31 protein-coding genes (1 of these 31 running past the window's edge) are annotated in these 57671 nt (G+C 71.2%); 25 read left to right on the top strand and 6 right to left on the bottom strand.

Annotation, left to right across the window (positions count from 1 at the left end):
- The 3 genes from ACFVXC_RS39910 to ACFVXC_RS39900 form a co-directional block, all read left to right on the top strand.
- Positions 1–11 carry the final stretch of a hypothetical protein gene (locus ACFVXC_RS39910; protein ID WP_389916286.1) on the top strand. The gene continues 1495 nt to the left of window position 1, outside the view, so 11 of the gene's 1506 nt are visible here — the last part of the coding sequence; the start codon falls outside the window, past its left edge; its stop codon occupies positions 9–11.
- Between the two features lie 161 nt (positions 12–172).
- Positions 173–1591, top strand: coding sequence for an NAD-dependent succinate-semialdehyde dehydrogenase (locus ACFVXC_RS39905; protein WP_389916284.1), 1419 nt, complete (start codon positions 173–175; stop codon positions 1589–1591).
- A gap of 189 nt (positions 1592–1780) precedes the next feature.
- Complete coding sequence (locus tag ACFVXC_RS39900; protein WP_389916282.1) at positions 1781–2608, top strand: aldo/keto reductase; 828 nt, start codon at positions 1781–1783, stop codon at positions 2606–2608.
- 30 nt (positions 2609–2638) lie between these two features.
- On the opposite strand, the gene ACFVXC_RS39895 is transcribed toward ACFVXC_RS39900, so the two are convergent.
- Positions 2639–2899 carry a hypothetical protein gene (locus ACFVXC_RS39895; protein WP_389916280.1) on the bottom strand — a complete coding sequence of 87 codons (261 nt, stop codon included), beginning with the start codon at positions 2897–2899 and terminating at the stop codon, positions 2639–2641.
- A gap of 464 nt (positions 2900–3363) precedes the next feature.
- Between ACFVXC_RS39895 and ACFVXC_RS39890 the strand changes: the two genes are divergently transcribed.
- The 9 genes from ACFVXC_RS39890 to ACFVXC_RS39850 all read left to right on the top strand — a co-directional run bounded on the left by ACFVXC_RS39890 (position 3364) and on the right by ACFVXC_RS39850 (position 17453).
- A complete protein-coding gene (locus ACFVXC_RS39890; RefSeq protein ID WP_389916278.1) occupies positions 3364–4998 on the top strand; it encodes an ABC transporter substrate-binding protein in 1635 nt (544 codons plus the stop codon).
- 12 nt (positions 4999–5010) lie between these two features.
- Positions 5011–6027: an ABC transporter permease gene (locus ACFVXC_RS39885; RefSeq protein ID WP_389916276.1), complete on the top strand. Its 1017-nt coding sequence runs from the start codon at positions 5011–5013 to the stop codon at positions 6025–6027.
- Positions 6027–8018: a dipeptide/oligopeptide/nickel ABC transporter permease/ATP-binding protein gene (locus ACFVXC_RS39880; RefSeq protein ID WP_389916274.1), complete on the top strand. Its 1992-nt coding sequence runs from the start codon at positions 6027–6029 to the stop codon at positions 8016–8018. The genes ACFVXC_RS39885 and ACFVXC_RS39880 overlap by 1 nt, the downstream gene beginning before the upstream one ends.
- Positions 8015–9022: an ABC transporter ATP-binding protein gene (locus ACFVXC_RS39875; protein ID WP_389916272.1), complete on the top strand. Its 1008-nt coding sequence runs from the start codon at positions 8015–8017 to the stop codon at positions 9020–9022. The genes ACFVXC_RS39880 and ACFVXC_RS39875 overlap by 4 nt, the downstream gene beginning before the upstream one ends.
- Before the next feature lie 50 nt (positions 9023–9072).
- Positions 9073–12393, top strand: a complete 3321-nt coding sequence (locus tag ACFVXC_RS39870) for a serine hydrolase (RefSeq protein ID WP_389916271.1) — start codon at positions 9073–9075, stop codon at positions 12391–12393.
- Between the two features lie 76 nt (positions 12394–12469).
- Positions 12470–13609: a M20 family metallopeptidase gene (locus ACFVXC_RS39865; protein WP_389916335.1), complete on the top strand. Its 1140-nt coding sequence runs from the start codon at positions 12470–12472 to the stop codon at positions 13607–13609.
- The gene (locus ACFVXC_RS39860; protein WP_389916269.1) at positions 13606–14547 is read left to right on the top strand and encodes a GNAT family N-acetyltransferase; all 942 of its coding nucleotides are present in this window, start codon (positions 13606–13608) and stop codon (positions 14545–14547) included. The genes ACFVXC_RS39865 and ACFVXC_RS39860 overlap by 4 nt, the downstream gene beginning before the upstream one ends.
- Before the next feature lie 51 nt (positions 14548–14598).
- On the top strand, positions 14599–15705 hold the full coding sequence (gene menC, locus ACFVXC_RS39855; protein ID WP_389916267.1) for an o-succinylbenzoate synthase: 1107 nt from the start codon (positions 14599–14601) through the stop codon (positions 15703–15705).
- 101 nt (positions 15706–15806) lie between these two features.
- A complete protein-coding gene (locus tag ACFVXC_RS39850) occupies positions 15807–17453 on the top strand; it encodes a PucR family transcriptional regulator (protein WP_389916265.1) in 1647 nt (548 codons plus the stop codon).
- 72 nt (positions 17454–17525) lie between these two features.
- Here ACFVXC_RS39850 and ACFVXC_RS39845 read toward each other — a convergent pair whose 3' ends face one another.
- The 4 genes from ACFVXC_RS39845 to ACFVXC_RS39830 all read right to left on the bottom strand — a co-directional run bounded on the left by ACFVXC_RS39845 (position 17526) and on the right by ACFVXC_RS39830 (position 21480).
- The gene (locus ACFVXC_RS39845; protein ID WP_389916263.1) at positions 17526–18677 is read right to left on the bottom strand and encodes a serine hydrolase domain-containing protein; all 1152 of its coding nucleotides are present in this window, start codon (positions 18675–18677) and stop codon (positions 17526–17528) included.
- Positions 18678–18808: 131 nt separating this feature from the next.
- The gene (locus ACFVXC_RS39840) at positions 18809–19588 is read right to left on the bottom strand and encodes a class I SAM-dependent methyltransferase (RefSeq protein WP_389916261.1); all 780 of its coding nucleotides are present in this window, start codon (positions 19586–19588) and stop codon (positions 18809–18811) included.
- 197 nt (positions 19589–19785) lie between these two features.
- A complete protein-coding gene (locus tag ACFVXC_RS39835) occupies positions 19786–20364 on the bottom strand; it encodes a molybdopterin-dependent oxidoreductase (protein ID WP_389916259.1) in 579 nt (192 codons plus the stop codon).
- A gap of 138 nt (positions 20365–20502) precedes the next feature.
- Positions 20503–21480 carry a mannose-binding protein gene (locus ACFVXC_RS39830; RefSeq protein WP_389916333.1) on the bottom strand — a complete coding sequence of 326 codons (978 nt, stop codon included), beginning with the start codon at positions 21478–21480 and terminating at the stop codon, positions 20503–20505.
- A 544-nt stretch (positions 21481–22024) separates the two neighbouring features.
- Between ACFVXC_RS39830 and ACFVXC_RS39825 the strand changes: the two genes are divergently transcribed.
- From ACFVXC_RS39825 to ACFVXC_RS39810, 4 genes are all read left to right on the top strand, one after another.
- Complete coding sequence (locus tag ACFVXC_RS39825) at positions 22025–22774, top strand: type VII secretion system-associated protein (RefSeq protein ID WP_389916257.1); 750 nt, start codon at positions 22025–22027, stop codon at positions 22772–22774.
- Complete coding sequence (locus ACFVXC_RS39820; protein WP_389916255.1) at positions 22771–24018, top strand: ricin-type beta-trefoil lectin domain protein; 1248 nt, start codon at positions 22771–22773, stop codon at positions 24016–24018. Before ACFVXC_RS39825 ends, ACFVXC_RS39820 begins: the two co-directional genes overlap by 4 nt.
- Positions 24019–24165: 147 nt before the next feature.
- Positions 24166–27486: a right-handed parallel beta-helix repeat-containing protein gene (locus tag ACFVXC_RS39815; protein WP_389916253.1), complete on the top strand. Its 3321-nt coding sequence runs from the start codon at positions 24166–24168 to the stop codon at positions 27484–27486.
- Positions 27483–28727, top strand: coding sequence for a S8 family serine peptidase (locus tag ACFVXC_RS39810; RefSeq protein WP_389916251.1), 1245 nt, complete (start codon positions 27483–27485; stop codon positions 28725–28727). Before ACFVXC_RS39815 ends, ACFVXC_RS39810 begins: the two co-directional genes overlap by 4 nt.
- A 67-nt stretch (positions 28728–28794) precedes the next feature.
- Here ACFVXC_RS39810 and eccCa read toward each other — a convergent pair whose 3' ends face one another.
- A complete protein-coding gene (gene eccCa / locus ACFVXC_RS39805; RefSeq protein WP_389916249.1) occupies positions 28795–32766 on the bottom strand; it encodes a type VII secretion protein EccCa in 3972 nt (1323 codons plus the stop codon).
- 456 nt (positions 32767–33222) lie between these two features.
- Between eccCa and eccD the strand changes: the two genes are divergently transcribed.
- The 9 genes from eccD to ACFVXC_RS39760 form a co-directional block, all read left to right on the top strand.
- Positions 33223–34629, top strand: a complete 1407-nt coding sequence (gene eccD / locus ACFVXC_RS39800) for a type VII secretion integral membrane protein EccD (RefSeq protein WP_389916247.1) — start codon at positions 33223–33225, stop codon at positions 34627–34629.
- Between the two features lie 81 nt (positions 34630–34710).
- Positions 34711–36288: a type VII secretion protein EccB gene (gene eccB / locus ACFVXC_RS39795; protein WP_389916245.1), complete on the top strand. Its 1578-nt coding sequence runs from the start codon at positions 34711–34713 to the stop codon at positions 36286–36288.
- Between the two features lie 494 nt (positions 36289–36782).
- A complete protein-coding gene (locus ACFVXC_RS39790; protein ID WP_389916243.1) occupies positions 36783–37118 on the top strand; it encodes a hypothetical protein in 336 nt (111 codons plus the stop codon).
- 85 nt (positions 37119–37203) lie between these two features.
- Positions 37204–37512, top strand: coding sequence for a WXG100 family type VII secretion target (locus ACFVXC_RS39785; RefSeq protein ID WP_389916241.1), 309 nt, complete (start codon positions 37204–37206; stop codon positions 37510–37512).
- 113 nt (positions 37513–37625) lie between these two features.
- Positions 37626–38105 (top strand): type VII secretion system-associated protein, encoded by a 480-nt coding sequence (locus ACFVXC_RS39780; RefSeq protein WP_389916239.1) that lies wholly within the window; start codon positions 37626–37628, stop codon positions 38103–38105.
- Positions 38106–38157: 52 nt separating this feature from the next.
- Positions 38158–41580 (top strand): AAWKG family protein, encoded by a 3423-nt coding sequence (locus tag ACFVXC_RS39775; RefSeq protein WP_389916237.1) that lies wholly within the window; start codon positions 38158–38160, stop codon positions 41578–41580.
- Between the two features lie 187 nt (positions 41581–41767).
- The gene (locus ACFVXC_RS39770) at positions 41768–42223 is read left to right on the top strand and encodes a YbaB/EbfC family nucleoid-associated protein (protein ID WP_389916331.1); all 456 of its coding nucleotides are present in this window, start codon (positions 41768–41770) and stop codon (positions 42221–42223) included.
- Between the two features lie 2 nt (positions 42224–42225).
- A complete protein-coding gene (locus ACFVXC_RS39765) occupies positions 42226–42597 on the top strand; it encodes a hypothetical protein (RefSeq protein ID WP_389916235.1) in 372 nt (123 codons plus the stop codon).
- Positions 42598–42720: 123 nt separating this feature from the next.
- Positions 42721–57671 (top strand): hypothetical protein (locus ACFVXC_RS39760; protein ID WP_389916233.1); only part of this gene is annotated, 14951 nt, incomplete at its 3' end.

Genomic DNA, 57671 nt, shown 5'->3' with positions numbered 1-57671 from the left:
TCCGGGGGTGACCTTTAGATGACCTCTCCCCTGGGCACCCGGTTTCTGTGGGGAACGGGTGCACCGTTTTGCGACATATGAGCGGTTTACGCATCGTGATGTCGGGTACCCCGGGATGGGGCCGGAACGAGACGTTCCGCCCTGCGCCCTCAATCGTCGCTCTGGAGAGTTCATGTCAGATCAGCGCAAGAGTTCGTTTGCGACCGTGAGCCCCTACACGGGGGAGACCCTCAAGGAGTTCCCGGCCATCGAGGGCGAAGAGGTCGATGCCAGGATCGAAACCGCGGACCGCGCCTTCGGCGCATGGCGCAAGCGGCCGATCGCCGAACGCGCGGCCGTCGTCGCACGCGCGGCAGGACTGATGAAGCAGCGCAAGGAAGAGCTTGCTCAGATCATCACCCTGGAGATGGGAAAGCTCATCTCCGAAGCGCGCGGAGAGGTGGACCTCGCCGCGTCGATTCTGAAGTACTACGCCCAGCACGGGCCGGACTTCGCCGCCGCCGAGCCGCTGGAATTCCAGGGGGAGGGCGAGGCCTACCTCGTGAACGAGCCCCTCGGTGTGCTGCTCGGTGTCATGCCGTGGAACTTCCCGCTCTACCAGGTGGTCCGTTTCGCGGGCCCCAACCTCGTGCTCGGCAATACGGTGCTGGTCAAGCACGCCGGTATCTGCCCGCAGTCCGCACTCGCCCTGGAGTCGCTCTTCCGTGACGCCGAGGCCCCCGAGGGCGTCTATACGAATCTGTTCGTGAGCCACGACGAGATCTCACGCATCATCGACAGCCCGGTGGTCCGCGGGGCCTCCCTGACCGGCAGCGAGGGTGCGGGCGCCAAGGTCGCCGAACGCGCCGGGCGGAACATGAAACCGAGCCTCCTGGAGCTAGGCGGCAGCGACGTCTTCATCGTCCTCGACGGTGCGGGTCTCGAACGCACCATCGGCGCCGCGGTGGCGGGCCGGATGGCGAACACCGGCCAGAGCTGCGTGGCCTCGAAGCGCTTCATCGTCCTTGAGGACGTCTACGACGACTTCGTCGACGGGATGCGCCGCAAGTTCGAGGAGCTGCGCCCCGGTGACCCCGCGGACGAGGCGACCACCTTGGGTCCGCTCTCCTCCGAGCAGGCGGCATCGGACCTGGCCGACCAGCTCCGCGAGACGGTGGACCAAGGTGCTGAACTGGTCACGGGCGGCCACCGGATCGACCGCCCGGGTGCCTTCGTCGAACCGACCATCATCACCGGCGTCAAGCCGGGGATGCGGGCCTACGCCGAGGAGCTCTTCGGTCCCGCCGCGGTCATCTACCGGGTCGCCGACGAGGACGAGGCCATCGCCCTCGCCAACGACAGCCAGTACGGCCTCGGCGGATCCGTGTTCTGCGCCGACGTGGAGCGGGGACGCCGGGTGGCGGAGCGCGTGGAGACCGGCATGGTCTGGGTGAACCACCCGACCTCGACCCAGCCCGACCTGCCGTTCGGCGGCATCAAGCGCTCCGGCTACGGGCGTGAGCTCTCGAAGCTCGGCATGCAGGAGTTCGTGAACCGCAAGCTCGTCCGCGTGCTGCCGCCCGACGCGGAGCTGCACGGAATCGCAGGCTGAACCATCCGACCGTGTCCCGCGCACCCATGGCGGGACAGAAGCTGCCCATACGTGTGTTTTGCGGCCGAGGTGAACGGAGAGCAGTCCCCGACGCACCGCCCTCCAGACCCACCGCCCTCCACCCGCGAAACCAGCGATACCCCGCGGAATCAGCAATCCCCCGCGAAACCAGCGACACAAGGAGTCATCGTGACCGCAGTACCTTCCATCACCCTCAACAACGCAGTGGAGATCCCCCAGCTCGGCTTCGGCACCTTCCAGATCGAGCCGGAGGAGACCCGGGAGACCACGCTGGCCGCGCTGGAGGTCGGCTACCGGCACATCGACACGGCTCAGATGTACGGCAACGAGAAGGAGGTCGGCCAGGCGGTCCGCGACTCCGGTCTCGACCGCGCCGACGTCTTCGTGACCAGCAAGCTCGACAACGGCGCCCATGCGCACGACGATGCCCTCAAGGCGTTCGACCGCACCATGGAGGAGCTGGGACTCGACTATCTGGACCTCTTCCTCATCCACTGGCCGCTGCCCGGCAGGGGTGACTTCGTGGAGACCTGGAAGGCCCTTGAGGAGATCTACCGCTCCGGCCGCGCCAAGGCCATCGGAGTCTCCAACTTCCAGCCCAACCACCTGCGCCGCCTGATGCAGAACAGCGACGTGGTGCCCGCCGTCAACCAGATCGAGGTGCACCCCTACCTCACCCAGGACGACGTCAGGGCCTTCGGCGCCGAGCACGACATCGCCACAGAGGCCTGGTCGCCCATCGCACAGGGCAAGGTGCTCGACGACCCCACCATCAACCGCATCGCGCAGCGCGAGGGCAAGTCGGCCGCCCAGGTGACCCTGCGCTGGCACATCCAGCGCGGGGACATCGTCTTCCCCAAGTCGGTGACCCAGAGGCGCATCGAGCAGAACTTCGACATCTTCGACTTCGAGCTCAGCGAGGGCGACATCGGCGAGATCTCCGCACTGAACCGCGACGAGCGGACCGGCTTCGACCCGGACACCTTCAACGGCTGAGGGCTCTGAGCCTCATTCCAGAGGCACAGGTCAGCTCACCCCAACAGGACTGGTGCCCGACTCGATCACGGTGAGGACGGCCACCACCCGATGGAGGCGCCTGCGCGCCCGGGCGGCATCGGCCGAGGACACCACCACCTCGGCGGTGGCCCGGGCGGGGGCGCGGACCGCATAGGTCAGCTCCCGCACCGGCACCGGGCGCAGGGCGGAGACGATCCGGCCGAGCGCCTCGCGGCTGTCGTGGAGCGTCACCGTCAGCGTGGTGAGGGCGTGGGACTCATCAGGAGTCATCGCGGGTGTTCCTTGTCTTTGCGCGTTGCACGGATGGCGAAAGCAAAAAGACCCCTCGCGGAATGCGAGAGGTCTGCGTGCGGGCGGTGAGCCGCCTGGGAGGGGTTGCCTCCAGGTCACCTCGGTGCCGGCACGCCGCAGCTGATAATGAGCCGGCGCAGCATGGCGCGGATGCTTCCACGGATCGGTCGCACCGGCAACGCCATCTCATGCCGCGGACACCGGGCCCCATGGCCTGACAGCGCGCCATGAAGCCGCATGCGCGTACCGCTTCACCGATATCCGCGCCGATACCCACCCAGCAGCCCCCAGCAGCCCCCAATAGCTCCCAGTAGCTCGGGCCCCGACTGTCGGCGCCGATAGATCAGGCCGCTCCGCCTTGTCGTAGGCGACGAAGTGTTGTCCGTGTCCCCGCCCTACCTTTCGGACATCACCGGTTCGATGCCTCGGAGGTGGGGATCCGCATGTCCATGTGGGATGAGCTCAACCGTCCGCCCGTAACGCCCGCGGTACGTGTCCTGCCGCTGGTGGCGGTCGCCGCGCTCCTGGTCAGTGGCTGCGGAGGCGGATCCGGCTCGGGCGCCGCGGGGAAAGGCGAGTTGGCGGACGGCAAGACGTTCACCACGGCCTACGCCTCCGACCCCGGCGCCCTCGACCCGGCGAAGACGGTGATGTCGATCGCCATCGGCGTCAACCGCTACCTGTACGACCCGTTGATCCACCTCGACGCCAAGGGTGAGCCCGAAGCCGGCCTGGCACGGAAGTGGCAAGCGACGACGAAGACGGCGACCTTCACGCTGCGCCCCGACGTCAAGTGCTCCGACGGCTCGACGCTGACCGCGAGCGACGTGGCCGCGAACATCGACTACATCGGTGACCCGAAGAACAAGTCGCCACTGGCCGGTGTGCAGATCCAGCCCGGCACCACGGCGAAGGCCGACGACAAGAAGCGCACCGTCACCCTCACCAGCGGCGCCCCCGACGCGTTCCTGCTGCGCAACGCCGGTTCCGTGCCGATCGCCTGCGGCAAGGGTCTGCAGGACCGCACGGCACTGGCCAAGGGAGGCAAGGGCAGCGGCACCGGCATGTTCACCATGACCGAGGCCGTCACGGGCGACCACTACACCCTCACCCGGCGCAAGGACTACACCTGGGGCCCGGGTTCGTCCGGGCAGGGGGCCAAAGGGCTGCCCGACACCGTGAAGATCAGGGTGATCCCCAACGAGAGCACGGCCGCGAACCTGCTCCTTTCCGGCGAGCTCAACGCCGCGCCGATGTCCGGCCCCGAGCAGAAGCGCCTTGCCGCGCAGAAGCTGTTCCACGCCGACGTGCAAGCGCCGTTGGGCGAGCTGTACTTCAACCAGAGCGGGGCCCGCCCCGGAGCCGACGAGAAGGTGCGCCGGGCACTGGTCCAGGCACTGAACCTGCCCGATGTGGGCAAAGTGATCACCAACGGCACCGGAAAACCGTCCCAGGGCATGGTCACCGACGAGCCGCGAGCCTGTACCGGTGACTCGGTCACCGGCAATCTCCCGCGGCACGACCTCGCCGCGGCCAAGTCGGCCCTGAGCGCGGCAGGTTGGGAACCGGGCGCCGGTGGAATCCGTACCAAGAACGGCAAGAAGCTCACCATGAGCCTGATGTACGGCACCCAGAACGGGCCCACCATGGCCGCGGGCGCCGAGCTGATCCAGAAGGAGTGGAAGAGCCTCGGGGCCGAGGTCAAGATGAAGCCGGCGGACAGCCCCGGACTGAACAGCACGCTCTTCGGCTCCGGCAACTGGGACGTCTCCATGGGCCCGATCTCCCTCGGGGTGCCCACCCAGCTCGTCCCGTTCATGTCCGGGCCCACGCCGCCCAAGGGTGTGAACTTCGCCGGAATCGACAACCCCGAGTACCAGGACCTCGTACAGAAGGCTTCGGCCAAGGTCGGGGCCGCCGGCTGCCCGCAGTGGCAGCAGGCCGAGAAGGCGCTGATCAAGCACCTCAACGCGGTGCCGTACTACAACTCCCTCACCCCGGTCTTCGGCAAGGCAGCGCGCTTCAAGGTCAACCAGGGCGCGATCGTCCCGTCCTCGATCCGTATGTACGCGAACTAGGGGGACGGTTCGATGACGACCGCGACAACCGCGACGGCGGGCGCCGATGCGCCGCCGGCGTCGGCTGCCCCCGACCGGCGGAGCAACCGCTGGCTGCTGTTCGGCCGGCGCCGCTCGGCCCGCCTTGTGGTGTCGCTGTGGGTGCTCGTCACAGCGGCGTTCCTGATGATCCACCTCATCCCCGGTGACCCGGTGCGCGCCGCTCTGGGCATGACCGCTTCGCCGGACCTGGTGGCGGCGAAGCGCGCGGAACTGGGTCTCGACGACCCGCTGTGGCAGCAGTACCTCCACTTCCTGGGAGGCCTCTTCACCGGCGATCTGGGCAGTTCCACCATCAGCGGCCAGCCCGTGACGCAGACGATCGGCGACCGACTGCCCGCGACCGTGCAACTGGCCGCACTCGCATTCGTACTTGCCCTCGCGGTGGCCGTCCCGCTGGGCACGGCGATGGCCGCCGTGACCCGGGGCGGGCGCCGCCGCGGCGCCGAACTTGCCTTCACCTCCGTCAGCGTGCTGCTCGCCGCGGTACCGGAGTTCCTGCTCGCGGTCGTGCTGGCCTACGTGTTCGCGGTGCGCCTCGACTGGTTCCCCGTCGCGGGCCGCGAGGGACCGAGCTCGTACGTGCTGCCGGTCCTCGCCCTGTCCATCGGCCCCGCCTCGGTGCTCGCCCGGATCGGCCGGGTGGAGATGCTGTCGGTCCTTGGCCACGACTATGTGCGCACCGCGCGCGCCAAGCGGCTGCCGCCGCGCCGCGTATATGTGCGCCACGCGCTGCCCAACGCCCTGACCGCCACGCTCACCCTCGGCGGTCTGCTGCTCTCGGCGCTCGTCGCGGGGACGGTCCTGGTGGAGAACGTGTTCGCCTGGCCCGGCCTCGGCTCGACGATCGTGCAGTCCATCGTGCAGAAGGACTATCCGGTCGTGCAGGGCATCGTGCTCGTCTACGGGGCCGGAGTCCTTGTGGTGAACCTGCTCGTCGATGTGGCGCTCGCCCTGCTCGACCCGCGCTCCGCGATCGGGGAGGCCTGATGTCCGCGGCACGCTCCCGATGGTCGTCGGTCGCCCGCACCCCCGTCGGCGCATGCGCCGGTCTTCTGCTGCTCGCGGTGGTCGTCCTGGCGGTGCTCGCCCCGCTCCTGTGGGGGGACAGGGCGTCCGTGGTGGACACGGCCGCGATCCAGCAAGGGCCCTCCGACGCGCATCTGCTGGGCACGGACAACCTGGGCCGCGACATCTTCTACCGCGTCCTTGTCGCCACCCGGCTCTCGCTGCTGCTCGCGGTGACCGCCACCCTGTTGGGCGTGGCCCTGGGACTGGTTCTGGGGGCGCTGCCCTCCGTGCTGCCGCGCGGGGCGGGGCGGTTCGTGACCTCCGTGGTGAACATCGCCGTGGCCTTCCCCGGTCTGCTGCTCGCTCTCTTCTTCGCGGTCATCTTCGGGGTGGGCGCCACCGGCGCGGTCCTCGCGATCGGTCTGGCGATGGCCCCCGCCTTCGCCCGGCTCACCCAGACGTTGAGCGCGTCGGTCGCGGGCCGGGACTTCGTGGCCGCTGCCCGGACCGTCGGCGTGGGCAGGATGCGGCTCCTGGTGCGCCATATCCTGCCCAATATCGCCGAGCCCCTTGCCGTCAACGCCACCATCGGCGCGGGCGCCTCGCTCCTCGCCTTCTCCGGGCTCTCGTTCCTTGGACTTGGCGTACAGGCACCGGAGTACGACTGGGGCCGGCTCCTCGGCGAGGGCCTCGGACGGATCAACCTCACCCCGGCGCCCGCGCTCGCACCGTGCGTGGCGGTCGTCGTCACCGGCCTTGCGTTCAACCTCTTCGGCGAGGCGGCGGCAGCCGCCCTCGGCGTACGTACGCTCTCCCGGCAGGCCGTCGGCGCCCGTCCGCTCCCACCACCCGCCCAGGACACCGCAGCGGGCACGGCCGCGCACCGGCCGGACACCGACGAGCGGCCGGTGCTCGCGGTGGAGAACCTTCAGGTCGCCTTCCCGGGGCCTGCGGGGTGGACCACCCCGGTGCGAGGTGTCAGCTTCGCCGTGCACCCGGGCGAGGCCGTCGGCGTGGTGGGCGAGTCCGGGTCGGGCAAGAGCCTGACCGCGATGGCCGTGTCCCGGCTCGTCGAGCACCCGGCCCAGGTCACCGCCCGGCGACTCGAGTTCACCGGCACGCCACTGCTCGACAGCGACGAGCGTGAGCTGCGCCGTCTGCTCGGTACCTCCCTCGCGATGGTCTTCCAGGACCCGATGTCCTCGTTCAATCCGGTCACGAGCATGGGGCGGCAGCTCGCCGAGGTCGCCGAACACCATCAACACCTCTCCCGGAGCGCCGCGTTCGCACGGGCCGTGGACCGGCTGCGCGCCGTGCGCGTGCCGGCGCCCGAGCGACGCGCGCGCCAGTATCCGCACGAGTTCTCCGGCGGTATGCGACAGCGCGCGATGATCGGCATGGGTCTTATGGGCGACCCCAGGCTGATCATCGCGGACGAGCCGACCACCGCCCTCGACGTCACCGTGCAGCGGCAGGTGCTGCGCCTGCTCACCGAGGTCCGGGACGAGCGGGCCACCGCCATCCTGCTCATCAGCCATGACATCACGGTCATCGCCCGCACCTGCGACCGAGTGCTCGTCATGTACGCGGGCCGCATCGTCGAAGACCTGCCCGCGGCCGACCTGTTCACCGCGGCCCGGCACCCCTACACCCGGGCGCTCCTCGCCGCCGTACCGGACCTCGACACCGACCGGGACCGCCCCCTGGCCGTGATTCCAGGCCGCCCGCCGGAGCCGGACCGGATACCGCGAGGGTGCGCGTTCGCCCCGCGCTGCCCCTCCGCGGACGACCACTGCCGCCGCGAGGACCCCGAGCCGGTCACGCACACGGTCGGGCACCGGATCGCCTGCTGGCACCCCAGCCAGGACGCGACCGAACTGGTCGGAATCGAAGCCGGAATCGAAGCCGGAGCCGAAGCCGGAGCCGGAGCCGGAGCCGAAGAGACCACGACAGGAGGAGGGACGGCATGAGCGAGCTCGTCTTCGACGGGGTGAGCGTGCGCTACGGCACCCGCCGCCACGCCCTGACCGCGGTGGACGGCGCGCACCTGACCGTGCCGTCCGGCCAAGTGGTCGGCCTGGTGGGGGAGTCGGGCTCGGGAAAGTCGACGCTGGCCCGCGCGGCGGTCGGCCTCGCCCCGCTCACCACAGGCCGCGTCCTCCTCGACGGAACCGATGTACGCCGGCTGCGCGGCCGGCGCCGACCGCTGCAGATGATCTTCCAGGACCCGTACTCCTCCCTCGACCCGCGGATGAGTATCGGCGACTCCGTCGCCGAGGCCCTGCCACGTGGACGAGGGCGCGGCTCGGCGGCTCGGCGGGCCGCGGTGACCCGCCTGTTGGAGCAGGTCAACCTCGATCCGGACCGGGCCTCGATGCTGCCCGGACAGCTCTCCGGCGGCCAGCGGCAGCGCGTGGCGGTCGCCCGTGCGCTTGCGGGACAGCCGCAGGTCGTCATCGCGGATGAGATCACCTCGGCCCTCGACGTATCCGTCCAGGGCGCCGTGCTCAACCTGGTCCGCGACGTGCAGCGGCAGATGAACCTGACCATGCTGTTCATCTCGCACAACCTGGCCGTGGTGCGCTACCTCAGTGACCATGTCGCCGTGATGTATCTCGGCAGGATCGTCGAGGCCGGGCCCACCGAGCAGGTCCTCGCCGACCCGCGCCACCCGTACACCCGCGACCTGCTCGCCGCCGTACCGAGCCGGACATCGGCGTCGGGGCCCGGCGCGGAACCCGTCGACGACGCCCTCGCGGCCACCGAGCCCGCCGACCCGCACCACCCGCCACCCGGCTGCCACTACCACCCCCGCTGCCCCGCGGGCCCCCGGCTCCACGCCGGGCGGGACCTGTGCCGTACCGAGGATCCGGCCAAGGACGCCGCCGCACGGCCCCACCAGGCCGCCTGCCACTTCGCGACGACCGCCGACCCGGCCCTCACGAGACGGCCGCATACGGAAGGCGCCGCGTGACACTCGTACACCACCCCCCATTCACCCCGTCATCGAGGAGACAGCACACCGTGACGCGACGTCTGGCCATCGACGACCTCTACGCCATCGCACTGCCGGAGCAGCCGGCGCTGTCACCGGACGGCACGCGCGTCGTCTACGTGTTGCGCACCGCCGACCGCGAACACGACCGCGAGGAACGCGGGTTGTGGACGGTGCCGACCGGAGGCGGAGCCGCGCGACGGCTCACCCGGGGCCCCGCGGACACCGCGCCCGCGTGGTCCCCCGACGGCCGGTGGATCGCGTACCTGCGCGGCGGCGACAGCCCGTCGCAGCTGTGGCTGCTGCCCGCGGACGGTGGCGAGCCCGAGCCGGTCACGAACCTTCCGGCGGGTGCGGGGGCGCCGGTGTGGAGCCCGGACGGCACGGCGATCGCCTTCCCGGCGCCGGTCGACAGCACTCCGGCCTCCGGGGCGACAGCGGCCCCTGTCGTGGCAGACCGGCTCGACTACAAGACCGACGGACATGGCCTCTTCGGCACGGTCCGCAGCCATCTGCACGTCCTGGATCTCGAAAGCCGTGAGGTCCGGCAGGTCACCCACGGCGACTGGCACGCGGGAAGCCCGGCCTGGTCGCCGGACGGCCGCAGTCTCGCCTTCTGTGCGGCACGCGGCGCCGACGCCGACCTGACGCTCCGCTCCGCGGCGTACGTCGTGGACTGCGTGGTCTCTGGAGCCGAGCCGCGGTTGACCGGCTCCGGCGAGGGCGTCGCGCACGCCGTCAACTGGACCGCCGACGGCGACGCGCTCCTTGTCGTGGGCCGGATGGACACCGCACTCGGCCACGCGAGCGTGCTGCGCGTCCCGGCGCACGGCGGCGAACCGGTCGACCTCACCGCCGGACTCGACCGCAACGTGATGCCCGGCGGCCCCGGCTACCCGGGCGCGCTGCCCCGACCGGCCGCAGACGGCCGCCTCGTGCTGTTCTGCCTGCGCGAGCGCGGCTGCACCCATCTGTACGCGATGAACGCCGACGGCAGCGAACCCCGCCCGCTCGTGGGCGGCGCGGGCCGCGTCGTCTCGGGCATGTCCACCGTCGGTGACACCGCCGCCTTCGTCGTGGCGACTTCCACCTCGTACGGAGAGATATCGACCGTCGAGATATCGACCGGCCGCGAGCAGGTGCTCACCCGGCACGGGGCGGGCCTGGGGGAGATGGAGTTCTTCGAGCCGCGGGAGCGGGAGTTCACCATCTCCGACGGCACCACGGTGCACGGGTGGCTGCTGCGCGACCCGGCCGCCACCGGCCCCGCGCCGCTGCTGCTCGACATCCACGGCGGCCCGCACAACGCCTGGAACGGCGCGGCCGACCCCTTCCACCTGTACCACCAGGTCCTTGCGGCACGCGGCTGGTCGGTGCTCCTGCTCAACCCCCGTGGCAGCGACGGCTATGGCGAGGAGTTCTTCACCGCGGTACGCGGCGCGTGGGGCAGGGCGGACGCCCCGGACTTCCTCGAACCGCTGGACACCCTGGTCGCCGAACGGATCGCCGACCCGGAGCGCCTTGCCGTGGCCGGCTACAGCTACGGCGGCTTCATGACCTGCTACCTGACCAGTCGTGACAACCGCTTCGCCGCCGCCGTCGCCGGCGGCGTGGTCAGCGATCTGACCAGCATGTGCGGTACCAGCGACGAGGCGTTCCCACTTGCCGCGGCCGAGCTGGGCGGCACGCCGTGGCAGCACCGCGAGCTGTACGCCGAACTCTCCCCGTATTCACGGGTGGAGCATGTCCGCACCCCGACGCTGGTGCTGCACGGCGCGGCCGACGAGCGCTGCCCGGTCGGGCAGGCCGAGCAGTGGTTCACCGCTCTGCGGGTGCGGGGCGTGCCCACCCGCCTCGTGCTCTACCCGGGCGGCGCGCACTTGTTCCTGCTCGAGGGGCCGCCCTCGCACCGGGCCGACCTCGCCCGTCGCGTCGTCGACTGGGTGGAGCGCCATGCCGGTGGGGCCGGGCGTCCCGCCCGTGCCCCGCTGGACGTCGCGTACTGGGAACGCAGGCTCGGCGAGCTGGCGGCCCGGCACCGGGTGCCGGGCGCGGTCCTTGGCATCGCTCGCGGCGACGACATGGCCGTGGCCGCCTTCGGCGTGCTCAACAAGGACACCGGTGTGAGCGCCACCGAGGACTCGCTCTTCCAGATCGGCTCCATCACCAAAGTGTGGACCGCCACCATGATCATGCAGCTGGTCGACGAGGGGAAGCTCGACCTCGACACGCTCGTGTCCGATGTCCTCCCGGAGCTTCGCCTTTCCGACCCGCGGACGGCGAAGCAGGTGACCGTACGGCATCTGCTCACGCACACCAGCGGCATCGACGGCGACATCTTCACCGACACCGGCCGCGGAGACGACTGCGTCGAGCGCTTCGTGGACCAGTTGGGCACGGCGGCGCAGATCCACCCGCTGGGTGCGACGTTCTCGTACTGCAACTCGGGCTTCGTACTCGCGGGGCGGGTCATCGAGAAGCTCACCGGCATGAGCTGGGACAACGCCCTCAAGGAGCGGCTGTGCGCCCCCCTGGGCCTCGCGCACACCGTCACGCTGCCGGAGGAGGCGCTGCGCTTCCGCACCGCGATGGGACACGCCTCCCAGGGTGATGAGGACCCACGGCCGGCCCCTGTATGGGGTGTGCCCCGCTCGGCAGGACCGGCCGGCCTCATCACCGCGACGGCCGCCGACGTCCTCGCCTTCGCCCGTATGCACCTCGCCGGTGGCCGCACCGCCGACGACACCCGACTCCTGTCAGGGCAGGCGGCGTCCGCGATGACCGAGAAGCAGGTCGACCTGCCGGACGCGCACACGCTCGGGGACTCCTGGGGGCTTGGCTGGATCCGCTTCGGCTGGGGCGGCCACCAGCTCGTCGGACACGACGGAAACACCATCGGTCAGTCGGCGTTCCTGCGTCTGCTGCCCGAGCAGGATCTCGCCGTCACCCTCCTCACCAACGGGGGGAGCAGCCACGACCTGTACCTGGAACTGTTCCGCGAGATCTTCGCCGACCTCGCCGGGGTCACCATGCCCGAGCCGCTGGGGCCCCCGGCCGAGCCGGTGGCGGTGGAAGCCGATCGCCATCTGGGCCGGTACGAAAGGGCAGGCGCGCGCATCGAGATCTTTCAGGGCGCCGACGGGCCACGGATGCGTCAGACGGTGACGGGGCCGCTCGCCGACATGGTGCCCGAGACGGTGCAGGAGGGCGACCTGGTGCCCGTGTCGGACGACCTCTTCGTCGTACGGCTGCCCGGCAGCCCGTCTTGGATCCCCGTGACGTTCTACGCGCTCCCGACCGGTGAGCCGTATGTGCACTTCGGCGTCCGCGCGACCCCGAAGGTGTCCTGACGTGAAGCAACCACACGGCACGCAGATGCCTCACGACCCCACCCGCGTCGCTCAGTTCGAGGACACACTGCCCGCGATGACCGACGACATCGGGCGCCTGGTACGCACCGAGTCGCCGTCGGCAGACCTCACCGCCGTGGCCCGCAGCGCCGAAGAGGTCGCCAGGCTCGGCGCATCGCGCCTGGGCGCCGAGCCGGACCTGATCACCGTGGACGGCCGCACGCATCTGCGCTGGCGTCTGGGCAGCGGCCCCCGGCGCGTCCTGCTGCTCGGCCACCACGACACGGTGTGGCCGGTCGGCTCCCTGGACACCCACCCGTTCACGGTCCGGGACGGCGTCCTGCGCGGACCCGGCTGCTTCGACATGAAGGCCGGACTCGTCATGGCCTTCCACGCCCTCGCCGCGCTCGGCCCGGACGCCGTCGACGGGGTGACCCTGTTGGTCACCGGCGACGAGGAGCTCGGCTCGCCTTCCTCGCGGGAGCTGATCGAGTCCGAGGCGGCAGGCTGCGCGGCGGCGTTCGTCCTTGAGGCGTCCGCCGACGGCGGCGCGCTGAAGACCGAACGCAAAGGAGTCTCCCTGTACGAGATACGCGTCGCCGGCCGGGCCGCCCACGCGGGCCTGGAACCGCACCGCGGTGTGAACGCGGGTATCGAGACCGCCCACCAGATACTCGCGGTCGCCGCGCTGTCCGACACCGACGCGGGCACCACCGTCACCCCGACCGCGCTGAGCGCCAAAACCACCACCAACACCGTCCCCGCACACGGCCGGTTCGCCGTCGACGTCCGCGTACGCGACGCCGTGGAACAGACCCGCGTGGACACCGCCCTGCACGGGCTGCGCCCCGTACTCGACGGCGCGACGCTGGAGGTGACCGGCGGACCCAACCGCCCGCCCCTGCCGCACGCGGCGTCGGAGGCGCTCTACCGCCGCGCCGGGCAACTGGCCGAAGAGCTCGGCATCGGCCCGCTCACGGCCGCCGCCGTCGGGGGAGCGTCGGACGGCAACTTCACCGCGGGCGCCGGCATCCCGACCCTGGACGGACTCGGTGCCGTGGGCGGCGGAGCACACGCTACCGACGAGCACGTGATCGTCGCGGAACTCCCGCGCCGCACAGCCCTGTTGACGGCACTCGTCGGCGCCGTGCTCGCCGAGCACCCGCGGGCAGCACGCGAGAGTGACACGACAGCGAACGCCAGGAGCCCCCGATGACGGACAGGTCCGCCGCCACCCCCTTCGCGCCCCACACCGGCCACCGGATCGCGGCGGACGCACTGACGGCGGCCGACGCCGCGTCGCACGCGGCCGGTTGCCACGTGCGGCCGATCAGCGCCCTGCCGGACCTGGAGGCGGCCTGCCGGCTCTTCGAAGGCATCTGGAAACCGGGCGGCGAGAACGCCCTCGCGACCACCGAGCTGCTGCGGGCGATGGACAAGGCGGGCAGCTACGTCGCGGCAGCCTTCGACGCAGAGGGAGGCCCCCTCGATGCCGCCCTCGGCGGAGGCGGCGAACTGGTCGGCGCCTGCATCGGCTTCTTCGGCCCGCCGCCCGACGGCGCCCTGCACAGCCACATCGCCGGTGTCTCGGCCCGGATGCGCGGCCGCAGCGTCGGCTTCGCCCTCAAGGCGCACCAGCGCGCCTGGGCGCTGCAGCGGGGCGCGGCCCAGGTGTCCTGGACGTTCGATCCACTGGTGCGGCGCAACGCCTACTTCAACATCGGCAAGCTGGCCGGAAAGGCGGCGCAGTACCTGCCCAACTTCTACGGCCGCATGAACGACGGCATCAACGGCGCGGACGACACCGACCGCCTCCTGGTGGAGTGGCGGCTGGCCGCCCCCGAGGTCGCCGCGGCCTGCGACGGCCACCACCGGGCCACCGACGCGACGGCCGAACTGACCGGCGGTGCCACCGTCGCCCTGGGCGCCACCGCCGACGGCCGGCCGCACGCGTACTCCGTCATCGGGCCCCGGACCCTGGTCGCCGTGCCCGAGGACATCGAGCGACTGCGCCGCACCGACCCGCAGTCCGCGGCGGCCTGGCGCTCCGGCGTGCGCGACGTCCTCGGCGGACTCCTCGCCGACGGATGGCGGGTGACGGGGTTCGACCGCGCCGGCTGGTACCTCCTCGTAGATCCGCGTTCCTCCTCGTAGGCCTCGTACCTGCTCGTAGGCCTCGTACCTGCTCGTAGACAAGGACACACAGTGAAGCTCACCGGAGTCGAACTCCGTCATGTCCGGCTGCCGTTGGTGGCCCCCTTCCGCACCTCGTTCGGCACACAGACGGAACGCACGGCGCTGCTCCTGCGCGCGGTAGGCACCGACGCCGAGGGCTGGGGGGAGTGCGTGGCCATGGTCGATCCGCTGTACTCCTCGGAGTACTCGGCCGCCTGCGCCGACGTGCTGCGCCGATTCCTGGTCCCCGCCCTCGGCCGGTACCCACGCCTCGACGCGGTCGGCGTCGCCCCGGCCCTCGACCCGTTCAGGGGCCACCGGATGGCGAAGGCCGCGCTGGAGATGGCCGTTCTCGACGCCGAACTGCGCACCCGGGGGGTGCCGCTGGCGCGAGAGCTCGGCGCCGTCCACGACCGTGTGCCCTGCGGGGTGTCCGTGGGCATCATGGAGTCGGTGCCACGGCTGCTCGACGCGGTGGGCGCCTACCTCGACGAGGGGTATCGCCGCATCAAGCTCAAGATCGAGCCCGGCTGGGACATCGCGCCGGTACGTGCGGTACGCGAGCGCTTCGGCGACGACCTGCTGCTCCAGGTCGACGCCAACACGGCCTACACCCTCGCCGATGCCCGGCACCTGGCCCGACTCGACCCGTTCGACCTGCTGCTGATCGAGCAGCCGCTGGACGAGGAGGACCTCCTCGGCCATGCGCAGCTCGCCAAGGCCCTCGCCACACCGGTGTGCCTGGACGAGTCGATCACCTCCGCCCGGTCCGCGGCGGCGGCGATCACCCTCGGCGCGTGCAGCATCGTGAACATCAAGCCCGGCCGGGTCGGCGGCTATCTGGAGGCCCGCCGTATCCACGACGTGTGCGCCGCGCACGGCGTGCCCGTGTGGTGCGGCGGCATGCTGGAGACCGGCCTCGGACGTGCCGCGAACGTCGCTCTGGCCGCGCTGCCGGGCTTCACGCTGCCCGGCGACACCTCCGCCTCCGACCGTTTCTACCGCACCGACATCACCGAGCCGTTCGTGCTCGCCGATGGCCATCTCGCGGTCCCCGACGGCCCCGGACTCGGTGTCGCACCGCTCCCGGACGCCCTTGAGGAGGTCACCGTCGACACGGAGTGGATCCCGTTGTGACGGGCCCCTTGTGGCAGCCGACGAGAGCACCGCACAATCCCGTCGACGCCGACGAAGAGCGGCCCCAAGGACTACTGGGGGGACGGGGGGTACGAGGCACGGTGAACACACAGCCGCGGGCCAGCCTCGGGCGCGTCCTGGAAGACCTCGGCACCACCCTGCTCGACCTCGTGTGCGGTGACCCGGACACGGTGGACGGGATCGGCGGTGTGGTCATCCACGACCCGCTGGACGACCCGGTGCTGCCCCGGAAGGCGCTGGTGCTCGGCATCGGCGTCCACGGGGCGGACGAGACCGCCCGGCTGCTCACCGCCCTCGGCGACGAGGGCGCGGCCGCGCTGGTGGTCCGCGCCCCCGCGCAGGCCGACGAGGCGGTCACCACGGCCGCACGGAGATCCGGGGTGGCGCTGCTCGCGCTGACCCGCGGCGCCTCATGGGCCCAGCTCGCCGCACTGCTGCGCTCGCTGCTCGCGGACGGCGATGTCGGCGAGGCGGGTCCCCAGTCCCTTGGCGGCACCCCGTCCGGCGACCTGTTCGCGGTGGCCAACGCGGTGGCCGCACTGCTCGACGCCCCGGTCACCATCGAGGACCGCAGCTCCCGCGTCCTTGCCTTCTCCGGCCGCCAGGACGAGGCCGACCCCTCGCGCGTGGAGACCGTCCTCGGCAGGCAGGTGCCCGAACGCTTCACCCGCCTGCTCGAGGACCGGGGGATCTTCCGGTCCCTGTACCGCAGCGACCAACCGGTCCATGTCGCCCCACCCGGACCTGACGGATTCCACATCCCGCGCGCCGCGATCGCCGTACGCGCCGGTGACGAAGTCCTCGGGTCCATCTGGGCCGTCGTCCACACCCCGCTCACCGCACAGCGCGGCCAGGCGCTGCACGACGCGGCCAAACTGGTGGCCCTGCACATGCTGCGTCTGCGGGCCGGGGCCGACGTCGAGCGCCGCCTCCGTGCCGACCTGGTCTCCACCGCCCTGGAAGGCGGATCAGGCGCCGCCGAGGCCCTCGGCCGACTCGGCCTGACCGACTACGCGGGTGTCGTCCTCGCCCTGGCCGTGCCCGACCCGCCCGAGTCGACCGGCTCGAGCGACCTGCACGCCCAGCACACGGCCGAACGCCAGCGCCTGGCCGACGCCTTCGCCATGCACCTCTCCGCCATCCACGCCCGCGCCGCCACCGCGCTCATCGGCGATGTCGCCTACGGCATCCTCCCCGTGCCGCACGGCCAGGCGGACGGGGAGGAGAGAGCGGCCCGCATCGGCTCCGACTTCCTCACGCGCATCGGCGACCGGCTGACCCCGTTGATCGGCATCGGCCCCACGGCCCGGGACGCCGGCGCGCTGGCCCGCTCCCGCGAAGGAGCCGACCGGGCACTGCGCGTCCTGCGCACCAACGGAGGCCTCCGACAGCTCGCCCGCATCTCGGACATCCACGTCGAGGCGCTCCTGCTCGACCTCGCCGACCTCGCCGCCGAGCGGGGCGATCCGCCGACAGGACCGCTGGCCCGGCTGCTCGCCTACGACAAGCGGCACGACTCCCAACTGGTCGACACACTCAGGGCCTGGCTCAACGCCTTCGGCGACGTCCCGGCCGCCGCCGAAGCGATGTACGTCCACCAGAACACCTTCCGCTACCGCCTGCGCCGCGCCACCGAGGTCGCCGATACCGACCTCACCGACCCCGACGTCCGCTTCGCGCTGATGCTGCAACTGCGCCTGCTGCGCCGCCCGGAGGCGCGGTGGTAGACGGCGGTAGGCGCATGAGCGGGGGCGGGAGCCGTACCGGGCCCGCCCCCGCTCATGCGCAAAGGCCCTTGTTCACTTCGGGCAGTACTCCGCCTCGATGACCGCCTGGCTGTTCCCCGCCCAGTCACCGTTGAAGTTGAAGGCCAGCGAGTGCTTGCCGTCCGCGGTGGTCACGGCCTGGGACGCCGAACCCTGGATGTTGCCTCCGTGCCCCCAGACCGTGACGCCGCAGGACGGCGAGAACTTCATCAGCCCCAAGCCATAGGCCGTGATCAGGCCGGCGCCGCTGACCGGGACGGTGGTCTTCATCTCCTTGAGCTGCTCCGCGGGCAGCAGCTTGCCGCCGAGGAGGGCGGAGTAGAAGCGGTTCAGGTCGCCGGACTCGGAGATCATCGCGCCCGCCGAGCCGGCGGCCGACGGATTGAGTTCGGTGACGTCGTGGACCGCGCCGGTCGGCTGCGGCGTCAGGGAGAGCTTGGAGTACGCACGCGAACTCGGCGCGGGCATCGACGAGGCGGTGCGGGGGACGGAGGTGGCGTACAGGCCGAGCGGCTGGATGATGCGCTGCTTGATCTCGTCCTCGTAGGGGTGGCCCGTGACCTTCGCGACGATCATTCCGGCCAGGGTGTAGTTGGTGTTCGAGTAGCTCCAGCCCGCGCCCGGCTCGAAGAGCGGCTTGTAACGCATGGCGATGCCTACCAACTGCGCAGGCGTGTAGGTGTCGTAGCGGTGCTCCAGGAACTTCTCGGTGAAGCCGTTCTCCAGGAACTCCGGGTCGGCGGTGTAGCTGGGGATCCCGCTGGTGTGGTTGAGCAGTTGCCGCACAGTTGTCCGGCGACCGTCGTTGCCGTTGCCCTGGACCACACCGGGCAGCCACTTGTCGACTTTGTCGTCGAGGTCGAGCTTGCCCTCGCCCTGCAACTGGAGCAGCACGGTGGCGACGAAGGTCTTGGTCATGCTGCCGATGCGGTAGCGGTCGAATGCCGAGCGCGGCGCGCCCGTCTTGAGGTTCCCGACACCCGAAGTGCCCGTCCAGACCGAGTACCCGTCCTTGGCCTGCCCCGCGACTCCGGGCACCCCGTCCTTCACGGCGGTGTCCATGGCGGCCTGTGTCTGAGCATGTCCCACACCGCTGTCGGCCACCGCGGGTGAGGTGAACGAAGCGGCGGTCAAGGCCGCCGCCACCAGACCCACCGCGCCGATCCGTGCTCTGCGCACTGCCATCTGCTGCCCCTCTCGGTTGCTGCTGTTCCTCGAACCGGTGATGTCCGGAAGCTAGGGCAGCGGGCCCGGCCGCCGCTTCGTCGTGGTCGACAACGCGGGGCGGAGCGCTCATCGGGGGCAACGAAGAGGGGTCATGGGGTGGCGCGCAGGAGGACGAGTGATCCGTCGTAGGCGGGTCGGCCGCGCAGGTGGCCGAAGGCTTCGTCCCAGGCGCCGGATCCCAGGGCGTGGCGCAGGGAGATGTCGAAGTCCTGTCGGGCGCGGTCGTCGATGAAGCTCCAGGCGGAGCAGGCTTGGCGGGCCGCGGGGTTGAGGAGGAGTTCGGGCCGGCCGTAGTAGGCCTCGTTGAAGCCGTCGGTGCAGTCCAGCGGGATGGGTACGGGCTGGATGCTGGTGGTGGGTCCGAGCGCGGCGGTGAGCCGGTTGAGGGAGGGGTAGCGGCGGGCTTCGGTCTCCAGGACGTCGGGGGCGTATTCGTAGAGCCAGAAGTCGCGAATGCGCGCGGGGTCGCAGGTCAGTACGGCGACGGGGCCGCGGGTGACGCGGCGCATCTCGCGCAGCCCCGTTTCGGCGTCGGACCACTGGTGGACGCTGAAGAGGGTCATCGACGCGTCGAACTGGCCGTCGTCGAAGGGGAGGTCCTCGGCCACGGCGTCGATCGCGGTGGCGAGTCGCGCCGGGCGCTGGGCGCGCATGGCCAGGGACGGTTCGACCGCGGTGATCGTGTGCGTCGTGGTGGTCTCGTACGATCCGGTGCCCGCGCCGACGTTGAGGACGGTGCGCGCGTCACCGAGGGCTTGGGCGATGACGCGGGCGATGCGCTCGTCGGGGCGGCGATAGGAGGCGTACGTACGACTGATGGCCCCGTGGCCGATGTCGTCGGCGCTGCCGTCGTAGGTGCGCATGACCATGGGGGGACCTCGCCTTTCGGGCCGGGCCGGGGCGGCGGCAAGCGCGTCCCGGACAACGCCATCAATTTTGCATCTGCCGCAGGAAATCTCCTAGTAGCTGGCGAATGCTTGGCTGATCGGCCAAAGAGTGTGGCATGTGCGGCGTCGAATTTGGAGGTTGTGATGCGCCCGGAGTCCGGTGGCGGCGATGGGCCCCGCTACTGGTCGTCGTCCTCTTCCTGGTAGGCGTAGCGCTGGCCGGCCCAGGGGTCGGCCGTGTTGTGGTAGCCGCGCTCTTCCCAGAAGCCGCGCCGGTCCTCGGTCATGTACTCGATGCCGCGCAGCCACTTGGGGCCCTTGTAGCCGAAGAGGTGCGGGACGACCAGACGCAGCGGGAAGCCGTGTTCGGCGGTGAGCGGCTCGCCGTTGTGGTGGGTGGCCAGGACGGTGGACGCGGCGGTGAGGTCCGTCATGCGGAGGTTCGCGCTGTAGCCGTACTCGGCCCAGGCCATGACACGGGAGACCCCTTCGGCGGGCGGGGCGAGATCCAGCAGGGCGGACGCGGGTACGCCGAAGAACTCATGGCCGGTGGTGCTGGTGCCGGAGGCGCAGTGCAGGTCCGCGAGAACGGTGACTCTGGGCAGGGCGGCGAGATCCTCGAAGGTCCAGGAGTGCTTCTCCCCGCCGGCGGTGGCGCCGAAGACCTGGAAGGTCCAGCGCTCCGGGCGGAAGCGCGGAACCGGCCCGTAGTGCGAGACGGGCCAGCCCTTCGCCAGCCGCTGGCCCGGCGGCAGCATGCCTTCCTCCATCACACAGCCCTCTGTCTCGGTATACGCAGATGCAAGGCAAAAGCGTAAGACAGTCCCATAGGAACGAGATGCATGGGCGTGAAGGGCTGGCATGTGGGGCACTGCCGCAGCGGACCCGGCGCGGTGTCAGGTCGACCAGATGACCCGGCCGTCGTGCACGATCACCACTCTGCCGTCGGCCCTGAGTATCAGCTGCGCGCCCTCGTGGCCGTGGCTCTTGGACGCCCAGATGGGACGGTCGTCGCCGTTGTGGATGACGAGATTGCCGTCCTGCTGGAAAATCGCCCGGTGGTTCTCGCCGAAGGTCATGGACGCCCAGATGGGCTTGCCCTTCTCGTTGTAGACGACGAGGTTGCCGTCGGTCTGCATCACCATGCGGATGCGGTTGGTGGTCCAGGCCTGCTTGACCTCCAGGACGCTGGGTGCCGAAACGGTCTCGGTGGTCCAGTTCGGCTTCGGAGCAGTCTTGGGCTTGGGGTCGGGCTTCTTCTCGGGCGGGTTGCTCCTGGTGGGCTCCGGCGGAGGCAGCGCGGTCTTGGGGGCGGTCGTCTTCGGGGCCTCGGACTTCTTGGGCTTCTTCTTGTCCGGGGACGGACTGGGCTTCTTGGCCACGTAGTCCTGGAGCCCCGCCGGGTCGGAGTCGGGGTTCAGGACGGTGTCGGAGCCTCCTGCGTCCTTGACGGTGTCGGAGGGCCCGTCGTCCCTTGCGCTGCCGGTCAGGAGCAGCGGTATCGCGATCAGGGCGGCACCGACGAGCGCGGCGCCCGCAAGGACCGGCTTGCGGGGGCGGCCCTTGTCGACGCCGGTGTTGGTCTTGACGCCGGGCGGCGCCGTGCCGACGGCCGCGGCCACGGCGACGCCCTCGTCCGGAGTCTCGGTGGACTTGGACGGCGCGGCGGCCGGAGCGGCCGAGGTCTCAGCGGCCGGGGAGGTGCCGGACTCCGCATCGGGGCTTGCGACCGGACTGGGCGTCTCCTTGTCCGGTACGCAGGGAGTGGTCTTCTCGCCCGGTGCGCGGGAAGCGGCCGGCGGTCCGGTCTCTCCCGCGGGGGCGGCTGCGGCCGTCTCCGCGTTCGCGCCGGGGGCGGGGGGCTGGGGGGACATGCGGTACTCCTCCTCGGTGGCGGAGCTGTCGATGTGGGCACGGGCCCGCGTGGCGGCCGGGCCGGCGGAGAGCCTGCCGCCGCCACCGGTGTCGGGTGGGGGCGTGTCGAAGTGAGCCGGTTCGGCCCGGTACTTGATGCCGGTCTCCGCGTGGTCGGTCACGGTGGCGGCCGCGGGCCGGTCCGACGCCTCCGGGCCGCGAGGTCTTCCCGTACGGCCCCGGCCCGGACGTCCGGCCGGAGCGCACTGTCCATCGGTGGGGCCGACGGCGTGCACAACTTAGCCCGTCACGGGGCCGGCAGCCGCCCATCGCCCCACAACTGCCCTGGTGCTTTGTCCGTTCACGCCTCACTGCTCCCAAAACGTTCCCCGATCGGGCGTCAAACGGGCACGCGGAGGGCCGAAACGGATCTTCCCCGGCCGCCAACAGCAGGGGCGCGTATGGCATTCTGTTGACTTCCGGCATGATCAGTATGATCAATGTCGGCGCGCGCCTGTTGTGCGGCGCCCAAGGATTCGTACGGACCGAAGAGTTCAGGTGGAGATGCGGCCCGGAGAACGGCAAGAGGGCAGGCATGATGCCCTGTCCGTGGTGTCCGGTGGATCCGGCCCGGCCCCCGCCGCCCCCGCGTCAGCCGTTGACGACGCACCAGAGGCCACCGTCACACCCGAGATACCCGAGGCGGTGCGCGCCGCCGCCCGCCGGGCGCCAGGGCACTGGATCGGCGTGGTCGACCCCGAGTGGACCGAGGGGCGGACACCGCCGGAGTTCGCGGTGCTCGGGGAGTGGCAGTCGGACGAGAGCGGGGGAGTGGGGGAGTACCGAGCCAACCCGGCGTACCGCCCCTCCGCCCGGGTGCTCGGCTGGCCGGAGCCCACCGACCCGGTGGACGCGGCGGCGCAGCGGGCCGCCACCGGATACGGGTCGGTGGACGAAGCCCTCGCGGCGCTCGCGGAGACGGACATCACCGTGGTGCGCGCGCCGGACGGCGGTCCGCTCACGGCGACCGGGCAGGACGGGGAGCCGGTTGTGCTGTTGTTCACCTCACCCGCACACGAGTTCATGTCCCCGGTACTTCGCCATGGCAGGCTTCCGGCGCGGGAGCTGGCCCGTTCACTGAGTGGTTCGGGCACCCTGCTGATGGTCAACGCCGGGGCCGCGGCCCCTCTGCTCGTCCCGGCCGACAGCCTTATCGGTCTCTCCGGCACCGTGGACCGTGCCGACCCGTCGGCCGCGGCCCGGATCGACAGCTCCTCTGAACTCTCGCCCCACATCACAGGGAGTACCTCGTGACGCGTTCGGCCCAGCAGCCCTCCACTTCCCAGGGGGCCGAGACGGCTTCCGACGGTGAGGAGACGACCGCGGCGGCCACCGTCGCCGAGCCCAAATCGAAGACCGAGCCCAAGCCGAAGACCGAGCCCGAGCCGAAGCCCGGGGCCGTGACCGAGCCCGCGGAGGCGAAAGCCGCAGCCGAGCCCGGCACGGAGCCCGCCAAGTCCGAGGCCGAGACCGAAGCCAAGTCCAAGACCGAAGCCAAGTCCGGGACCAAGGCCGAGGCCACCGGCGCCGCGTCCGAGAGCGGGGTGGCCGCATCCGGGAGCGGGGCGGCCGCCTCCGGCACGGGCCCCGACGCCGAGACCGACCCCGGCGCCGCCGCGGCGGCCAAGAGCCGACTGCCCGCGCTAGTTCGGACCGTGTCCGCGACCGCGATCGGCAAGCCGCAGACGCGGACCGGGCCGGTGGGGCGGCCGGGCAGGGCTGTGCTCGCCGGAGCCGCGGTCGCCGGGGCGCTGCTCGTGTCCGTGCCGTTGCTGACGCTCGGCGGGGATGACGACAAGGGCGGCAAGGGACCGGCGGCGGCTGCCGGAACCGTCCTTGGCGGCGATGAGCAGGACGAACCGGGTGAGTTCGCGGAGACCAAGCCCGACGCCGGTGCCAAGGATGACGACAAGGACTCCGATAAGTCCGACAAGTCGGAGAAGTCCGAGAAGTCGGAGAAGGGGAACACCGCGGCCACCTCGGCGAAGGACGACGGCGAGAAGGACAAGCCGAAGGACGAGGGCAAGAAGACCCAGACGGAGAAGCAGCGCAGCGAGAAGAAGTCCGACAGGCAGAAGGACAAGCCCAAGAAGGCCGGTTCCGGCGTGACTCTCGGCGCCCCCGTCTCCTTCCGCAGCCACCTCTCGGGCCGCTGCATCGACGTACCTGGAAGCAACTTCAGCGACGGCAAGCAGCTGCAGATGTGGGACTGCAACAACGCCCCGGCGCAGAAGTTCCAGTTCGCCTCCGACGGGACCGTACGCATTCAGGGCCTGTGCCTGGACGTCGCCAACGCGAACTTCAACGACCGAACGGCCATCCAGATCGCCCGGTGCAACGGCGCCGACGCCCAGAAGTTCGCGCTGAACCCCAGCCACGACCTGGTCAACACCGTGGTCGGCAAGTGCGTCGACATCAACGGCAGCAACCGTGAGAACCACGCCCCTCTCGAACTATGGGGCTGCACGGGCAGGGACAACCAGAAGTGGAGCGTCTGACCGGACGCACCGCAGCGGGAGCACACCACTCCCGATGCCCGCCCGTTCCCGCGGGCGAGGCATGATGGCACCGTCGGCTCGCCGACACACGCGCCCCCGCGAGGGGGCGTCCCGCTGTAGACGCAGCCATGGCAAGGAGGTTGGTGCGTGTCGCGCCAGGTACTGACGGTCGGCCCCGGAGGCCAGGACCGCTACCGGACGATCGGTGAGGCACTCGTGGCCGCCAGGACCGGCGCGCTGATCAGCGTCCGGCCCGGGACGTACGCGGAGAACCTCGTGATCCACACCCGGGTCACCCTCACCGCCGCCGAGGGGCGGGGCACCGTGGAGATCCGGCCGCGCTCGGGCAGTGTGCTCGCCCTGCGCGCCGACGCGGTGATGCTCTCCGAACTGACCCTGCGCGGCGGCGACGCCGAGCAGCCTGCCGTGGACGTACGGCGCGGACAGGCCGCACTGGACGGCTGCGAGGTCATCGGCGCGGCCTGGACCGCGATGCTGGCCGGGGGCACCGGCTCCCTCGCCCTTCGGGACTGCCGGGTGAGCAACCCGCAGGGCGCGGGCATCGTGGTCACGTCGACCACGCCCAGCACCGTGGAGTCCTGCAGCTTCGAGCACCTGGGCACCAGTGGCCTGGTCATCGCGGAGGAGGGCGACGCGCGCGTCCGCGGCTGCACGGTGCGTGGCGCCCGCGGCAACGGCCTGCTCGCCAACGGCGAGGGTCGCGGCACCGTCGAGGACTGCGACTTCTCCTCGACCGACAAGCCCTCCATCGCCCTGGAACAGAACTGCTCCATCACGGTCACCCGCACCGTGGTGCACGACACCAGCACCGGCGTGCACCTGAGCAGCACGGGCCGTACGACGCTGGAGGACGTCCGCGTCACCGGCGCGTCCGGCAACGGGATCGCCCTTGCCGGGGGCACCGACCCGGTGCTGCGCCGCTGCCGGGTCTCGCGCACCCGCGGCCATGGCGTCCTCGTCACCGACCGGGCGCGCGGCACGTTCGAGGACTGCTGGGTGGACAGCGCGCAGGGCGCGGCGCTGCGGGTGGCCGGGGGCGCGTCCCCGGCGCTCACCGGCCTCACCGTCCGCGACTGCGCCGGGACCGGGCTGCTCCTTGAAGAGGACTCGGCGCCCGAGCTCGACCGCCTGGAAGTGATCGGCGGCTCGCCCGCGATCGCGGTACACGGCGGGGCCAACCCCCTGCTGCGCCGGGCCCGTCTGGTGGAGCCCGCCGGTGACGGCATCGCGGCCACCAGGGACGCCCGTGGCCGCGCCGAGGACTGCGAGATCGTACGGCCGACGGGCGCAGGCGTGCGCGTGTCCTCCGGCAGCACCCTCTACCTGGCCGGCGGCGGAGTCTCCGACACGGCCACCAGCGGCCTGGTCGTCGAGGACGGCGGCAACGTCACCGTCCGCGACTTCCGCGTGGAGATATCCGGCGAAGAAGGGGTGATCGTTGCCGCGGGCGGCGAGCTGACCGCCAACCGCACCACGGTCCACGCCCCGAAGAGCCACGGGTTCCTGCTCAGCGAGGGCGCGCTCGCCTCGCTCAGCGGCTGCGAGGTCTCCGGGGGCGAACAGGACGGCTTCCGCGTGGAGTCCACCGCACCGGTCTCCATCGTGAACTGCCTCGCCCGGGAGAACGCGGGCGGCGGTCTCGTACAGACCTCGCCCGGCGACCGGCTCGCCGTGGAGGGCCTGAACAGCGTAGGCAACGGCAAGCGGGACGCCTGGGGCACCGGCAGCGCGGAGAACACCGACCCGGCAGGATCCGGCGCCGGTGACGCGCCCCCGCCGGACCGCGAGGACGGACCGCTCGGCGCCCTCAACGCGCTGATCGGCCTGGAGAACGTCAAGCAGCAGGTGGGCACCCTGGTCAACCTGACCCAGCTCGCCCAGCGCCGCGAACAACTCGGCATGTCCGCCCCGCCGATGAGCCGGCACCTGATCTTCGCCGGGCCCCCCGGCACCGGCAAGACCACCGTCGCCCGCCTCTACGGCTCGATCCTGGCCGAACTGGGCTCGCTGCGCAGCGGGCACCTGGTGGAGGTCTCCCGCGCCGACCTGGTCGCCCAGGTCGTCGGAGGTACCGCGATCAAGACGACCGAGACGTTCCAGCGTGCCCTTGGCGGCGTGCTGTTCGTCGACGAGGCGTACACGCTCACCGCGGACAGCGGCAACGGCGGAGCCGACTTCGGTCGTGAGGCGGTGGATACGCTCCTTAAGCTGATGGAGGACCACCGCGACGACGTGGTGGTGGTCGCGGCCGGATACTCCCGCGAGATGGACTCCTTCCTCGGCTCCAACCCGGGCCTCGCATCACGCTTCTCGCGGACCGTCGAGTTCGAGAACTACTCGGTGCCCGAACTGGTCGCGATCATGGAGAACATGTGCGGCCAGCACCAGTACGAACTGGGCGAGGGCACCGCCGACGCGCTGGCCGCGCACTTCGAGGCGATGCCGCGAGACGCGGGCTTCGGCAACGGCCGTGCCGCGCGCGGGGTGTTCGAGGAGATGGTGGACAGACAGGCGGTCCGGCTCGCCACCCTGCCGCAGGTCAGTGAGAGGGACCTGCGGCTGCTGCTGCCCGAGGACGTTTCCATCACCGCCGCCGCGAAGGACGCCGGGACCGCCGTGGCCCCGGCCGACGACCCGCTCACCCGGCTCGGCGACATGGTCGGCCTTGCCGAGGTGAAGCGCGACGTCGCGGACCTGGTCAACCTCATCACCACCGCCCGCCACCGCGCGGCCGCTGGACTTCCGGTGCCCTCGCTCAGCAACCACCTGGTCTTCACCGGGCCGCCCGGCACCGGCAAGACCACCGTCGCCCGCCTCTACGGGGAGATCCTGACCCAGCTCGGCATCCTCGACCGGGGCCAGCTGATCGAGGCGGCCCGCGCCGACCTGGTCGGCCGCTACATCGGCCACACCGCCCAGCTCACCCGCGAGGTCTTCGAACGGGCCCGCGGCGGCGTGCTGTTCATCGACGAGGCATACACCCTCACCCCGGCGGGCGGCGGCGCGGACTTCGGCCAGGAGGCGGTGGACACCCTCCTGAAGCTGATGGAGGACCACCGTGACGAGGTGGTCGTCATCGTCGCCGGCTACACCGACGAGATGGAACGCTTCCTCGCCTCCAACCCGGGCCTCTCCTCCCGCTTTCCGCGCCGGATCGGCTTCGCCGACTACTCCTCCGAGGAACTGGTCACCATCGTGCGCTCCCAGTCCGCGAACATGGGCTACGAGTGCGGCCCCGGCACAGGACCGCTGCTGCGGGAGTACTTCGACTCGCTGCCCCGGGACCGCACCTTCGGCAACGCCCGCCTGGCCCGCCAAGTGGTCGAGACGATGGTCACCCGCCAGGCCAGACGCCTCAGTTCACTGGCCACGCCCACACTCGACGACCTGCGCATCCTCGTCCCCGACGACGTCGTGGCCGCGGCACCGAAGGCGGCACCCCGATGAGGCCGCCCGCGGGCGGCGCCGCCCGCCTCCTTTCAGGCACCGGCCTCGCCGCCGCCCTGCTGCTGCCCATGGCCGTCCCAGCCCAGGCGGCACCCTTCTCGCGCCCGCCGACGGCCGACGGGAAGAAGGGCCAGGAACTGCCCGGCATGCCCTCCGCGCTCGACCCGGATGCCGCGAACGCGCCCTGCACCCCCGCCTCCCGTGAGAAGGCGAAGAAGCAGGACTGGTCGCGCCAGCGCCTCGATCTGGACCGGCTGCACCGCGACAACACCGGTGCGGGCGTGACCGTGGCCCTGATCGGCACAGGTGTCGCCGCCGACGCCGCCGGGCTCAAGGGCAGGGTCACCGCCGTAGGAGCGGCCGGTGAGGACTGCGTGGGCCACGGCACCTTCCTGGCCGGGCTCATCGCCGGGAACGGCGGGGCAAGCCCGCGTCTGGCCGGGGTCGCTCCGGGTGCGAAGATCCTGGCCCTGCGCGGTACAGGACCGCGCGGTCAGGCCAACCCCGATCTGGTCGTACAGGCGGTGCGCGCGGCGACCGAGGCCCGGGCCAAGGTCATCGCGGTCGCGGTGGCCCTGCCCCGCAGGGACAAGGCCTTGACCCAAGCGGTCGCCGACGCCCGCCGTGCGGGCGCCGTCGTGATCGCCGCCGCCACCCCGGACCCGCCCGCGCGCGGTACCGAGGAGGTGCCGTCCCGCGTCTACTGGCCGGCCGGTGAACCCGGTGTCGTCTCGGTCGCCGACATGCTTCCCGGCGGCGCCCGCCCTGACGGATCCCTGCCCACCAGCGGCATCGACCTGGCGGCCCCCGGCGCCGGAGTGGTCTCCGGCGGCCCGCGCGGCGACGGACACTATCTCGGCGCCGGTGCTTCGGTGGCCGCCGCCCAGGCCGCCGGGGCCGCGGCAGTGGTCCGCGCCGCCCACCCCGACGAATCACCCAAGGTCGTCGAGCGCCGCCTGACCGCCACGGCCTACCCCGCTGACATCCCCCAGCTGGATGCCTACGCCGCCGTCACCACGGTCCTCGGCGACTCCGGCGCCCCCACCGGCGCCAGGCACGCCGCGGAACCCGTGGCCGTGCGCGACACATCCGCCGCCGACCGCGCGACCGGCCGCGCCACCCTCTTCGTGCTGCTCGGCTCCGCAGCCGTCCTGGCGATCCTCTGGGGAGCTCTCGTGCTTCCCAGGGCCCGCAGAAGGGGATGGCGTCCGGCGGGCGCCGGAGGACCGGCGCAGGACTGAGTACTACGAACGGAAAGTGGGGGCCACCAAGGGTGGCCCCCACTTTCCGTTCGTACCCGGCGTTTCCTCAGTCGCTCTGCCCCGGGTTCTCCTCCACCAGCGCCGTCTGCATCAGGCGCTCCTTGCGGCGTGCGATGTGCAGAGCACGGCCCGGGGGAAGGTTGCGAGGCTTGGCGTTGCCGAAGAGGCGGCCTTCGGTGGGCGGGCAGGACAGCAGGACGGCCGGGTTGTTGGACTCGTCGAGGCGGCGCAGGAGACCGTCGCTGAGACCGCGTCCCGCGCCCATGGCGCTGCGGGCGACGACGATGTGGAGGCCCGTCTCGAAGCCCAGGGTCAGATGCTCGAAAAGGGGCTCGAAGGGACTCTGGAAGGAACTTCCGGAGACCATGTCGTAGTCGTCGACCAGGACGAAGAGACGAGGCCCTGTCCACCAGTCGCACTGGCGCATCCGGCCAGGAGCGATGTCGGCGCCGGGTACGCGGGTCTTCATCGCGCGGGCCGCGCCCTCGACGGTCTCCTTGAGGTTGTCCAGGGAGATCACATGCCCGATGCGGTACTCCTCGGGGATGGTGTCCACCAGGGTACGTCGGTAGTCCACCGCGATGATCTTCGCCTCGTCGGGCGTGTAGCGGGAGGTGATGCCCTGGGTGATGCGGCGCAGCATGTTGGTCTTGCCGCTCTCGGTGTCGCCGACCACGATCAGGTGCGGGGTGCGGCTGAAGTCGTGCCAGACCGGTTCGAGCGCGTCCTGGTCGATGCCGAGCGGGAGGCGCATTCCGCCGCCCTCGGTGGCCTCGGGCGCGGGGAGTTCGGCGAGCGGGAGCCGGTGCGGCAGCATCCGTACCTGCGGGGCCGGCGCGCCCGTCCAGTGCCGGGACACCTCGGCGACGAGGTGGGCGACACCGTCGCCGAGATCCTCCAGGGAGCCGCTCCCGTCGATGCGGGGCAGACCCGCCAGGAAGTGCATCTTGCTGTCGGCGGTGATGCCGCGGCCACCGCTGCGCGGCACCGAGCGGGCCTTGCGGGTGTCGATCTCGGAGTCCATCGCATCACCCATCCGCAGTTCGAGGCGGGTGGCTGCCTGGTCACGGACCTGGGCCGAAAGCTCCACCCAGCGGGTGGTGGTGATGAGCAGGTGAATGCCGTAGTTGAGGCCACGGGCAGCCAGCTCGTTGAACTTCGGGATCAGGTTGTCGTAGTCCTGACGGACCGTGGACCAGCCGTCGATCACCATGAACACGTCGCCGAAGGGCTCGTCGGGGAACTCCCCGGCGGCCCGGCGCCGACGGTATGACTGCATGGAGTCGAGGGTGTGGTCGACGAAGAACTGCTCACGGCGTGCGAGCAGCGTCATCACCTCGGCGACGGTCCGGTACACCCGCTCCGGGTTGAGCCGTGCCGCGACACCGCCGACATGCGGGAGCCCGGCGAACTGCGAGAGCCCGCCGCCGCCGAAGTCGAGGCAGTAGAACTGGACCTCGGCGGGCGTATGGGTGAGGGCGAGAGCGCCGATCAGAGTGCGGGCGAGGGTGGACTTGCCGCTCTGCGAACCACCCGCGATGGCGACATGGCCGCCTGCCCCGGAGAGGTCCACGACCAGCGGGTCGCGGCGCTGCTCGAAGGGCTTGTCCACCAGGCCGACCGGGACGCGGAGCTTGCCGGTGCCGGACCAGCCGTCGGCGGTGAGTCCGCGCCCGGGGACGGGGACGACGCCGGGCAGCAGGGCGTCAAGCGGCGAGGGCTCCTTCAGCGGCGGCAGCCACACCTGATGGGCGGCCGGGCCCGCGTCGCGCAGCCTGTCGAGGGCCACGTCGAGCAGGGTCTCCTCGGGGCCGTTCTCCTCGATCTCCGGCTCCGGCTCGGGCGCGGCCTCCAGAGTGCGCGGCACCACCCAGCCACTGGTCCACGGTACGACCTGGCTGGCGACCCGGGCCTGGACCACCGCGCCGGTGCGGCGCGCGTAGGTGCCGGAGGAGTAGGCGGCGCGGAACCGGGTCAGGGACTCCACACCGGACTTCAGGAAGCCGCTGCCGGGCTGAGCCGGCAGTTGGTAGGCGTCCGGCACGCCAAGGACGCCCCGGCTCTCCATCGCGGAGAAGGTGCGCAGACCGACGCGGTAGGAGAGGTGGCTCTCCAACTGGTGCATGCGGCCCTCGTCCAGGCGCTGCGACGCGAGCAGCAGGTGTACGCCGAGGGAACGGCCGAGGCGGCCGATCATCACGAACAGGTCCATGAACTCCCGGTGCGCGGAGAGCAGCTCACTGAACTCGTCGACCACCACGAACAGGCTGGGCAGCGGGGCGAGATCGGCCCCGGCCGCGCGGGCCCGCTCGTACTCAAGGGCGGAGGTGTAGTTGCCCGCGGAGCGCAGCAGCTCCTGACGGCGCATGAGCTCGCCGTGCAGGGCGTCCTGCATACGTTCCACCAGGGCGACCTCGTCGGCGAGGTTGGTGATGACGGCGGAGGTGTGGGGGAGTTCCTCGAGGCCGAGGAAGGTGGCGCCGCCCTTGAAGTCGACCAGGATGAAGTTGAGCGTCTCGGAGGAGTTGGTCAGGGCGAGGCCAAGGACGAGCGTCCGCAGCAGTTCACTCTTGCCGGAGCCGGTGGCGCCGATGAGCATGCCGTGCGGGCCCATGCCTCCCTGCGCGGACTCCTTGATGTCGAGCTCCACCGGGCGGCCGTCCACGCCGACCGCGATCGGCACCCGCAGCCGGGCGGAGCCGGTGTTGCGGTCGAAGAGGGCCTGCGGGTCGTGCCGGTGCAGGTCGGGGATGCCGAGCAGGGTCGTCAGCTCGACGTCGCTGTCGAGCGGCTGCGCGATGTCGCTGCCCAGGCTGATCCGGCGGCTGGTGAGCAGCCGGGCCAGCGACTCGGCGCCGTGCCGGCCGAGCCGGTCGGGCTTGCCGAGCGGCACGGAGCGCTCCTTGCGGCTGCGGTCGGTGCGCACCAGGCTGACCTGGTCGGGCCCCGCGGTCAGCCGCAGCGTGTTGCGGCCGGGACGCCAGCGCAGCGCCCCGGAGACGTCGAGGACCAGGGCGTTGCGGTAGCCGTGCCCCTCCCAGCGGTGGCCCTCGGGAACGGTGACGCCGTCCAGGACGATGACCGTGTAGGGCTCGTCACGGCCGGGACGGGCCTCCGGGTCGAAGCCGGGGCGCTCGGCGAACTCGGCGCCGAGCAGATCGTCGAGCTCGGTGAGGTCGGCGGTGATCCGGCGGACCTGGCCCGCGCCGTCCTCCTCGTACGGGTGCAGGGCGTGCGGCAGCCACTTGGCCCACTCCCAGTCGGGCCGCCGCTCGTCGCTGACGCAGAAGGCGATCCACAGTTCCTCGGGCGCGTGGAACACCGCGAGCTGGCCGAGCATGGCCCGGACCAGGGCGCGTACCGCTTCGGTGTCGGCTTCGGAGGTTTCGGTGCCAGGCGTTTCGTCGGCGCGGAGCAGGACCCTGGCCGAGGAGCGCAGGTAGAGGCCGAGGGGCTGTTCGGGGATCGTGGAGTAGGCGCGGATGAAGCGGCGCAGGGCGTGCGCGCAGAGGGGTTCGAGGTCCTCCACCGGGCGGGTGGAGACGGGGTTCAGGGCGAGCGCCAGCTGCTGTTCACCGACCGCCAGACGGATCTCGCCGAAGTCCTCGTCGGCAGGGCGGCGTTCCCACAGCCGGGAGGTGCGGGCCAGCGAGCGCAGCGATGCGGGCTCCGGGTGGCGCCAGGCGAGCGCCCGCTGCTGTTCCGTGATGGTGACCCGGACCCGCTTGCGGGTCTGCGCCAAGTAACGGAGGTAGTCGCGGCGTTCGCCCTTCAGGCGCTGCTTGCGCTCGCTGGACTTGCGCATGATCTGGCCAAGGAGCATGGCACCGGCGGAGAGCGCCATGACGCCCATCGCCAGATACATGAAGACGCCGTTCCCACCGCCGGGGCGCAGGAACATGAGCATCATCGAGACCGACATGAGCGCCATCGGCAAATAGGTCCATATAGCCGAGGTGTCCGGAACCGTCTCGGCAAGGACCGGCGGTTCCTGGAGGGTCAATTGCCCTTCGGGCATCTCCGGTCCGCGTCTGCGGGCCGGCCGGCGAAACAGCACCACGCTCAAGGAACAGAACCTCCGGTTTCACTGGCTTTTAGGCCCGCAGCGAATACCGGGGCTCTCGGCAGCGGGAAAAGACCCGCACCGCGCTGATTGTCCCGGTCCCGCGTGACGCGGTGAACGCCGGGTGAAAGATTCGGGTGGATAGCGGGGGAAGGGGCAACTCCCCTGATGGACAACTCTCTGCCGGACAATGGAACCGGTCCGTAGTACGACCCGGTGGGCGTAGGCAGTAGTCTGCATTCACGGAACGCGACCTGTCCACGCGGGGCGGTCTTCACGGTCGGCGCGGACACAATTCCCCGGCCCGGCACCCCCGTTCCTGGCCGCGTGCGTCTTCCGTACTATTCGCACGTCCCCACTCCCGGGGAAGTCCTCCAGACAAAGCCTTCACGGAAGACGAGAGTTCAGCTGATGACCGACAGTGCGGTGGCCGAACTGTGCCGCCTGACCGTACGTGCGCCGAGCGTGTCCGTCGATCTGGCCGTGCCCGCCGATGTGCCGGTCGCCGATCTCCTGCCCACATTGCTGCGTTATGTCGGCGAGGAGGTCGAGGAGACGGGTCTCGACCACGCCGGCTGGGTGCTCCAGCAGCTGGGTGACGCCCCGCTCGACGAAGAGACCACCCTGGCCCGCGCCGGGCTCGCCGACGGCGCCGTGCTCTACCTGCGCCCGCACACCGAGGCGCTGCCCGAGGCGCGGCTCGACGACCTGGTGGACGGGATAGCCGACACCGCGGGCCGACGGCTGCACACCTGGCACCCCGGAGCGGCCCGCGGACTCCTGGTGGGCACCGCGGTGGCGACCGTGGTGGTCGCCCTCATGCTGGTGCTCTGGCCCGGGGTGACCGACTCCGGCTCCCTCAGGGCTGTCTGCGCGGCCCTGGCCGGGCTGCTGATGCTCGCGGGTGCGGGCTCCGCCAGCCGCGCGGTCGGCGACCGGCTCTCCGCGAACGCGCTCGGCCTCCTTGTCGCGCCCTGCCTGGCCCTGGCCGGCTGGCTGCTGCCCGGCGGCGAGTTGAGCGGCCCCGACGCGGCCCGGGTCGCGGGAGCGCGGCTGCTCGCCGCTGGCGCGGCAGGCGCGGGCGGCGCGGTCCTCGCGCTCGCCGCCACCGCGGTCGGCGCCCCGGCCCTCCTTGCCACCGCGCTCGTCTCGGTGGCGACCGCGATCGCCGGGGCCCTGATGGGGTACACCGGCCTCGGCGCCTCGGCCGCGGTGGCCCTGGTGGCGGGGGTGGTCACGCTCGCCGCCGGAGCGGTTGCGCCCTTCGCCTTCAAACTGGCAGGCCTGCGACTGCCGGCGCTGCCGTCCACCGCCGCCCAGCTCCAGGAGGGCATCGAGCCCTACGCGGGCGACGAGGTCGCCGAGCGCACCGAGCTGGCAGGGCGCTGGGTCACCGCGCTCTTCGCCGCTACCGGCACCATCGCGGCGGCGGCCCTGGCCGTCCTCACCCAGAGCCCGAGCCTGCCCGAGGTGCTCGCCTCCCTCGTGCTGAGCCTGCTCCTCCTCCTGCACTGCCGCGGCCTTGTCCACATCGGGCAGCGGCTGACCCTGACCGTTCCCGGCGTCTGGGGGCTGCTGCTCCTCGCCCGCGCCTGGGCGGTGGACAGCGACGGCACCGGCCGGCTGGTGGTCTTCGCGGTGCTGTTCGCCGCTGCTGCCGGACTCGTCGTCGCCGCCTGGATCATCCCCGGCCGCCGGGTGCTGCCGTACTGGGGCCGTGCGGGGGAGCTCGCGCACACCCTCTTCGCCGTGGCGCTGCTGCCGCTCAGTCTCTGGGTCGCGGGGCTCTTCGGCTGGCTGCGCGGCCTGTTCGGCTGAGCGCACCGGGACAGAGGGATCCCGTACACGGGGTAAAGAGCCCGCACACCGGGACACGGAGAAGGAGTCGTAGGAGAGGCCGTGCAGTCCAAACGAGACCAGGTACATGCCCACACTTTCATGATGGGCAGGCTCAGTTCGGGCCTGCTGACGGCCGATCCGGACGCCCCGGAGAGCCCGCTCGGGCGCACCACACGCGGCGTGATCTTCGGCGTCCTTGTGACCGTCCTGATCGGCGCGATCACCACCGTCTACGGCCTGCTGCGCCCCGGCGGTAACGACAGCTGGCGCGACGGCAAGCACCTGGTCGTCAACAGCGACACCGGCGCCCGCTACCTGTGGACGGACACCGACGGCACCCTGCACCCGGTGCGCAACTACGCGTCGGCGCGGCTGATCGGGGGCTCCGACCTGGCGGCCGTCGACGTCCGCACCGCCTCGTTGGAGGACGTCCCGGTGGGCACCCCGGTCGGCATCCCCGGGGCCCCGGACACCGTGCCCGGCGCGGGCCAATTGGATTCCGGCGCCTGGCACATGTGCGTCACCGGGCCCGGCGGGGCGCTGCCCGACACCTCCGGTTCCGTGGCGGACACCGGGGTGAACAAGCCCGGGGCCACCAGCGTCGTGGCCGGGGCGCCGCTGAACTCCAGTGACGTCGGCAGCGACCGCGGAGTGCTCGTACGCGGCCCGGACGGCACCGAGTACCTGGTGTGGCGGGGGAGCAGGCTGGCCCTCGACCGTGCGTCCGACGCCCGCAACGCTCTCGGTTACGGCTCCAAGCAGCCGATGCCGGTCTCGGCGGCCTTCCTCGACGCGCTGGCGCCGGGACCGGCCCTGGCGCCGCCCGAGGTGCCCGGCCGCGGCGAGGTGGGCCCCGAAGTGGGGGGCGAGGCCAGCCGGATCGGCCAGCTCTTCAAGGTCAGCGTGCCCGGCGGCGACAGCACCTACCACCTCCTTCGCAAGGACGGCACGGTGCCGCTGACCCGGCTCGGCGCCGCTCTGGTGCTCGGCGACCCGGCCACTCAGAAGGACGCCTACCAGGGGGAGTCGCCCGAGGTGCGCACGGTCGGTGCGGCCGTGCTGCGCGAGCACCGGGCGAAGAACCCGGGCCCCGTCGCGTCCGCGGAGCTGCCGGACGCGCCGCCGACTCCGCAGTCCGCGACGCGCGGCACCGCGCTCTGCGCTCAGGTGGACGGCGGCGACGGCGGCGCACGGATCCGGTCGGTGCTCGTGCCGCTGTCCCGGCTCGCCCCGGTCGCGGTGTCGGAGGGCGCCGCCCAGCCTCTGAGCCCGGCCTGCGTCCCCACGGACGCCACGATCGTACGACCCGGTCACGGCGCCCTGGTCCGGGCCCTGCACGCGAGCGGCGCCGCGCACGCGGGAACCACCTACCTGGTCGCGGAGAACGGAGTGAAGTACCGCCTCTCGGCCAAGGAGTCGCTGGAGGCACTCGGGTACGAGGCGGGGGACATCGACTCGGTCCCGGCACCGCTCCTCGCGTCCCTGCCGACCGGTGCGGACCTCGACCCGGCCGCCGCGTCCGGCGCCGCCAAGCCCAAGGTCACGGCTCCGGCGTGCGGCAGCGCCCCCGACCGGTCGGGGAAGAAGAGCGGTGAGAACGGTGACGCGGACAAGACGTCTACCGTATCTCGCAGTTGACACACCGTACGGATTCGGGCAAGGCGCACATAGGCCGCCGAAGAAAGGGAAAGGGGACGATCGTGGGGAAAGTTCGTCCCCAATCGGACTCATGTAGTGTGAATCTAGTGAAGACATCGGCGTCTTCACGGTGCCGGATGCGCACGCGCGAAGCTCAGCAGAAGCTCAGATGTTCCAGGGGGCGGCCTCGCCGACGGAATTCCGGGCCAAGGCCCGAATCGGGGCTTTCTCCATGCCCGTTCGGTCTCTTCGCGTGCCCGCCTTCCGCCCGTTTCGCGATCCGCGGGGCCGAACTCCACTTCGCGCCCGCCCGATCGGCCGACACGTGTGTTCATCCCGCTGCAATCTTGCAACAACTCCGCTGACATAGAGCTGAATTCGGCTGGTCGGCCGATGCTCAGATCTTCCACACTCGCGTTGCGCAAAACACTGAGTTCTCTCTAGCCTCAGCGAGGAACGGTGCGATGCACGCGCCTGAACGAAAGGAGCGCGACATGGCGGACAGCGCCGCAAGGAAAGCGGATTATGCCAAGGGCTTGGGAGGCGTCACCTCCCTGGAGTCGGCCCGGGGCCAGGTCGAGAAGGTCCAGAACAACGTCGCCGAGATCGCCGCGCGTTCGGGCGTCGGCGGCGACGAGGGCCAGGCACTGCTGAAGCTCTTCCGCAGCTGGAACTCCGAGGCGCAGAAGGTCGTCGTACAGATCAGCACGATGATCGACGCGCTCCAGGACAACGTCACCTCCGCCAACCGCCTGGCGCAGGAGAACCAGGACCTGACCGAGGTTCTGAACAGCAAGACCAGCCAGGGTGTCTTCGAAGCACTGAGCTGACCCCCACCGCGGCACCGGCCCCTGCTGTGAGGCCGGACTTCGTGAGCTTCCCGGGCCTGGCGCCCGGACTTCGAGAGGAGACGTCATGGCCGACGGCATCATCGACGTGCAATACCCCAAGGTCCAGCAAGCCATCGAGGAATTGATGGAGCAGACCCAGGTGATCATCACGACCCTCAACAACCTGGAGGACGAGCTGAAGCCGCTCGTCAACTCCTGGGAGGGTGCGGACCAGGAAAAGTACCGTGAGGTCCAGGCGGAGTGGGACCAGGCCACCAAGAACATGGCCAGGCTCCTCGGTGACAACGGTGAGCTGATCCGGTCCATCCACGACAACCACTCCCGTGACGAGCGCAAGAGCGCCGACAACTGGGGCGGTGTGCGGGCCCGCTAGCCCTTCCCGGCGTACGCCACCGGGCAGGCGGGAACCTCCGCATGTGCGTGGTGCGTCTGCCCGGCATGAGGGTCCGTCCACCGGTCCGGCACCGAGCAGCAGGAGAACGTCACATGGCTGGTGAAAAGGCTGACGTCAAGCATTTCAACCTCAAGCAGATGGAGAACTTCCGGGACAACGAGGTGCATCCGATCTACGTCGCCGCCAAGAAGCACCGCGAAGAGGGCACTTCCGACGCCCGCACGCTCGGCGAACTCCTCGAGGGGTACACCACCGATGACAACCTCGACCAGGAGAAGCAGCTTCTGCGCATCGGCCAGATGGCCACGAAACCCCTGGTCTCGGGACCGAAGCTGCTCGCCGGCATCCGCACCGCGGCCGATGCCATCGACAAGCTGCTCGGTGACCAGAAGGACCTCTTCGAGGAGCTGAAGGCAGCGCTCACCGACACCATCGACGAGGCCAACAAGACCAAGGACAAGAACCTGGAGGCGATCGACGCCGAGACGCTGCTCCAGAGCTTCGAAGAGGTCGACACACTCACCTCCGGCAGCACCGGCACCACCGGCGGCGCGGGCGGCGACGACTCCTGAGCCCGTGCCGGACATGCCGGCAGGGACGACAACCGACTAGAAAGGGTGCCCGGTGGCCTCAGGGTACGATGAAAAATCAGGCGGTTACCTGGCGTTCGCCGGGTTCTTCGGCGGCCCCGCAGACCATAAGACCGACACCTGGGCCGATCTGGTCACCCACATCACCGGGTATGTGATCCCCCCCCGCGCCGAAGTCTTCGAGAAGCTCACCTCGGACCACGGCGGCAAGCTCTTCCGGATGGACTTCCAGGAGCGCGGCCTCAGCACGGTCGCGGAATCCGGCTTTGCGATGAACTCGGACGACGACTACAACATCTGGTTCTTCGACCGCGGTACGACGGACGCGATCAAGGTGGCCCGGATCGTCTTCGAGGGCACGATGAAGTCCGGCGACGAGGTCATCTTCGCCTCTGCCGGCGCCGACAACGTGGAGGACGCGAACGTCCGTACGGGCGGCGAGTTCACGGACTACAACGATGACACGATGGACTCCACCAAGCTCGCCCAGTACATGAACGGGCCGCGGGCGGCGCTCATGGCCCTGCTCGAGGGCAACACGACGAACGCCCGGTTCAACGGCCAGGGCGTCGACGAGCCAGCGGCGGTGGACCTGGCCTCGTTCGACGCCGCCGGGCGCTCCTTCGACTACGCCGCGAAGTTCTTCAAGGACCAGGCGCCGGTGCTGAAGGAATGGGAGACCCGCTTCGGCGGGGACGACGCCAGCTGGAAGGGCGAGGCGGCGAACGTCTTCCGCGATCTGCTGGAGAAGATCCGCAAGAACTACGACCACTACGTCGAGACCTTCAACTCCGCCGCGGGGAGCGGCAGCGAGACCGGCACCGGCAATACGGTGTACTCGCGCGCCCTGTCACTGGGCCGCAAGTATCTGGAGGATGCCGCCAGGGACCTGCTCGAAGCGTGGCTGGAATGGGCCCAGTCCCCGTACTACGACCCGCATCAGGTGCTGCGCTACGTCCTGGACGACCTCGCCCGATGGGTGGACCGGGAAAACGTCGCCAAGACGGACATCCAGACGACCTATGGCCCGTACATGTCCTCCACGTATCACGACCCGCAAGAAGGCTTCAGCCAGACTCACCCGGAGTACGGCGACCTCAACGAGAAGGCGAGCTGGGTCAAGGTCGGTGACAAGGCCGCCAAGACCTGGAACCAGGGCGTCGACATGTACCTGCGCGGCGCGGCGGCCAAGGTGCAGTCCGCCCTGAACAACCACTTCCTGGACCTCACCAAAGACTTCACGGGCAATGTGCCCAAGCCGAAGACGACCAGCACGGCTGCGGCGGACTACAAGGACCAGAAGGCGGACGACGCGCAGGCCGCGGCCGACAAGGCGGCCGCGGACGCCGCCGCGGCCGCGAAGAAGGCGAACGACGACGCGAAGAAGGCGAACGATGAGAACGCCGCGGACGCGAAGAAGGCAGCCGACGATGTGAAGAAGGCGAACGCGGACGCCGCCGCGGCCGCGAAGGAGGCGGCTGACGAGGCGAAGAAGCAGCGCGAGGAGGACAAGGCGGCCGCGGACAAGGCGCGCGCCGACGCCGAGGCCGCTGCCAAGGCCAACAGCAAAGCCCTGCAGGACAGCCTCGGTGGCATCAACAGCCCCGGCGGGGGCGGGGGCACGCAGAACCTCAACCTCGACGACCTGCTGAACCCGGGCGGCAACCAGAACAACGCGAACCACCCGCCGACCGAGAGCCTTGGCAGCCTCGGCGACCTGAACAGCCCCGGCGGTGGCGGCGGGGGCCTGAACGGCCCGGGTGGGGGCGGGAGCCAGCAGCCCGGCGCCGTGCCCTCGGTCACCCAGAGCCTGGGCAGCCTCGGGGGCCTGAACACCCCCGGCGGTGGCACCGGCAACCTGAACACCCCCGGCGGTGGTCTCGGCGCTCTGAACACCCCCGGCGGCAGTGAAGGGCAGCAGCAGCCCGGCGGCGTGCCCCCGGTCACCCAGAACCTGGGCAGCCTCGGAGGCCTGAACAGCCCGGGCGGTGGCCTCGGTGGCCTCAACGGCGGTGCCAACACGCCCCTCAAGAGCCCGACCGGCGGCAGCACCCAGCTGGGCGACGACAAGGTCACCTCCGGTTTCCCGGACGGCAGCAAGACCGCCTTCGACCCCGACAGCGGGACGCTCACCACCACCAACCCGGACGGCTCGACCACCACGCAGAACCTGGGCGACGGCACCAAGGTGACGAACCCGGACGGCTCGGTGACCTCGCTCGGGGACGACGGCAAGCTGAACACCACCTTCCCCGACGGCACCACTCAGAACGTCGATCCCACGACCGGCCAGGCGGTCACCACCGACCCGGACGGCAAGACCACCACCCAGAACCTCGGCAGCCTGGGCAACATCAACAGCGGGAACAGCGGGAACGGCGCGGGGAACCTGGGTGACCTGGGTGACATCAACTCCGGTATGGACACCCAGTCGAACGGCGACCTGGGCAACCTCGGGGACCTCAACAACAACCAGTCCGGCCTGGAGACCCCGACCGGCGGGCACACCTCGCTCGACGGCAACGACTTCACCACCAAGTTCGCGGGCGGCGGCGAGGCCACCTTCGACCCGGACACCGGAATGCTCACCAGCACCGACGCGGACGGCAGCACGAAGCTGACCGATCTCACCCACGGGGCGAACGTGACCAACCCGGACGGCTCCGTCACCTCCCTCGACAACGGCGAGCCGGTCACCACCTTCCCGGACGGCAGTACGCAGAAGATCAATCCGGACACAGGCATCGCCACCCTCACCGACCCGCAGGGCGGCACCAAGACGATCGACCTGCACGACCTCAACTCCGCAGGGAACAAGAACAACCTGGACATCCCCAACAGCCTCGACATCCCCAACGGCGGGGGCGGAGGCGGCGGCACCACCAGCCGGGACGTGACGCTCCCCGACCTGAACACCGGTGGCAGCGGCGGCGGTGGAGTGGGCGCGGGCGGCGGCAGCCCGGTGTCCGTAGGCGCCGGCGCAGGCCTCTCCGGGGGCTCCGGCTCGCTGGACGGTCTCGGCGCGGGCGGGGCTGCCCCTCTGTCCGACGGGGCCTCCACGAACAGCCCGGCGGCCGCTTCCTCCTCCGGTTCCGGCACACCCGGCGCCCCTGGCACGCCCGGCTCGCCCGGCATGCCGATGGGCGGCGGCGGCATGGGCGGCGCGGGCGGGGGCAGCGACAAGGGCAACGGCGAGCGGGTGCGCGCCGTACTGGTCGACGCGCAGGAGGAGAGCGAGCGGCGCAACCGCCGCGGCAGGCGCAGCCCGTGGAACCGGCAGGAGGACAGCGACACCTTCCTGGCGCCCGCCTCCCGGGTGACGACGACCGGCGGCGACCACTCCGAGGAAGAGGCGGAGCCGGGTCGCAGGTCCACCACCTCGGCCGACTACCTGGAGGAGGACGCCGACGTATGGGGAACCGAGGAGGGCGGCACCCCGTCGGTCATCGGCCGATGACGAACGGGGCCCGGTTCGACCACCTTCGACCATCGCGGAGAGACGAATCCCATGTGGTCCCGGCTTCCGTATCCGGCCCTCACCAGGCAAGATCATGTGCGCAGGTGATGTACGTGGTGCCGGGACCTGACACACGCGGTCCCGGTCCGGGCGCAGGGGAAGACCGAGGCGGAAGAGAGGCGCGGGCCTGATGGAACCATTGGAGAAGCGTCTGGAGAAGGCGATGGCCGAACTCCGGACGGCCCAGGAGGGGGTCGCGCGCACCGAGCGCGAGCTGCGCGACTCGTCGTTCGCCGTACTCTCCTCCGACCGCGCGGTCCGCTCCACCGTGGGCCCGCAGGGCGAGTTGACCGGAATCGAGTTCCTGGAGAACAAGTACCGCGACATGTCCCCCCAGGAGCTGGCCGCCAGTGTTCTGGAGTCGGCGAACGCCGCACGCCTGAAGATGAACCGCCACGTGATGAAGGCGTTGGCGCCTTTCGCCGAACCCAGCAGCGAGGTACCCGAGCTGAAGGGCTTCGAGCTGGACTGGGAGCGGATCTTCGGTCCCGAGGTGCTCCGCGAGGACAACGAGGACACGGCACGCGGCGGTCAGCCGACCCCTGCCTGGCGTGACGCGATCGGCGAGGACGGGGAGAACTGACCATGGGCGAGCGGTACTACGCCGATCCGCAGCGCATCGAGGCCCTGGCGGAGCAGCTGGAGGAGATCGGCACCCTGGCCAGGAGCATGACCGAGGAGTTCCTCGACGAGCTCGCTCCCACGGTCAGCTGGCCCGGCACGAGCGGCGACTTCGCCGAGAAGGCCAAGCCACAGGAGCAGAAGGAGCGGCAGACCACCAAGGACACCATGCTGTCCATCCGTGACGCCGTGACGAGCATCACCGATGCCACGGTCGGCCAGGTCCGCATGATGCAGGGCACCCGCGACCGCAACATCGAGGACATCGAGCAGGGCAAGAACCGCATCGACACCAACGGTCTTGACGGCGACTCGGGCGGGCATGGGCGCCGCTGACCACCGCACCGCAGGCCGCTCCCGCACCAACACCACGCCGGGAGCGGCCGCTCCGTCCTGTCCGCGTGACTCCCGGGACGGAGCAGCTCCGTCCTGCCCGCGCGGCTTCCAGGACGGACCCCGATGAGCATCCAGGTCTCGCCCGAGGTCAACGCGATGATCTTCATCCTCACCGGGGAGAGGCTCATCGACGCGGATGAGGACCTCGCCTATGACAGCCGGATGCCGTACTCCGGCCTGGGCAAGAAGCTCGACAGAATCTCCTCGCTGATCACGAAGTCGGTCCACGACATCGCCCAGTCGATGCCGGACGACCTGTCGAAGTCGTACGCCGAGGCGATGGGCACGCTCACCAACGACGGCGGCAAGAATTATCTGATCGACTTCGCCGACCAACTCGAGGTGATCGCGGAAGGCCGCCGCAAGACCTCCATGGACATCATGGAGTCCAAGTGGCAGGTCATCGCCGAGATCATCCGGCTGCTCATCGAGATCGCCATCTACCTGGCGATGTCCTTCTTCACCGGTGGCGCGTCGGCCAGTCAGATCCTGCTGGCCAAGCTGCGCAGCCGGTTCATGATTCTCACCACGCTCAGCCACCTGCTCCAGCGGCTGCACATCGCGCCCTCGCTGACAGAGGCGTTCGCCGAGGCGTTCACCACCTTCGCGGTGCGGCTCGCGATGATGAACTTCGCCCCGAACGACCGTCGCCCCGAGGGGTTCGACTGGGACGACATCCTCAAGTCCGCGGCGTTCGGCGCCGCTGCCGGTGGCCTCACCAGCATCTTCAACGGCTTCGCGAAGAACATCGTCAACAGCTACGACAACAACTTCTTCAAGAACGGCCCGGGCAACGACTTCAAGAACAACAACCCCAACGGTCCGGACACCTCGGGTCTCGGCCCCGGCGGCAGTGGCCCGAGTCCCAAGCCGAAGCCTGAGCCCACGCCCACGCCGAAGCCCGAGCCCAAGCCGACTCCCACGCCCACGCCTACGCCTACGCCGACTCCCACGCCTACGCCTACGCCGACTCCCACGCCCACCCCTCCGGCTCCGACGCCTAAGAGCACCCCGAGCCCCACCCCGTACGGGAGCGGCCCCAACCTCACGAACAACCCGCTCTCCTTTCTCAACAATCCGAACCTGTGGCGGAACAACCACCTGCTGAACAACTACTCCCACCTGCCGGGCACGCTGGCCGGGCACTATGGGATCAAGGGGGTGGCCGACTTCATCGCCGCGGGTGCCGGTGAGGCGCTGGCGGAGATCCTGATCAAGGGGGCCTTCGACAACGACTGGTCCACCAGCTGGTCCACCTTCGTCGGCGCGGGCATCAGCAGCCAGGTCGAGTCCACGCTCACCGGCGGGGCGCTGAACAGCGGCGCCGAACTGCGCAACGTCATCGACAACATGCGCAACCAGCCGCCCACCGTCTCCGGCGGCACTCCCGACTCCGGCACGGGGAACTCGGCGGGCTCCGAGGGCTCACGCAACGGTGGTGGCTCCGACCGCACAGACGGTCCCTCGCGGCCGGGTACCTCGGGCGGCGACGGCCCCGCGCTCACCTCGCCTCCGCCCGCCACCCAGCAGAACACCGGCCTTGGGAACGTCACAGGAAACCAGTCGCCCCCGCCCTACGTCGCCGAGAACCCGCCGCCGTACTCCACTGTGGACCCACCCGCGTACTCGCCGGGCCCGCTGTCCGTGACCGCCGCCGAGAACGACCTGTGGCAGCAGGTCCATCACGGCTCCGCCGAGGTCCGCCAGCAGGCCCTGCACGACCTCGCCGACCTGCGCGGCTCCCAGGCTCCCGGCAGCACCGAGATCGGCGTCCGCGACGGCCTGCACGACAACCTGTCGCAAGTACCCGAGGTCCGGGTGGTCCCGGCGGGAAACAGCCCGGCAGGACAGATCGACGCCGACGGAGTCCGCCGTGCCCTCGACGGGTTCGGTACCCCGGTCACGGTGGATACACCACTCACCACTACCGCGGATGGCTCCGGCAACGGCGCTGCGGTCCACTCCGGCAGCGGTAGTGCGGGGGGTGGCGTCGGCCCGGTGATGGGCAACGGCCCCGACATCGGGGTGGACCACACCGCCGGTCCGGATGGTGTCGCGCCGGGGACGTCTCCGGAGGGCTCGGGTGTGGACGCCCCGGGGAGCGGAGTTCAGAACACTCCGGATGCTCCAGTTACTCCGGACGAGGTGGCCGGGCAGGGCGACCGTACGAATGAGGCGCCGGGACAGAACACGGGCGGGCCCGCAGCCTCCCAGGGCCCTGACATCTCGGCTGCGCCTGATCCCGTCGGGTCGGTTGCGCCTGGTCCTGACACCTCGGCTGCGCCCGGTCCCGGTGGGTCGGCTGCGCCTGGTCCCGGTGGGTCGGCTGCGCCTGGCCCTGACCCCTCGGCCGTACCTGGCCCCGGTACGTCGGTTGCGCCTGGTCCTGACACCTCGGCTGCGCCCGATCCCGGTACGTCGGTTGCGCCTGGCCCCGATACCTCGGCCGCGTCCGATCCGGCCAACTCCGTTGCCCCGGACTCGGGTAGCTCCGATGGGTCAGGCCCCTCGCCTGCGCCTGCGCCTGGTCCTGTTGCCTCGCCGGTGTCCGGCCCCGGCGCCTCCGCCGCGTCCGGTCCGGGTAACTCCGCTGTTCCGGGACCGGGCAACTCCGCCACGGCAGGCCCCGCCAACTCCGCCGCACCTGGCACGGGCACCGGCGCCAGGCCGGGTGGGGCCCCGGCTGTCAACGGCTCCCCGGCTCCCTCCACCGCGCAGCCCCAGCAGAGCACGCCCGAAAGCGCTCCGTCGACCTCGCAGTCGCCGGAGACCACCTCGCCTCCGGAGACCACCGGCCCGGCGGCCGGGAACACCGGTGCTCCGGACTCCGCCGACAGCGCCCTCCTCCCGGACGCCGGCGACATCACCAGCACTCCGCCGAAGGTGAGCACCACCGGCTCGTACGCCGACACGGACGGCGTACGCGATGTCAGCGGCCCGAGTGACGTGAAGGCCGGGCCCACCCCGCTCGCCGGGAGCCCGTCGCCCACTCGCTCACCGGCGTTGACGATCGTGGTCTCGGAGGTTCCGCCACCGGGGGAGAGCGCGCCGGAGGCGGCCGAACTGCTTGACGGGGCCGGGGTCGATCGGGCCGTCGTGCTCGGACCGCCGGTCGCGCAGGTGGGGCCGGGGGCCCCGGTACGCGCCGCTGTCGAGCTGACCCGCGACGGGCCGGGTGCCCCGGTCCGGGTCCGCCCGCTCACCGGCCCGCCGACCGCCGTGACGCCGGACGGCACTCCGGATGCTCAGGACGCCGCGTTCCCCGGCGCAGACGTGCTGCTGCCGCTCGCCGACGCCCTCGGCACGACCCCCTCCGGGACATCGGGCCCGGCCACGCGCCCGAAGGTGGTCTCGGGGCCGACGAGTTACCTGGACAGCAACGGAGTCGGCCCCGACTCCGCAGACACCAGCCCGCCCGCCGCGACCAAGCTCGCCACCCTGTCACGCCCCTGGACCGAGACGGCCACCGATCTGCACCTGGAGTCGGGCGGCGGCAACGGCCACGGAACCGGTGGGCGCGGCCCCGGTAACGGCGGCACCCCGCCCCCGCCGACGCCCCCGACCGTCGCGCCGGACAACTCCCCGGCGACACCTCCCGTAGCGCTCCCGCCCACCGGGCAGATCGTCGTACGTCCCGCTGTCAGCGGTGATACCACGGACAACGGAAACAGCCCTGCGCAGCAGCCCGCGCGCGAGCCCGCCGTCACCACCCTGGACGGCCACACTGTGCCCATCGCCCAACTGCGGCGCTTGGTCCCTGACGCGACCGTCAAACCCCAACCGGGGCGTGCCGTACAGACGTTGACCATCTCGCAGAGCCAGGCAGAGGACGGTACGGCGCACAGCGCGGGCCGTCGCGCGCTCCTTGGCCAGGACACCTTCCGCGGCGTGCGCACCACGTCCGCCCCACCGGCTCCGGAGACCGCCGCCGACCCGCCCGCTGCCCGTACGGTGTTCACCGGTCCGCCGACCGCGCTCCCGGGCTCGGGCACCGAGCGGGGCGCCGACTACTTCGCGGGGCACGGCACTTCCCGTACCGTCACGCTCGGTACCGACGACGCGCGACATCCCACCGTGAAGGTCAGCGGTGTGCAGCTCGGCGAGGTGCTCAAGTCCTGGGCACAGGACAGCGACAACGAGCGGCCGCTGGTGCTCTTCTCCTGTGAGACCGGACGGCAGCCCGCGGTCGCCGGCCTTCCGGTGGCACAGCACGTGGCGAACCGCACCGGGCGGCCGGTGTACGCGCCCACCACCGAAGTGGGTACGGCCCTGGACGGGGACGGCGACGTCCGCGCGGTACTCACCGAAGGCGCGGACGGCCCGGGACGCTGGCGCCTCTTCGCCCCGGAGCCCAGCGGCGCCGACCTGGACGGGCTAGCGCGCGACGCCGGTCTGCACGCGGGCCCGGAACCGGCCGACGCCTTCGCCCTGGCCCGTACCCTCCAGCAGATCCGCACCCTGCGCGATGCTCTCGGCCCGGACGCCGAACAGCGGCCGGAGAACCGGGAGTTGCTCGCCGGCCTTGCCTTCGTGGACGGCCTGCGCTGGCTCAGCCCCGACGCCGCGGCCCGCTACGGCGACGGCCGGATGACCCCGGACCTGCTGCGCCGGATGGTCGTCGACCGGGGCGGTCCGACGAGCGCCACCACCAGCGACAGCGATCCCGCCGCCTCTCCCACTGTCGAGCAGTACACCGAGTTCCTGCACGCCGCGGCCGAGTTGCGTGCGACCGCAAGGCCCGACACCACCCTCGACGCCCTGCTGCCCCCGCCGCCTCCCGCGCTCCCGCCGACCACGCTGGTCTCGCCTGAGGACGTCCGCGGTCTCGCCTACACACCCTCCGCGCAGATCACCTGGTCGCTCTCGAGCACCCCGCTGCCGCTGTCGGAGCTGAAACTCAGCACCGACGACACCGCCGAACTCGCCCGCCGCAGGCCCGATCTGACGCCCGCGCCGAGCCGCCCGGAGAGCCTCGCCGAGGACATGACCCTCCTCAGCAAGGCCACGCCCGGCACCGCGGACACCGTGCACGCGGATGGTTTGGCCTTGCGGCGCCTCGACACCCCGGGCGACGGGAACTGCTTCTTCCGGTCGCTGCTCGACAGTGCGCGCAGCCACGAAATACTGCCGACGTGGGCCACGCGGAACGTCGCAGGCCTGCGCCGCCTGCTGAGCGACCGGATCACCGGGACCGAGCTCGGCGACGGCATGGCCCAGGCGATCCCCGACCCGGTGTTCGCCGTGGTGGACGATCTGCGGGTGCGTGCCGTCACCGGGGTGCAGGACTCGGCCGAGCGGACCCGGCTCACCGACCTCTGGAACGGCATCGCGCAGGCTGTTGTCACCGACGGCGACACCAGCCAGTGGCAGCAGATCCTCCGGAAGAGCGACTACCCGCACCTCGTCGACGTGGCGCCCACTCCCGCCGACGCCTGGCGGCTGGGAGCCAAGGGGCTCGTCGCCTCGGCGGCCGAACTCCCCGCGCTGTGGTCCTCTCCCTTCGCCGACCTGCTTCCGGAGGCCCTCGCACACACCCTCGACCTCGATCTGCGGCTCGTCCAGCCCGACCAGCAGTCGCCGGGAAGCACCTTCGTCAACACCCTCAACCCGGGCGGCCAGGGCGGCACCCTGCACCTGGCCTACAACGGCACCGACCACTTCGACGCCCTGGTTCCGGCCTCGGCCCCGCTCACTCCCGTCCCGGACTCGACCACCACGTCCTCGGACCCGGCGGTCCCGGCCGCTCCGGATCCGGCGGTCACCACGTCCCCGGACCCGGCGGTCACTGTCACTCCGGATCCGGCCGTCACCACGTCCCCGGACCCGGCCGTCACTGTCACTCCGGATCCGGCCGTCACCATGCCCCCGGACCCGGCTGCCCCGGCCACTGAGGACACGAAGGGATCCGACCCCGACAGCGAAGTTCCCGACCGGGGCGACCCCGTACCGCTGGAGACCCAGCTCGAACGGCATCGCCCCGCACGGCTGTTGACCGGCGAGGACGCCCGGCCGCCGGGCCCGGTCCCGGCCACCGTCACCTTTGATGACGGCAGCCGACTGCCCACGGTCCTGATCAGCCCGGACGCCGACCCGGACGACGGCACCCCGGACGCCCGCAACGACGGGACCGCCCAGAGTGGCCCGACCGGACTCTTCACCGGCCTCGGCACGACCAGCCTGCGCTCGCCCGAGCAGGTGGCCGAGGAGATCCTGAGCAAACTTCCCGAGAAGCTGCGCTCACAGTTCGACGAGGCGGACCTGCTGCGGCTGCTCACCGATCAGCCCGCCGCCTTCACCGCCCCGCGCGGCGCGCGCTTCGTGGGCCGGGAGAAGTCCGGGGTCGGCCATGAGATGACGGTCGAGGCCATTCCGTACCACCGCTGGGCGCGCTTCTCCGACGTGGACGGCGGCACCGTACGCCTCGACACCATGCGGCGAGGCCAGGCAGGTACGGGCGGTGGACGCAGCGTCGGCGTCGGGCGACGGATCGCCGGCGGGCTGAGCATGGGCCCGCCGCTCAACTGGCTGGTGAAAATCGGTTTTTCGCTGGGCTGGACCCGCAAGACCGACTACGCGCAGGGGACCCAGGCGTACAACCAGACCGAGTGGCGCGCCCATGAGGGCTCGCACCTGCACCTGGACGATGTCCACTACCGGGTGCGGGTGGACCGCGTCACCGAGGCACCGGCCATCACCATCACGGGTCCTCCGGCCGCCACCGGCCCGGCCACCATGGGCCCGGCCACCACCGGCCCGGACAACAGCTCCATCCGGAGCAGCAGCTCGGACGACCCGGCCAACGCGCCCTTGCCGACGCCCAATTGGCAGCGCACCCAGGTGCACACCGCGGAGTTCGCGATGCGCGACGGCCTGAGCTGGCGGCTGCCGGACGACCTGACCGTGCCCTTCGCGGGGCCCCAGCGGGCGCCGAAGACGCTCACCTTCCCGGATGGCGTCGAGCCGCGGATGACCGACACCACCGGACTGCACCTGACGGATTCGCCGGAGGATATGGCGCTCGCCATCTCCGGAGCGCGGCCCGGGAGTTCGGCGCACCGAACCTTGGTCTCGTACGTCCGGCCGGGTCGACTGCTCGCCCTGTTCGGCCGGTTCTCCGGGCCGGTCACCGGACCCGAGCTGACCCAGGGCAGCGGACAGCATCCGCTGGGGCACCTGATCGTGGAGCGGTCGGTGCCGCATCGGGCCACCCTGGTCACCGAGTCGGTCAAGGCGGAGCTGCGCGACCTCACCCAGACCACGTACCAGAACGAGCGCGGCCATGCTCGTGACACCCGCATGGGTCTCCAGGTCACCGCCGGGCCGAGCTACACCCTCACCGGGCCCGACACCGACGTACGCCTCCAGGGCGGTCCGCTGGTCCGCGCCGACCTCACCACCGGGCGCGGCCACTACTCCGGCACGGACGCGGCCCGCAAGACCACCGGCCGTGTCCGCAACCACCCGGTCGCGCTCTATCGGGTGGAGCGCACCCTGATGGTGCGCAAGCCCGGCGATCTGCCGTCGGCGGCCCGCCCGGTCCGCGTGGTCAGCCTGGACTGGATCTCCACCCAGGACGCCCGCCGCCTCGCGGGCTGGGACAGCCGCACGCCCGGCCAGGCCGGCCCCAACCCGGACGCCGAACCGCCGGTGCCGTGGTACCTCAGCCGAGAGGACCCGGTCCACCTGAGCGGCCAGGTCCGCGCCGAGGGCTTCCGTCCCGTAGGCCCGCAGACCCAGGTGCAGCCGCCTCCGGAGCAGACCCAGCCCCAGACCCGACCCCAGCCCCAGACGCAGGTACAGCCGCAGACCGAGTCACAGACGCAGACCCAGTCCGAGACCGAGACGCAGACCCAGTCCGACACGCAGTCCCAACAACCCGCACCCCCGGACCCCATGCGGGCCTTCGCCGACAGCGTCCTGGACACCCTGCACCGCTCCTACCCGTCGCTGTTCGTCCCGCCGCTCGTACTGCGGCACCCGCGCCTCGCCAAGTTCTGGTACGGCGACGGGCGGATGCGGACCGCGCTGCACAATGACCGCCAGGTGCGTGAGGCGTTGAACCGGCCCAGCCTGGCGCAGAGCCTGGACGACCTGACCACCACCGGAGTGCCGGTCACCCTCACCGAGGACGGGAAGGTGAAGCGCGGTCATCACACACTCATCCTCAGGGCGCGCCTCACCGACCGGCGGTTCGAGACCACCATGAGCGAACGCTCGCTGCGCAACGGAGTGATCGGCTACGAGATCTCGGGCCAGGGACAGCAGGCGTCGACGACTCTCTCCGGCGGCGTCGAGCTGGGCATCTCGCCGCGCGACCACGACAAGGTGCCCGGGGCCGGCCTGCCGCGGCAGGCCGGCAGCGCGTCCCTCGGCGCCCGCTACGCCAGGACCGAACAGAAGGCCACCCGCAGCACGCTCGCGGTCACCCACGACAACCTGATGTTCCAGAACAGCAGCGACCTCTACAGCTACCAGGTGGAGTTGGGCGCCACCTTCGAAGGACACCGCCGTCCGCGCGGCTGGGCCCGGCTCGCCACGGTCGGCGTGCTCGGCGCGGGCGTCTTCGTCAGCAAGGCCGAGGAGCGGCCGCTGTTCACCCAGGGCACAGAGACGGTGGGCCGGGTGGAGCTCGCCGTGCCGTCCGCGCACGGCTCCGACCGCCACGCCCCCGTCGAACCGCAGCCCGGCACGCCCGCACCCGCTCCGCAGCGGCTCTCCTCCGTCGAGGCTGACCAACTCCTCGACGGCACCCGCCCGCAGCCCCTCGCGGACTCGCCGGACCGGCAGCTCATCCGGAAACTGCTGAGCGCCCCGAACGTGGTGCTCAGCACCGAGGGCGGACCGCAGCGCCAGCAACTCATGCAGGACACCGCCGACCGGGCATCGGGCACCTCCTGGCACGTCAGCGCGCCCGGGGCCCCGGTGCGCACCGCGCTGCGCCGGGCGATGGCGAACCTCGGCGTGGCCTCGCAACTCGGCCAGTACCTGGGCCCGTTCGGCTCCCGCGTCACCGGTCTGACCGGCGCCGGACCGCTCCAGACCCACTACATGAAGGCCGCGATCCGCGGCGACCTGGACAACGTACGCGTCAAGAGCGACCCGAAACCGGCCAGCCTCGAGGCCACCATCGGCAACGAGCACCGCGTCAACGGCACCGCGAGCACCGTCTCCCACACCACCCTGGGCCTCCAGGGCGCCGACATGCCGCTGAAGCAGGCCCAGGGCCAGGAGGCGGTGGTCGGCTCCTACTCGACCGCCCTCCAGTACGCCTGGGGCAAGGGCCGCAGCGTCGCGCAGACCCTCACCCGTGGACGCAACACCACCCTCAGCTACTCCGGGCGGATGTACCTGGTGGTCGCCGACGCCGCCGAGACCGTCGCGGTGCGGGACCGCTGGACGGCCGCGATGGGCGCGGTGGGCACCCGCGCCGGAGCCGGGATCAGCTCCGCGGCCGGGCGGGTCTCCGAACGCCTCGCGCACGGGCTCGCCCCGCGCCGGGCCGCCGCCGCGGTGCAACGTATCCGCGACGCGGTGATGTTCCACCTGCCGATGCAGGACGTCATCGAGTCCGGACTCGCCCCGGACGGCCTTGGCACCACCACCCCGCACAACCTCGGCGGCGGCTACCGGCTGCCCCCCTTCCTGCGCGGCCGCCGCTTCCCCACGCACCCCAGCGGCCAGCTCGACGCGAGCCACGCGGCGCATCAGCTGATGGGGAGGCTGGAGAAGATTGGAGTGCCCTCGCACGACCGCGAGCAGGTACTCCAGCGGCTGTCCCCGGACTTCCTCCGCGCCAACCTGCACGAGCTGACGACCGGCGGGATGACCCTGCCGGTCCGCTACCGCGACTGGGCGAGCCCGCTCCGGCTGCCGGTCGGCGGGAGCCGCGGACAGATCAAGTTCGCACTGACCCCGGTCACCACCACCGTGGACAGGCTGCGCACCGGATACGAGCTGGAGGACTACCGCACCATCGCCCGCGACGACGCGACCGGCGCCTCCCAGGACCGTGGCGCCGATGTGACCCTCAGCGGCGGTGAGCGCGCGGCGGGCAGCGGCATCCTCGTCGCCAACCCCTCCCTCCAGGGCACCGCGGCCAAGCAGCGGTCGAGCACCCGGACCGATACCGCGGGCAGTATCGCGATGCCGAACATCGCCACCACCCAGGCACACGCCGAGATCGTCACGAGCTACACCCTGACCGTCACCATGACGGACGCGACCGGCGACCGGCTCGCTCCCCGCGCCGTCGCCGCGGTCGGCAGCCTCAACGAGATCCTCCCGGCGAGCCTGCTCACCCCGGACGGCGACGGAGCCGACGGCGCCCTCACCGAGCAGGACGTGCCCGAGCCGGAGCGCGCGGTGCGGATGCTGACGGCAGCTCAGGCCCGCCCGGACGGCATCGCCGCCTGGCGCACCTCGGCCGCCGGAAACACCACCGGCGACACTGACGCCGGCTCCGACTCCGACGTCCTGCCCTTCGACGACAAGATCGGCTCGGGCATCCTCGCCGTGGACATCCTCGGCGCGGCCAACGTCCAGGACGCCCTGACCCTCGCCACCGCGCGTGCGGACGGACTCGGTGACGGCGACCTCGGCCGGCGGCACACCGGCAACAGCCTCACCGCACACGTACGCATGGCGGGCTTCACCACGCTGACCGGACCCGGCACCGCCGCCGCCCAGGCCCAGCAGGAGGCCACCGCGCAGGGTGGCCTGACCGCCGGCTTCCGCGAGGCGCTCAGCGCGAACGGCTCGCCGCTGCCCGCCCAGTCGTCCGCCCGCCTCTTCGGCCAGTCCCACACCGCCGACTCCCGGATCTACGCGAAGATGCACCGCGGCGGCGCCCGGCTGCTCGCCGTGGAGAACAAGCCGCGCATGGAGGCCATGCAACGCCGGAAGACCTCCGACGCGTTGGAGGCAGGCATCTCCGACAACGTCGAGGGCGCGGTCGGCACCGCGCCGCTGGCGGGCAACAGCAACGCGGGCGTCACCAACCCGGGTGTCACGGTCCCGGTCGGCGGGGCGAACGACGGCACCGTGCTCAAGGGCGCCGCTGACACCACCCTCGGTACGCACATCAAGGTCGTCACCGATCGCAGCATGCTCTTCGCGGTGCCGGTGAGCTGGCTCTCGGTGGCCGAAGTGGATCACCGGTTCACCGACAGCCGCCCGCTGCACGCGCTCGGCAAGGCCAAGCGCGGGCCGCGCGCCGCCGAGGCCGAGACCACCGCACTGGTCTGGCTGCGCGAGGACATCGCCCGCGACCACGGCCTCCTCGACGACACCACCTTCACCGAAGACGTTCGTACGGCCTGGGACGACCAGGCCAAGGCGGCGGCCGACCTCGCCGCGGCCGAGACGGGCTACTACGACGCCCGCGCGCGGGCCCGGGAGACATGGCTCGGCCTGAGCGCGCAGGAGCAGGCTGCGCTCGGCGACGACAACTCCGGCCCGCCGACCGACCTGCCGCCGGACGTGGTCCGGTCCCCGGCCGTCGTCGCCTGGCAGGCCGCCCGCCAGGAGGTCCACCGCTGGGAACAGCACGCCGACGCCGCCGCCCGGGACCACCACCGGCTGCACCTCGCCGCCTCCCGCCTCACCGCCCACCACCAGGGACCCACCTCGGCCCCGGCGCCGGACGCGCCGCAGAAGTACGTCGAGCCGGAATGGCGCTCCGAGGCGCCCAAGCCGTACGTCGTCACCGATGCGACCGACTCGGCCCCGCGCACCATCACATCGCCGGACGGAACCACGGTGCGCGAGGTGCACGATGTGCCGCACGACGGCGCGTCGTTCTTCCACTCGCTGCTCGCCGCCGCCGAGGTCCGGGACCTCCTGCCCAATCTGCTCGGAGACGACCTCGCCGTCCGGTTCGCGAACGCGCCCGGCGACCAGTCGCTCACCGCGGATGCCGTCGACGCCGCCCGCCACCGCCTCGCCTTCGCGCTGGGCCAGGACGGCAACGAGGACCTGCTCGACGCCCTCGCCCTGGACGTCGCGGACACCTTCACGCCGGAGGAACTCGAGGGTGCGGGAGTGACGTTCACCCCGCCCCAGCAGGCCGAGTACGACGCCTTCGGCCGACTCCCGCAGAACTTCTGGCCGACTCCCGCGCAGCGAGTGAAGCTCGCCACCGCCGCCTTGTCCCGCCCGTTCGCGAGCGAGCCATCGCAGAACGACCCGAAGCAACCGAACGACCCGAATCAGCCGAGCGACACGACGCGCCCGGAGGGCGAACAGGCCCCGCCGGAGCGCCGCCCGGGTGACAACGGGGGCGCCGATCTGCTGCCCGCCCTCGCCGCCCGCCTCCTGAACACACCGCTCACCGTGGTCACGGGGGAGGGCCGCGAGCAGCTCTTCCTGCCGCGCGGCGCCGACCCGGCAGCCGTCAACGCGGCCCGCGACCCGGTCCTCTTCGTCACCGATGGCTTCTTCTCCGCCGCGCTCCCGGTCGGCACCCCGACCCTGGTCGTCACCGCACCGCCGACCGAGACCGGATCCGTTACGGACAAGGGGACTTCGGGCACCGACACGGGGACGTCGAGCACCGACACCACGCGCTCCGCACCGGAGCAGCAGCCCGCGAAACCGCCCGCACACCGCAGCCACGCCACCCTGCCCTGGCAGCCGCCCGCCGACAGCAGCGGTCCGCGCTACCGCCTCGACCGCGATGGCGTCCTCACCGCGCCCGACGGCGCCACTTACACCCAGGGCACCCCCACCGGCCGTGGCAACGGCTTCTTCGGCGCGCTCTCCACTGCCCTGCGCCAGGCCGCGGAGCAGCCCGGACCGGACCGCGACGAGGCGAAACTGCTGCGAGACCGCGCCGGAGCGCCGCCCACCCGACTGATGCAGTTGAACGGCCTACCGGGCGACGATCGGGCAGAGCGCGACGCGCTCTTCACGCCCCCGCCCCTCCGGTTCAGCGGCCCGAACGCGCCCGCGCCGAGCCAGGCCGAGCTCGATGGCCACCTGCGCCGCTATCTCGCCGAGGCCCCGTGGGGTGCTGATGCGGACCGCGCCATGTCCAAGTGGGCCGCCGCGGCGACCGGAACCACCGTCACCCTGGTCGACGAAAACGGCACCGCGCATACCTACTCCGGCCCGTCCTCCGACAGCCCCCACCTGCGACTCCGTCGCCGGGGCGGCGACTTCGTACCCCTGAGCCCGCACGCCCCGGCACCCGCACCGAAGGCGCCGCAGGACCCGGCCGCCATTCCGCGGCCCCCGTCACCGACGGGCAGCGACCTCCCGGGCCCCCCGGAGGAGGAGGCGCACGAGCTGAGCACGCTGTCCGGCAACGACGCGGGCGCGGACACCCACCTGGACTCGGACACGGTGCCCGCCGCTCCGGGGCCGGCAATGGGCTCCTTCAAGTTGGGGAACTACGAGTTCACCAACTTGAATCAGACGGAGAAGTACGTCGACAAGGCGGTGCGGATCGTCGAGTTGCTGGACGAGCACAGCACGATCAAGAGCTATGTCGGTGGTCGTCCTGTCCGGATCACGTTGCATGTGCGGACGACGGAGACTCCGGCTGATGTGATCGACCGTGGTGATGCCGGTGTCGAGATCGCTCTGGCGAGTTACTACTTCGAGAAGTACGACACCGGATACATCATGGGGATGCTGTCCCATGAGATCGGTCTGCATCCCCTTGCCGACCGCAACACGAAGATCCCCGAAGAGGAGGATCTGTACCGGGACATGCCGCTGATGGTGCCGGGGTTGGAGTCGCTGAAGACGCCGCGTTTCATGAACACTCTGGGGGCGGGGCAGGCCGATCATGTGATGGCTGCCTTCCCGCACACCATTCGGCACGGTATCTACCGGGACATCGTGGTGGAGATGGCCGGGGTGATGGCGCAGCATGCGCGGGTCGGGGTGGCGGGTGCCAAGTCCCAGGATGTCACCGACCTGATCGACACCTATTTGATGGATCTGGCCACGATCGCGGTCACCAACGACAAGCGTGTGGGTGCGGCGTGGGAGCCACGCAACACGGCGAAGGTCTACAACGCGTACAAGACGCAGTTCGCCGCGCAGCTGGCGAAGGACAGTCCCGTACGGGAGCTGCTGCCGGCCGACAAGAGTTGGTACAACGTCACGAGCAACTTCCTGGGTCTGGGCAGCAGCGCCCTGTTCAAGAACCAGGGCGACAGCATCCAGACCGCTGCTCCGGCGCAGACCAGTGGCGACACCGGCGAGGCCCGTCCCCGACTTCCGCAGGGCGGCACCGAGACCACGTCGCAGCCCCAGCCGCCCATGACAGCGCAGCCACACGGGCCGCGTGACACTCGGCCCCGGTTCGTGGTGCGTTCCGGGTTCGATGCGCGGCGGTTCACCTACGACGGCGATCCGGTGACGGACCTGACCGTCCGTATCGCGATGCGCGGCGCGGACGGGCAGGCCGCGCAGGCTTTCGCGCAACTCGGCGCGGGCGTGGACGAGTTCCTCAACGTGCCCGGCTACCGCCTGCTCAATGGTGACCTGCTGCACGTGACCGTCGAGTACGTCGACCCCGCCGATGCCCCGCACCTGACCGTGGACTTGACCGGCCGGGACCAGGCGATGGATCAGAACACGTGGTGGGCCGACGCGGATCCGGTGCAGATGGTGCACGAACTCACTCACCAGCTCGGTCTGCGGGACGAGTATCGGGATGCGGACTCGCCTCACCGCCCCCACATCTCGGGCAGTCTCCTCGGCGACCTGAACGAGGCTCCTGAAGACGCGTCCCTCGCCTCCGCCGGCTTGCGCGATCGGCACTTGGCTCTGCTGGGTGCGCTCATCGGCGATGTGACCCCGGCGCCGCAGCGGGACGGCGACCTGATCGACCTGGACGATCTGACCGACCTGGACGATCAGAGCTGGGCGTCGATCCGAAACTCCGCCGTTCCCGAGACCCGCGAGGCGATCTGGGTCGACCCGGTCTCCCTGCCCCAGACCGACACCGACGGCACGGCAGCAGTCACCGAGGTACCGGCTCACGCTCCGCAGGACTCGGACAC

Source organism: Streptomyces sp. NPDC058257 (genome assembly GCF_042881845.1).
Taxonomy (GTDB): Bacteria; Actinomycetota; Actinomycetes; order Streptomycetales; family Streptomycetaceae; genus Streptomyces.
The sequence above is the reverse complement of the archived record's forward strand: the minus strand, read 5'-3'. Positions and strand labels throughout refer to the sequence as shown.

What these genes read in the sequence shown, in the direction of transcription:
- ACFVXC_RS39905 (WP_389916284.1), top strand. Translation starts at nt 173, where the DNA reads ATGTCAGATCAGCGCAAGAGTTCGTTTGCGACCGTGAGCCCCTACACG.
- ACFVXC_RS39895 (WP_389916280.1), bottom strand. Translation starts at nt 2,899, where the DNA reads ATGACTCCTGATGAGTCCCACGCCCTCACCACGCTGACGGTGACGCTC.
- ACFVXC_RS39890 (WP_389916278.1), top strand. Translation starts at nt 3,364, where the DNA reads ATGTCCATGTGGGATGAGCTCAACCGTCCGCCCGTAACGCCCGCGGTA.
- ACFVXC_RS39885 (WP_389916276.1), top strand. Translation starts at nt 5,011, where the DNA reads ATGACGACCGCGACAACCGCGACGGCGGGCGCCGATGCGCCGCCGGCG.
- ACFVXC_RS39880 (WP_389916274.1), top strand. Translation starts at nt 6,027, where the DNA reads ATGTCCGCGGCACGCTCCCGATGGTCGTCGGTCGCCCGCACCCCCGTC.
- ACFVXC_RS39875 (WP_389916272.1), top strand. Translation starts at nt 8,015, where the DNA reads ATGAGCGAGCTCGTCTTCGACGGGGTGAGCGTGCGCTACGGCACCCGC.
- ACFVXC_RS39865 (WP_389916335.1), top strand. Translation starts at nt 12,470, where the DNA reads ATGACCGACGACATCGGGCGCCTGGTACGCACCGAGTCGCCGTCGGCA.
- ACFVXC_RS39860 (WP_389916269.1), top strand. Translation starts at nt 13,606, where the DNA reads ATGACGGACAGGTCCGCCGCCACCCCCTTCGCGCCCCACACCGGCCAC.
- ACFVXC_RS39845 (WP_389916263.1), bottom strand. Translation starts at nt 18,677, where the DNA reads ATGGCAGTGCGCAGAGCACGGATCGGCGCGGTGGGTCTGGTGGCGGCG.
- ACFVXC_RS39840 (WP_389916261.1), bottom strand. Translation starts at nt 19,588, where the DNA reads ATGGTCATGCGCACCTACGACGGCAGCGCCGACGACATCGGCCACGGG.
- ACFVXC_RS39835 (WP_389916259.1), bottom strand. Translation starts at nt 20,364, where the DNA reads ATGCTGCCGCCGGGCCAGCGGCTGGCGAAGGGCTGGCCCGTCTCGCAC.
- ACFVXC_RS39830 (WP_389916333.1), bottom strand. Translation starts at nt 21,480, where the DNA reads ATGTCCCCCCAGCCCCCCGCCCCCGGCGCGAACGCGGAGACGGCCGCA.
- ACFVXC_RS39825 (WP_389916257.1), top strand. Translation starts at nt 22,025, where the DNA reads ATGCGGCCCGGAGAACGGCAAGAGGGCAGGCATGATGCCCTGTCCGTG.
- ACFVXC_RS39810 (WP_389916251.1), top strand. Translation starts at nt 27,483, where the DNA reads ATGAGGCCGCCCGCGGGCGGCGCCGCCCGCCTCCTTTCAGGCACCGGC.
- eccCa (WP_389916249.1), bottom strand. Translation starts at nt 32,766, where the DNA reads ATGCCCGAAGGGCAATTGACCCTCCAGGAACCGCCGGTCCTTGCCGAG.
- eccD (WP_389916247.1), top strand. Translation starts at nt 33,223, where the DNA reads ATGACCGACAGTGCGGTGGCCGAACTGTGCCGCCTGACCGTACGTGCG.
- ACFVXC_RS39790 (WP_389916243.1), top strand. Translation starts at nt 36,783, where the DNA reads ATGGCGGACAGCGCCGCAAGGAAAGCGGATTATGCCAAGGGCTTGGGA.
- ACFVXC_RS39785 (WP_389916241.1), top strand. Translation starts at nt 37,204, where the DNA reads ATGGCCGACGGCATCATCGACGTGCAATACCCCAAGGTCCAGCAAGCC.
- ACFVXC_RS39780 (WP_389916239.1), top strand. Translation starts at nt 37,626, where the DNA reads ATGGCTGGTGAAAAGGCTGACGTCAAGCATTTCAACCTCAAGCAGATG.
- ACFVXC_RS39765 (WP_389916235.1), top strand. Translation starts at nt 42,226, where the DNA reads ATGGGCGAGCGGTACTACGCCGATCCGCAGCGCATCGAGGCCCTGGCG.